At 53.6% G+C, this 57671-nt stretch carries 53 protein-coding genes (2 of these 53 running past the window's edge); 28 read left to right on the forward strand and 25 right to left on the reverse strand.

Annotated elements, in window-relative coordinates; genetic code table 11:
• Together C8N40_RS10410 and C8N40_RS10415 are read right to left on the reverse strand one after the other, a co-directional pair.
• Positions 1-46, reverse strand: the 5' portion of a protein-coding gene (locus tag C8N40_RS10410; protein ID WP_108211702.1) for a T9SS type A sorting domain-containing protein. The gene continues 524 nt to the left of window position 1, outside the view; 46 of the gene's 570 nt are visible here — the first part of the coding sequence; it begins with the start codon at positions 44-46; its stop codon lies beyond the left edge, outside the window.
• 302 nt (positions 47-348) lie between these two features.
• The gene (locus tag C8N40_RS10415; protein ID WP_108211777.1) at positions 349-1098 is read right to left on the reverse strand and encodes a biotin--[acetyl-CoA-carboxylase] ligase; all 750 of its coding nucleotides are present in this window, start codon (positions 1096-1098) and stop codon (positions 349-351) included.
• Between the two features lie 51 nt (positions 1099-1149).
• On the opposite strand from C8N40_RS10415, the gene rsfS reads away from it, so the two are divergent.
• The 5 genes from rsfS to C8N40_RS10440 all read left to right on the forward strand — a co-directional run bounded on the left by rsfS (position 1150) and on the right by C8N40_RS10440 (position 5965).
• On the forward strand, positions 1150-1524 hold the full coding sequence (rsfS, locus tag C8N40_RS10420; protein WP_092101979.1) for a ribosome silencing factor: 375 nt from the start codon (positions 1150-1152) through the stop codon (positions 1522-1524).
• 72 nt (positions 1525-1596) lie between these two features.
• Positions 1597-3726 (forward strand): ATP-dependent zinc metalloprotease FtsH, encoded by a 2130-nt coding sequence (gene ftsH, locus C8N40_RS10425; protein ID WP_108211703.1) that lies wholly within the window; start codon positions 1597-1599, stop codon positions 3724-3726.
• Between the two features lie 11 nt (positions 3727-3737).
• Positions 3738-4391 (forward strand): LutC/YkgG family protein, encoded by a 654-nt coding sequence (locus C8N40_RS10430; RefSeq protein ID WP_108211704.1) that lies wholly within the window; start codon positions 3738-3740, stop codon positions 4389-4391.
• Complete coding sequence (locus tag C8N40_RS10435; RefSeq protein ID WP_108211705.1) at positions 4375-5145, forward strand: UDP-2,3-diacylglucosamine diphosphatase; 771 nt, start codon at positions 4375-4377, stop codon at positions 5143-5145. Before C8N40_RS10430 ends, C8N40_RS10435 begins: the two co-directional genes overlap by 17 nt.
• Entirely contained in the window at positions 5135-5965 is an 831-nt protein-coding gene (locus C8N40_RS10440) for a hypothetical protein (protein WP_108211706.1), read from the forward strand. Before C8N40_RS10435 ends, C8N40_RS10440 begins: the two co-directional genes overlap by 11 nt.
• Before the next feature lies 1 nt (position 5966).
• On the opposite strand, the gene C8N40_RS10445 is transcribed toward C8N40_RS10440, so the two are convergent.
• A complete protein-coding gene (locus C8N40_RS10445) occupies positions 5967-6296 on the reverse strand; it encodes a DMT family transporter (protein ID WP_281259512.1) in 330 nt (109 codons plus the stop codon).
• Between the two features lie 49 nt (positions 6297-6345).
• Positions 6346-7224, reverse strand: a complete 879-nt coding sequence (locus C8N40_RS10450) for a GNAT family N-acetyltransferase (RefSeq protein ID WP_108211707.1) — start codon at positions 7222-7224, stop codon at positions 6346-6348.
• 190 nt (positions 7225-7414) lie between these two features.
• Between C8N40_RS10450 and C8N40_RS10455 the strand changes: the two genes are divergently transcribed.
• On the forward strand, positions 7415-8635 hold the full coding sequence (locus tag C8N40_RS10455; RefSeq protein ID WP_108211708.1) for a glycosyltransferase: 1221 nt from the start codon (positions 7415-7417) through the stop codon (positions 8633-8635).
• Here the strand turns inward: C8N40_RS10455 and C8N40_RS10460 are convergent.
• Positions 8625-10046 (reverse strand): lipopolysaccharide biosynthesis protein, encoded by a 1422-nt coding sequence (locus C8N40_RS10460; RefSeq protein ID WP_108211709.1) that lies wholly within the window; start codon positions 10044-10046, stop codon positions 8625-8627. The two genes, C8N40_RS10455 and C8N40_RS10460, sit on opposite strands and share 11 nt — an antisense overlap.
• Positions 10047-10395: 349 nt before the next feature.
• On the opposite strand from C8N40_RS10460, the gene C8N40_RS10465 reads away from it, so the two are divergent.
• From C8N40_RS10465 to C8N40_RS10475, 3 genes are all read left to right on the forward strand, one after another.
• Entirely contained in the window at positions 10396-11811 is a 1416-nt protein-coding gene (locus C8N40_RS10465) for a PSP1 domain-containing protein (protein ID WP_108211710.1), read from the forward strand.
• A complete protein-coding gene (locus C8N40_RS10470) occupies positions 11804-12286 on the forward strand; it encodes a gliding motility lipoprotein GldH (protein WP_108211711.1) in 483 nt (160 codons plus the stop codon). Before C8N40_RS10465 ends, C8N40_RS10470 begins: the two co-directional genes overlap by 8 nt.
• A 182-nt stretch (positions 12287-12468) precedes the next feature.
• Positions 12469-13566, forward strand: coding sequence for an endonuclease/exonuclease/phosphatase family protein (locus C8N40_RS10475; RefSeq protein WP_108211712.1), 1098 nt, complete (start codon positions 12469-12471; stop codon positions 13564-13566).
• A gap of 70 nt (positions 13567-13636) precedes the next feature.
• Here the strand turns inward: C8N40_RS10475 and C8N40_RS10480 are convergent, their stop codons facing one another.
• A complete protein-coding gene (locus C8N40_RS10480) occupies positions 13637-13828 on the reverse strand; it encodes a cold-shock protein (RefSeq protein ID WP_092102008.1) in 192 nt (63 codons plus the stop codon).
• A gap of 463 nt (positions 13829-14291) precedes the next feature.
• A complete protein-coding gene (locus C8N40_RS10485; protein ID WP_108211713.1) occupies positions 14292-14558 on the reverse strand; it encodes a hypothetical protein in 267 nt (88 codons plus the stop codon).
• On the opposite strand from C8N40_RS10485, the gene C8N40_RS10490 reads away from it, so the two are divergent.
• Positions 14557-16056 (forward strand): hypothetical protein, encoded by a 1500-nt coding sequence (locus C8N40_RS10490; RefSeq protein WP_108211714.1) that lies wholly within the window; start codon positions 14557-14559, stop codon positions 16054-16056. The two genes, C8N40_RS10485 and C8N40_RS10490, sit on opposite strands and share 2 nt — an antisense overlap.
• Positions 16057-16148: 92 nt before the next feature.
• Here the strand turns inward: C8N40_RS10490 and C8N40_RS10495 are convergent, their stop codons facing one another.
• Together C8N40_RS10495 and C8N40_RS10500 are read right to left on the reverse strand one after the other, a co-directional pair.
• Positions 16149-17024, reverse strand: a complete 876-nt coding sequence (locus tag C8N40_RS10495; RefSeq protein ID WP_108211715.1) for an SDR family oxidoreductase — start codon at positions 17022-17024, stop codon at positions 16149-16151.
• Between the two features lie 98 nt (positions 17025-17122).
• A complete protein-coding gene (locus C8N40_RS10500; RefSeq protein ID WP_108211716.1) occupies positions 17123-17965 on the reverse strand; it encodes an SdiA-regulated/phytase-like domain-containing protein in 843 nt (280 codons plus the stop codon).
• 286 nt (positions 17966-18251) lie between these two features.
• Between C8N40_RS10500 and C8N40_RS10505 the strand changes: the two genes are divergently transcribed.
• Positions 18252-19403, forward strand: a complete 1152-nt coding sequence (locus C8N40_RS10505; protein WP_146173549.1) for a toxin-antitoxin system YwqK family antitoxin — start codon at positions 18252-18254, stop codon at positions 19401-19403.
• Here the strand turns inward: C8N40_RS10505 and C8N40_RS10510 are convergent.
• Complete coding sequence (locus C8N40_RS10510) at positions 19381-23340, reverse strand: AAA domain-containing protein (protein ID WP_108211718.1); 3960 nt, start codon at positions 23338-23340, stop codon at positions 19381-19383. The genes C8N40_RS10505 and C8N40_RS10510 overlap by 23 nt on opposite strands.
• A gap of 21 nt (positions 23341-23361) precedes the next feature.
• Positions 23362-23817: a GNAT family N-acetyltransferase gene (locus C8N40_RS10515; RefSeq protein ID WP_108211719.1), complete on the reverse strand. Its 456-nt coding sequence runs from the start codon at positions 23815-23817 to the stop codon at positions 23362-23364.
• Positions 23818-23961: 144 nt separating this feature from the next.
• Between C8N40_RS10515 and C8N40_RS10520 the strand changes: the two genes are divergently transcribed.
• From C8N40_RS10520 to C8N40_RS10535, 4 genes are all read left to right on the forward strand, one after another.
• Positions 23962-24729 (forward strand): hypothetical protein, encoded by a 768-nt coding sequence (locus C8N40_RS10520; RefSeq protein ID WP_108211720.1) that lies wholly within the window; start codon positions 23962-23964, stop codon positions 24727-24729.
• Between the two features lie 154 nt (positions 24730-24883).
• Positions 24884-25972: an alpha/beta fold hydrolase gene (locus tag C8N40_RS10525; protein ID WP_245905069.1), complete on the forward strand. Its 1089-nt coding sequence runs from the start codon at positions 24884-24886 to the stop codon at positions 25970-25972.
• A 52-nt stretch (positions 25973-26024) separates the two neighbouring features.
• Positions 26025-26504, forward strand: coding sequence for an NUDIX hydrolase (locus C8N40_RS10530; protein ID WP_108211721.1), 480 nt, complete (start codon positions 26025-26027; stop codon positions 26502-26504).
• Positions 26505-26549: 45 nt separating this feature from the next.
• The gene (locus tag C8N40_RS10535) at positions 26550-27389 is read left to right on the forward strand and encodes a class I SAM-dependent methyltransferase (protein ID WP_108211722.1); all 840 of its coding nucleotides are present in this window, start codon (positions 26550-26552) and stop codon (positions 27387-27389) included.
• A 988-nt stretch (positions 27390-28377) separates the two neighbouring features.
• Here C8N40_RS10535 and C8N40_RS10545 read toward each other — a convergent pair.
• From C8N40_RS10545 to C8N40_RS10560, 5 genes are all read right to left on the reverse strand, one after another.
• Positions 28378-29319 carry a ComEA family DNA-binding protein gene (locus C8N40_RS10545; RefSeq protein ID WP_108211724.1) on the reverse strand — a complete coding sequence of 314 codons (942 nt, stop codon included), beginning with the start codon at positions 29317-29319 and terminating at the stop codon, positions 28378-28380.
• A 9-nt stretch (positions 29320-29328) separates the two neighbouring features.
• A complete protein-coding gene (locus C8N40_RS22650; RefSeq protein ID WP_170114078.1) occupies positions 29329-29487 on the reverse strand; it encodes a hypothetical protein in 159 nt (52 codons plus the stop codon).
• Between the two features lie 6 nt (positions 29488-29493).
• Positions 29494-31146 carry a sodium-dependent transporter gene (locus C8N40_RS10550; RefSeq protein WP_108211725.1) on the reverse strand — a complete coding sequence of 551 codons (1653 nt, stop codon included), beginning with the start codon at positions 31144-31146 and terminating at the stop codon, positions 29494-29496.
• 220 nt (positions 31147-31366) lie between these two features.
• Positions 31367-32272 (reverse strand): SDR family oxidoreductase, encoded by a 906-nt coding sequence (locus tag C8N40_RS10555; protein WP_108211726.1) that lies wholly within the window; start codon positions 32270-32272, stop codon positions 31367-31369.
• A 6-nt stretch (positions 32273-32278) separates the two neighbouring features.
• A complete protein-coding gene (locus C8N40_RS10560; RefSeq protein WP_108211727.1) occupies positions 32279-32926 on the reverse strand; it encodes a peptidylprolyl isomerase in 648 nt (215 codons plus the stop codon).
• A 285-nt stretch (positions 32927-33211) separates the two neighbouring features.
• Here C8N40_RS10560 and C8N40_RS10565 point away from each other — a divergent pair, with 285 nt between their 5' ends.
• On the forward strand, positions 33212-34774 hold the full coding sequence (locus C8N40_RS10565; protein WP_108211728.1) for an alanine/glycine:cation symporter family protein: 1563 nt from the start codon (positions 33212-33214) through the stop codon (positions 34772-34774).
• Between the two features lie 970 nt (positions 34775-35744).
• On the opposite strand, the gene hemC is transcribed toward C8N40_RS10565, so the two are convergent.
• The 4 genes from hemC to C8N40_RS10590 form a co-directional block, all read right to left on the reverse strand.
• On the reverse strand, positions 35745-36695 hold the full coding sequence (hemC, locus tag C8N40_RS10575; RefSeq protein WP_108211730.1) for a hydroxymethylbilane synthase: 951 nt from the start codon (positions 36693-36695) through the stop codon (positions 35745-35747).
• Positions 36696-36798: 103 nt separating this feature from the next.
• Entirely contained in the window at positions 36799-37923 is a 1125-nt protein-coding gene (locus tag C8N40_RS10580) for a DNA polymerase III subunit (protein WP_108211731.1), read from the reverse strand.
• A 196-nt stretch (positions 37924-38119) separates the two neighbouring features.
• On the reverse strand, positions 38120-39322 hold the full coding sequence (locus tag C8N40_RS10585; protein WP_108211732.1) for a GlmU family protein: 1203 nt from the start codon (positions 39320-39322) through the stop codon (positions 38120-38122).
• A 222-nt stretch (positions 39323-39544) separates the two neighbouring features.
• The gene (locus C8N40_RS10590) at positions 39545-39790 is read right to left on the reverse strand and encodes a type B 50S ribosomal protein L31 (protein WP_092102066.1); all 246 of its coding nucleotides are present in this window, start codon (positions 39788-39790) and stop codon (positions 39545-39547) included.
• Between the two features lie 187 nt (positions 39791-39977).
• Here C8N40_RS10590 and C8N40_RS10595 point away from each other — a divergent pair, with 187 nt between their 5' ends.
• The 6 genes from C8N40_RS10595 (at position 39978) to secDF (ending at position 46148) form a co-directional block, all read left to right on the forward strand.
• Positions 39978-40493: a phosphoribosyltransferase family protein gene (locus C8N40_RS10595; RefSeq protein ID WP_108211780.1), complete on the forward strand. Its 516-nt coding sequence runs from the start codon at positions 39978-39980 to the stop codon at positions 40491-40493.
• 112 nt (positions 40494-40605) lie between these two features.
• The gene (locus tag C8N40_RS10600) at positions 40606-41190 is read left to right on the forward strand and encodes a non-canonical purine NTP diphosphatase (RefSeq protein ID WP_108211733.1); all 585 of its coding nucleotides are present in this window, start codon (positions 40606-40608) and stop codon (positions 41188-41190) included.
• A 69-nt stretch (positions 41191-41259) separates the two neighbouring features.
• Entirely contained in the window at positions 41260-41880 is a 621-nt protein-coding gene (locus tag C8N40_RS10605) for a uridine kinase family protein (protein ID WP_108211734.1), read from the forward strand.
• Positions 41877-42569: a potassium channel family protein gene (locus C8N40_RS10610; RefSeq protein ID WP_092102080.1), complete on the forward strand. Its 693-nt coding sequence runs from the start codon at positions 41877-41879 to the stop codon at positions 42567-42569. Before C8N40_RS10605 ends, C8N40_RS10610 begins: the two co-directional genes overlap by 4 nt.
• 43 nt (positions 42570-42612) lie before the next feature.
• Entirely contained in the window at positions 42613-42987 is a 375-nt protein-coding gene (locus tag C8N40_RS10615) for an RNA methyltransferase (protein WP_245905070.1), read from the forward strand.
• Positions 42988-43151: 164 nt separating this feature from the next.
• Positions 43152-46148: a protein translocase subunit SecDF gene (secDF, locus tag C8N40_RS10620; protein ID WP_108211735.1), complete on the forward strand. Its 2997-nt coding sequence runs from the start codon at positions 43152-43154 to the stop codon at positions 46146-46148.
• A gap of 980 nt (positions 46149-47128) precedes the next feature.
• Here the strand turns inward: secDF and C8N40_RS10625 are convergent.
• Positions 47129-47746: a NifU family protein gene (locus C8N40_RS10625; RefSeq protein WP_108211736.1), complete on the reverse strand. Its 618-nt coding sequence runs from the start codon at positions 47744-47746 to the stop codon at positions 47129-47131.
• A gap of 557 nt (positions 47747-48303) precedes the next feature.
• Here C8N40_RS10625 and C8N40_RS10630 point away from each other — a divergent pair.
• The 3 genes from C8N40_RS10630 to C8N40_RS10640 all read left to right on the forward strand — a co-directional run bounded on the left by C8N40_RS10630 (position 48304) and on the right by C8N40_RS10640 (position 51403).
• Positions 48304-49695 (forward strand): sodium:proton antiporter, encoded by a 1392-nt coding sequence (locus C8N40_RS10630; RefSeq protein ID WP_108211737.1) that lies wholly within the window; start codon positions 48304-48306, stop codon positions 49693-49695.
• A 162-nt stretch (positions 49696-49857) separates the two neighbouring features.
• Positions 49858-50001 (forward strand): hypothetical protein, encoded by a 144-nt coding sequence (locus C8N40_RS22655; RefSeq protein ID WP_170114079.1) that lies wholly within the window; start codon positions 49858-49860, stop codon positions 49999-50001.
• Between the two features lie 730 nt (positions 50002-50731).
• Entirely contained in the window at positions 50732-51403 is a 672-nt protein-coding gene (locus C8N40_RS10640; RefSeq protein ID WP_108211739.1) for a carboxypeptidase-like regulatory domain-containing protein, read from the forward strand.
• A gap of 5 nt (positions 51404-51408) precedes the next feature.
• Here C8N40_RS10640 and aroC read toward each other — a convergent pair whose 3' ends face one another.
• A complete protein-coding gene (aroC, locus tag C8N40_RS10645) occupies positions 51409-52488 on the reverse strand; it encodes a chorismate synthase (protein WP_108211740.1) in 1080 nt (359 codons plus the stop codon).
• A 2-nt stretch (positions 52489-52490) separates the two neighbouring features.
• Positions 52491-53933 (reverse strand): BatD family protein, encoded by a 1443-nt coding sequence (locus C8N40_RS10650; protein ID WP_108211741.1) that lies wholly within the window; start codon positions 53931-53933, stop codon positions 52491-52493.
• A gap of 332 nt (positions 53934-54265) precedes the next feature.
• On the opposite strand from C8N40_RS10650, the gene C8N40_RS10655 reads away from it, so the two are divergent.
• Positions 54266-54457, forward strand: a complete 192-nt coding sequence (locus C8N40_RS10655) for a hypothetical protein (protein ID WP_108211742.1) — start codon at positions 54266-54268, stop codon at positions 54455-54457.
• A gap of 4 nt (positions 54458-54461) precedes the next feature.
• Here the strand turns inward: C8N40_RS10655 and queG are convergent, their stop codons facing one another.
• A complete protein-coding gene (queG, locus tag C8N40_RS10660) occupies positions 54462-55406 on the reverse strand; it encodes a tRNA epoxyqueuosine(34) reductase QueG (protein ID WP_108211743.1) in 945 nt (314 codons plus the stop codon).
• 460 nt (positions 55407-55866) lie between these two features.
• Between queG and C8N40_RS10665 the strand changes: the two genes are divergently transcribed.
• Positions 55867-56133 carry a hypothetical protein gene (locus C8N40_RS10665; protein ID WP_108211744.1) on the forward strand — a complete coding sequence of 89 codons (267 nt, stop codon included), beginning with the start codon at positions 55867-55869 and terminating at the stop codon, positions 56131-56133.
• Positions 56134-56392: 259 nt separating this feature from the next.
• Here C8N40_RS10665 and ruvB read toward each other — a convergent pair whose 3' ends face one another.
• A complete protein-coding gene (ruvB, locus tag C8N40_RS10670; RefSeq protein ID WP_108211745.1) occupies positions 56393-57436 on the reverse strand; it encodes a Holliday junction branch migration DNA helicase RuvB in 1044 nt (347 codons plus the stop codon).
• Positions 57437-57651: 215 nt separating this feature from the next.
• Here ruvB and C8N40_RS10675 point away from each other — a divergent pair, with 215 nt between their 5' ends.
• Positions 57652-57671 carry the 5' end (the start) of a phospholipase D-like domain-containing protein gene (locus tag C8N40_RS10675; protein WP_108211746.1) on the forward strand. 475 nt of this gene lie beyond the right edge of the window, so 20 of the gene's 495 nt are visible here — the first part of the coding sequence; it begins with the start codon at positions 57652-57654; its stop codon lies off the right edge, out of view.

The following is a 57671-nucleotide window of genomic DNA, read 5'->3' on the forward strand; positions in this document are numbered from 1 at the left end:
CGCTTACAAGGGTGGTCACTAATATCAGTTTAGTAAAAATTCTCATACAGTATCATCTTAGATATTATAGTTTAGCCACTACAATTCCGATTTTTCAAACCAAAGATAGCCTAAAAAGCCAAATCTGTAAATTAAATTTAAAAAATATTTGTAAACGTTCTCGCGGCGGTTACAACAATTACACACCGGTCAGCCTTCACAAAAATTATTCCTTTTTATACTTCAGAAGCCTGTGTTAACTTAAAAAACATGAGGAGCCCAGGGGAGGTGAAAGTATAAAGTATAAGGAGTATAAAAGCAGGAGGCAGAAACCTGCCGCGCAAGCATGCCGGCCGGTCTGTTGCCAGTCTATAGCACATGGGCAATTTCCTTCAGGTCGAAATACCGCAGTTCCTGCCCTATCTGCACGGCCAGCCTACCAGCCTCATCCACGCCCTGTATCTGCCCTTGCACCTGCTCGCTGCCAATTCTAAAAGGGTGCACTTCCTGGTAGCGGTATAGCCCCTGCAGGTACTCATACTTCAGGCGGGCGGTGTGGCCGCCGCGCAGCTGCAGGTAGCGCCTCTCCAGCAGTTCGAGCAGGCGGACGGTTAATTTCTCCAGATCCAAAGTATGGCCGCATACGTTAGCCACTGAAGTTGCCGTTGAAGATGCGAAGTGCGTTTGGTTCACGTTCAGGCCAATCCCGATGATACTGTGTTGCAAAGCATGACTATTTACAGTGTTTTCTATCAGAATCCCGCCAAGTTTCTTATCTTCAAAAAATAAATCGTTCGGCCACTTAACGCGTGCCTGCTGCAAGCCTTGTTCGCGCAGCAGGTCGAGCCCGGCCAGCGACACGGCCATGTTGAGGTAGAACTGCTGGCGCGCAGCCAGAAACGAGGGTGACAGAATTACAGAGAGGGTGATGTTCTGGCCCGGCTCGGCCTCCCAGGAATTGCCCCGTTGCCCCCGCCCCTGCGTCTGCCGGTGCGTAACCACGGTGCAGCCCTCTGTGGCTTCATTTTTGATAAGAAGCTGCTGAGCCTCTGAGTTAGTGGATGCACAGCTGGCGATAAAAAGCAGCTGTTGGCCTACAAACAGCGTATTAGGCAACATATAATTAGAGGAGAATTTAATACTTTTGTACATCAAATTTAAAGAGCACAAATGAAAGAAACCAAGGTTGAGGCTACTTCCGACATATTGGCAGAGCTGGTAGTGAAGGGCATGCAGGAGAAGAAAGCTTCCGATATTGTGGTGATGGACCTTAAATCACTTAAAAACGCTGTATCAGATTACTTCGTAATAGCATCCGCAAGCTCCGACACGCAACTCGATGCGATTGCCTCTTCCATTGAGGAAGAAATATACAAGGCGACCGGCCAGCATCCGTGGCAAACAGAGGGCCGCATTAACAAAGAGTGGGTGCTGCTGGATTATGTGGACGTAGTAGCACATGTTTTCCTGAAAGAAAAGAGAGAATTCTACGCGCTGGAGGAGCTTTGGGGCGACGCCAAGTTCAAGCACGTGGAGTCTGTCTAAAAACGCATCGGGCGTGGGCTAAACTTTTGTAGCCACCCCCTTGTTACCCATACAATCGATACCTAACTATCAATGGCAGAAAAGAATAACAATAAAGGCAACAACAAGAAGAAAAAGCCTATCATCCCGAACACGCCTCCGCGCCCTACCATGCAGCTGTGGATGCTGGCCGTGCTGATACTGCTGATCTTCGGACTGACCTACCTGAACAAGAGCAACTCCTCCAGAGAAACCACACAGCGCGACTTTGAGGAGATGCTGCTGAGCGGTGATGTGGACAAACTCACCATCGTAAACGGCAAAACCGTGGAAGTGTACCTGGACAGGGAAGCGCTTCAGAACGAAAAGTATAAAACCGAGCTGGGCGACCGTGGCCTGCTCACCATGGAGCAGGGGCCGCACTACCACTTCCAGGTAATTTCGGCTGAGTCTTTCAAGGAAGACCTGGACAAGCTGCAGGAGAACGTGCCGCGCGAGCAGCGCGTGCCGCTTACCCCGGAGACACGCACCGGCTTTGCTGACTTCTTCTTCCAGTGGGGCTTCCTGATCCTGCTGCTGTTTGGTTTCTGGTTCCTGATGCGCCGCGTAACATCCGGTGGAACAGGTGGTCAGATTTTCAACATCGGCAAGTCCAAGGCTGCCCTTTTCGACGCGGAGAACAAGGTAAAGATCACGTTTAAGGATGTGGCCGGCCTGGAAGAAGCGAAGGAAGAAGTGCAGGAGATTGTGGAGTTCCTCAAGAACCCGTCTAAATTTACCATACTTGGTGGTAAGATACCAAAAGGTGCTTTGCTGGTAGGCCCTCCGGGAACCGGTAAAACCCTGTTGGCGAAGGCTGTAGCCGGCGAGGCCGACGTTCCGTTCTTCTCCCTGTCGGGTTCCGACTTCGTGGAGATGTTCGTGGGTGTGGGTGCCGCCCGTGTGCGCGACCTTTTTAAGCAGGCCAAGGCCAAAGCGCCGTGTATCATCTTTATCGATGAGATTGACGCCATTGGCCGCCACCGTAGCCGCGGCGCCACACCAGGCGGCAACGACGAGCGCGAAAACACCCTCAACTCCCTGCTGGTGGAGATGGACGGTTTCGCCACCGACTCTGGCGTAATTATACTTGCCGCCACCAACCGACCTGATACCCTGGACTCTGCCCTGCTGCGCCCTGGCCGTTTCGACCGCCAGATCAGCATCGACAAGCCGGATATCAACGGTCGTACCGAGATCTTTAACGTGCACCTTGGCCCGCTTACCCTTGCTCCGGATGTGGACGCAAAGAAACTGGCCGCTCAGACTCCTGGTTTTGCCGGTGCTGAGATTGCGAACGTGTGTAACGAGGCTGCCCTGATAGCTGCTCGCCGCAACAAAAAGGCGGTAGACCAGCAGGACTTCAACGACGCCGTAGACCGCGTGATTGGTGGTCTGGAGAAGAAGAACAAGATCATCTCCCCTGAGGAGAAGAAAATTGTTGCTTACCACGAGGCAGGCCACGCCATTGCCGGCTGGTTCCTGGAGCACGCCGACCCATTGGTAAAGGTAAGCATCGTGCCGCGCGGTGTAGCCGCGCTGGGCTATGCGCAGTACCTGCCGAAAGAGCAGTTCCTGTACACCACCGAACAGCTGATTGATGAGATGTGCATGGCCCTGGGTGGTCGCGCCGCTGAGGAAATCGTGTTTGGTAAAATCTCGACCGGCGCTTTGAGCGATCTGGAGCGTATCACCAAGATGGCCTACAGCATCGTGACGATGTATGGCATGAACCCCAAGATTGGCAACGTGTCGTTCTACGACTCCAAGCAGTCTGAGATGACGTTCAGCAAGCCATACTCTGAGGCCACTGCCCAGACCATCGACGAAGAGGTGCGCCTGCTGATAAAGGCTGCCTACGACCGTACCATAGCACTGCTTACTGATAAAAGCCGTGAGCTGGAGGTAGTGGCACAGGAGCTGCTGGAGAAAGAAATCCTGTTCCAGAGCGACCTGGAGCGCCTGGTTGGCAAGCGTCCGTTTGATACCCTGACTACCTACCAGGCCCATACGGCAGGCACTGACCGCAGCCAGACAAAGAGCGAGGTAGAGCAGCAGCACCCGGTAGAGTTTGGCCAGACAGAGCACCCGGAGCAAGATCAGGGCAGCGTGCCAGGCACCCCTATCGGGAATAACGGCAGCCCTACTGCCGAGCACGATAACGTAAACTCGAAAACAGCTTGATTTAAACAGGCATGTACGAAGCAAAATCGAAAGAAATTGTATTAAGAAGAGTGAGAGAGGCGCTGGCTAAGTCGGCGCCTTTTCTGCCTCCTACCCCAGACTTCTCCTCGCCGCTGCACCAGGTAGTGCCGCTGGAGGACATGTCGATAGTCTTTGCGGAGAACTTCATCAAGAACGCGGGGGTGTTTGTATACTGCGAGAACGAGGAGGATTTCTTTGACCAGCTCTATGTGTACAAGCAAGAGCAGCAGCTGCAGCACCTCTACGTCTGGGAGCCCAACCTGCAGAAAGCCATTTATCAGGCAGGCATCGACTTTGTGGCCGATGAGGAAGCCTTTGTGCAAGGGGCAGAGGCCGGACTTACCACCTGCGAGGCACTCATTACCCGCACCGGAAGTATACTGGTGAGCTCGGCCAACGCCGGCGGCCGCCGCCTGAGCGTCTACCCCGCCACGCACCTGGTCATCGCCAAAGCCAGCCAGCTGGTACCGGACATCAAAGATGGCCTGCAGCGCGTGCGCGACAAGTATAAAGAGAACTTCCCGTCGATGGTATCGCTGGTGAGTGGCCCCAGCCGCACCGCCGACATCGAGAAAACCCTTGTGATGGGCGCCCATGGCCCCAAGCAGCTAGTCTTATTCCTGATTGATGACCTTCCGCATTAACGAGTTAGCGCCAGGTAAAAAAGTATACTTCGCTTCCGATTTCCATTTGGGTGTGCCTGATGCCAAAAGCAGCCTGGCCCGCGAGAAGAAAATAGTGCGCTGGCTGGAGATGGCCAGACAGGACGCCGCCGCCATACTTTTGCTGGGCGACATCTTCGATTTTTGGTTTGAGTATAAACACGCCATCCCGAAAGGTTACGTGCGCTTACAGGGCAAGCTAGCAGAGCTGACGGATGCTGGTTTGCCCGTCCTCTTTTTCACGGGAAACCATGACATGTGGATGTTTGACTACTTCCCGAAGGAACTGAATATCCCCATCATCCGCGAGCCTATCTCCACCCACATCGGCGGCAAATCCTTTTACATCGGCCACGGCGATGGCCTCGGCCCCGGCGACCATACTTACAAGGTGCTCAAGAAGGTGTTTGACAACAAGATGTGCCAGTGGCTCTTTGCCCGCATCCACCCCAACACCGGCATAGGAATTGCTAATGCATGGTCAAAACGCAGCCGCATCAGCAATGTGGAGAAGGACGAGAAGTTTTTCGGGGAGCGGGAGTGGCTGGTGCAGTATAGCCAGGAAGTGGAACAGCGGCAGCACCACGATTACTACGTGTTCGGTCACCGCCACCTGCCCCTGGAGATGCCGATTGGTGACAATGCCCTGTATGTGAACCTGGGTGAGTGGGTAAACTTCTGCACCTACGGCGTGTATGACGGAAATAAACTGGAACTGAAGACCTTTGAAGACTAGGAGAACCATACTCATACTTTGGCTGGCGCTGCTAACGCCGCTACTGGCGCAGGCGCAGGATACCCTGCTGGCGCCCGTGCTTTCCTTTAGCCATCGTATCAGCATCAGTTCCACCACCACCATCTCTCAGGACCGCAACGGCAACATCTACCTCCTGGACGAGCGGCAGAACCTGCTGCGCCTCAACCCTGCCGGTCAGCCCATGGACACCTACTCCCCGCCCGCCCGTGGCCGCATCAGCAGCATCCACGCCTGGAACCCGATGAAGATTATGCTCTTTTATGAGGGAAGTCAGGAAATCACCTTGTTGGACCGCTTTCTGCGCCCCATCAGCACCACCGGCCTGCTGAACCTACAGTACGAAGGCACGGCCAAAGTAGCCGCCCCCGCCGGTGACCTTGGTTACTGGCTCTTTGATGAGACAAGGCTGTCGCTGGGTAAGCTGGACCCAAGCACACGGCAGTTATCCGTAGAAACCCCACTGAACCTGCTGCTGAGCCAGGAGCAGTTTGATGTGCGCCAGCTGCGCGAGTACCAGAACCTGGTGTACCTGCTCGATTACAACAGCGGCATCCTTATCTTCGACAACCTGGGCAACTATAAAAAAAGGATTCCCATTGATGGCTTGCGCCACATCGGCTTCCGCAACAACGAGTTATACTTTGTAAAGGAGGGCAAGCTATACTTCCTCGACCTGTACTCCACCAAAGAGCGTGTGCTGGAGCTGCCGCAGGAGCAGGTGTATATCTCAGCTTTGGTAGGCGACAAGCAGTTATACCTGTTCACCAAAAACGCGGTGGAGGTATACTCCCTGGAGTAGCTTACTTTTCGCCGGAGAAAACCTTCAGCCCCACCACACCAGCAATAATCAGCAGGATGCAGATAATGCGGATAAAGTCGCGCGGCTCGTTCAGGAAGAAGATGCCCAGTATAGCCGTGCCGGCTGCCCCGATTCCAGTCCAGATGGCGTAAGCGGTACCCAGCGGCAGCGTTTTCATGGCCTGGGCCAGCAGTATAAAGCTCAGAATCATCACCACAACGGTTACCACGCTCACGCCTATTTTGGTAAACCCCTCGCTATACTTCAGCCCGAAAGCCCAGCCAACCTCGCAAATCCCGGCCAGGATCAGGTAAAACCATGCCATGTTCATAGGTAATTCCTTTTTAGTTAAGCCGCAAAGGTACGTAAATACCCCATTTCTATACTTTCTCCGGTATAGGCATTAGCATTTCGTACTGCCTTAGGAGCAGGGTGATGTTGCGGCCCTGCAGAAAAGAGATCGTACTTTGGGCAGTGTCTTCAATGTTGATAAACATCAGGGAGGGGGCCTCCACCTGCTGCGCTGCCGCCCGCAGAAGCGCTGTGCCAATGCCTTTTCCGCGCCACTCCCGGCTTACGGCCAGTTGCGCCACCGCCCCATTTTTCCGGAAAACTGAGATGTAGCCAACCACCTCCCCGCTTGCGGCGCGGGCTTCCAGTGTTCTGGACTGGTTTATACTTCTGCCCAGCGCCTCCAGGCTGTTCTGCCAGGTTGGCTTCACGTCCCAAAAGCTAGAGAGGGCAGCAAAGTCCGGTTGTGCCGCCTCCAGGATGTTGATCCCGACAGGAGGAGAGGCTTCTAGAAGCAAGTCCTGTTTCAGCGCCCGGAAGCAGCTAAGGGAGCGGGTGATGCGAAAGCCTATTTTCTCATAGGTTTTGAGTGCGGGCGCATTTCCCTCAATCACCTCCAGCAGGCATTGCCTCACCCCGCTTTTGCGCAACTTTGGCAGCAGGAAAGCATACATTTGCTGCGTCAGGCCCTGCCCCCTATACGTTGGCACCACGCCCGTGCCGGCATTGTAAGCCGTTAGCTCACCCTGCCAATCGCCTAAGGCCGTAAGTATAAACCCCGCCATTTCCTCCCCATCAAAGGCCGCCACGCAAAACGCCGGCACAATCCCCTCCCGCTCCACCTTGTCCTTCAGCTGTTCCTCACTCAGTTGCACCGGCACCACATAGTCGGCAAAGGCTTTCAGGAAAGTCTCCCGCACCTGCGGCAGGTCCTGCGGGGTAAGGAAGGAGAGGCGGAGGTTGAGCATGGGGTAAATTATAATAAGACTGATGTTGATAGCATTTACGGGAAGAAGGCTAGCGTAAGTATAACGGGATGCTTCGATTATGCTTGTACATCATCCATAGGAAGCATAAGCAACCCTATTCAAAAACAGCTACCTTTGCAAAGCAAAGTTATACTTTCCATCTGAAGGCTCTACCCCAAAAGCTCCTTGTATGAACGTATTCGTAATCCCATCCTGGTTTCCATCCAAAGACCGCCCTCTCAGTGGGACCATGATAAAGGAGCAGATCGAAGCTTTTTGTCAGTACTACCCCTCCGTTAATATGGGTGTCAGTATATGGGGGCAGCAGGAGGAGGAGTATCTTTTATGGACAAAAGATTATTTCCGAAACCTGAAGAAAATCTTAGCAGCAGATCGGGCTCCATACCACACAAAGCTTCTCCCCAACCTAAAAGTATACCACAGCCCTACCTTTACCTGGTCAAGAAAGTTTTTGAATGGGAATACACGAAACATTTTTCAAGCAAATATCAGGAATCTTAAAACTTTCGAAGCAGAGCATGGGCCTGTCGATCTTATTCATGCGCATGTGGGCTACCCGGCAGGTATTATAGCCATGCAAGTAGCTGAGAAACTGCAAAAGCCTTTCTGCCTTACTGAGCACATGGGCCCTTTCCCTTGGAAACACACAACAAACAAGAAGGGAAAGTTAACCAGTTACTACAAAGCTCCTTACCTTAAAGCGGCCGTGAACATTGCTGTCAGCCCTTTTCAGGCGGAGATGATGCACAGGCAGGGTATCGACAACATTAAAGTGATTCCCAACTTTGTAGACGAAAAGATTTTTATCCCTGCGCACGAAAAACAGCCTGAGCCGGAGTCCTACACGTTCTTTTCACTCTCATACATTGCGCCTAATAAGGGAACTGACGTGGTGGTACGGGCAGCAGGTGAACTACTCAGAAAGTATAAAAATGTAACGTTCAGGATGGGTGGAGGAGGTCCGTTTCTACAGAGTTGCCAGGCGCTAGCCGCTGAACTTGGCATAGCAGAGCACTTTACCTGGCTTGGAGATACTGATCGGGAAACAGCCTTACAGGAATTTCAGAAGTGCGATGCCTTTGTACTGGCCAGCCAGTACGAGTCTATGGGAATCGTGTATGTGGAGGCCATTGCCTGCGGAAAACCGATTATTGCTACCAAGTGCGGAGGTCCTGAGGCTACTGTAACTCCTGCCAACGGCCTGTTGGTAGAGAAAGACAATCCAACAGAGCTTGCGCAGGCTATGGAGCACATCATGACGCACCGCCATAAGTATGACAGCGATACTATCAGAGAGGATTTTCTGCGACGCTTCTCCACCCAGGCTGTAGTTCCGAGACTATTTGACCTTTATCACGAGATTATACAAGGCAAAAACACTAAGGCGTAAACTTTCTGCGGCCTAGAAGCAATAGTGATGCACCTCCGACAAGTATAATTCCTCCTGAGATAAAAGCCTTTATAACGGCAGATACATCTGCAGCAAAGTATACGGCCACTAACATTGCAACAGTCGCAGAGAGCCAATAGGCGGGATAAAAATTCACCTTCATCAGTTTTGTAACGCTCTTCAGGTAAAAGCCACTATACCCCATGTACATGAGCGCGGCGAAAGTGGTAAAGGCGGCAGCCTTAATTCCATATACTGGTAAAAGCACGAGGTTTAAAAGCACGTTACCTGCTCCGGCCACGAAAGAAATTTTCCACAGTTCTCCTGTTTTCTCCTTATAGGCAAGTATACTTTCAACTGCTAAGTGCATGGGTCGGTAGTTATAGCCCATCAGGATGATAATAGCCAAGGGGTAGGCTTGCCGCAACTCATCGTTTCGGATCAGAAGTCTAAAAACCTCCTTCATCCAAAGCGCGACCAGTGAGGTCACCGTCAGGAACAGCACCTGTAGTATAAGGGTGGTCCGCCATACTTCCTGCTGCCCTTTCTGCTCAGACGGACCGGCATATAGGGCCAGGTACATAGGCCTTGCTGCCTGCTCAACGGCATATGTCGCCCCCGAGAAGTATAAACCAAAGCTTGAGGCAATGTTGTAAAAACCTATCCTTTGCACAGGTACCCGCAGCACGTCCATCACCAGTCTGTCTGACGCATCGAGCAGGAAGGAAGACAGATGGTACGGAATGGTGGGTACACTCACCAAAAGGGAAGATTTAATGCGGTGCAACTTAAACCGAAAGACAGGCCACAGCTGCTCTCTCCAATAAACGGGATATACATAAAACAGGAAACTAACGCATATTCCTACAAACCCCGCATAAAACCACCCCATGTACCCCATGCGCAGATGGGCAATAAAGTAGATATTCAGCGCCACCGTCAGGGACCCAACCACAAAAGACTGTATGGAAATCAGGAGGGGACGCTGTTGCATCTGGTAGTGAAAACCGCCAAAAAAGATAGTATGGTTCAGGAGAAAGGCCGGCACAACCTGCAGCAGTATGATTTCCCATCGGTTGGCAGCGGCATCGTCGGGTATGCCAAAGTATAATACAGCCGTGAGCACAGCATTGTATACAACCGACCATAGTATGAAAAAACCATGCACCTGCCGCCACACCCATTTATACCGCGTCGGGTGCTTTACAAACGTATTGCCCAATACCACGCTCAGCCCCAGCGACTGCACCACCCCAAGCGCCGTGACGTAGGCCGTTACAACGCCTGCCACACCGTAGTCGGTGGTGGTGAGGTAAGGGGTGATAACAGGTAGGGCTAACACCCCGGCCACACGCGGTAATTGCGCAGCCAGCCCATAAATCGCCGCATGAGAGAGTAACTTCCGAAGCATCGGTTAAAATTATACTTTATTTTGCAGTGGGTAGCATTCTGAGACTTTTTTCGTAAATAGCTCCATTACTTTCAGAGCAACGCGGCACCATTGCCCTCGTAGTGTTGTTGCCATACTTGTACTTTTAGGAGGCACAAAAGCAAAAGCCTAAATTTTTAGTATATTTGTTGATTACTGATTTTGAAAACAAGAATTAGCCTAGCTATATAAAGGAGATACAATTGTGGGATGTAGTTCATGTTCTAGTGGCGGATGCAGCACCGGTTCCAAACCGGGCGGCTGCAAAAGCAACGGCGGGTGCAGCACGGGAGGCTGTAACCGTTTAAACGTCTTCGACTGGCTCAGCGACATGGATATTCCAACGTCGTTTGAGGAGTTCGATATTGTAGAGATAAGATTCAAGGGAGGTCGGAAAGACTTCTTTCGTAATATAAACCGGCTGGACCTGACCACCGGCGACGCCGTGGTCGTGGATGTGCCCAACGGCCATCACATTGGCTTTGTGTCGCTGAAGGGGGAGCTCGTGCGCCTGCAGATGCTTAAAAAGAAAGTGGATAATAATGAGGAAATCCGCAGCATCTACCGCATCGCCACGGAGCGCGACATGGAGAAGTTTAACGAGGCCCGCGACCAGGAAGGCACCACCATGTACCGCAGCCGCGAGATAATCCAGCAACTTGGCCTGAAGATGAAGCTTTCGGATGTGGAGTACCAGGCCGACAGAAGCAAGGCCACTTTTTACTACTCTGCCGATGATCGCGTGGACTTCCGCGATCTGATTAAGAAGCTGGCCGAAGAGTTCAAGATCCGCATCGAGATGCGCCAGATAAGCCTCCGCCACGAGGCAGGGCGCCTGGGCGGTATCGGTTCCTGCGGCCGCGAACTGTGCTGTTCTACCTGGCTGACCGATTTCAAAAGCGTTTCCACCACGGCGGCGCGCTACCAGAACCTCTCGCTGAACCCCAGCAAACTGAGCGGCCAGTGCGGGCGCCTCAAGTGCTGCCTCAACTACGAGCTGGAAACTTACATGGAGGCCCTGAAAGATATCCCGACTGTAAACCGGCCTTTGCAGACGCAACAGGGAGACGCCATCCTTCAGAAAACCGACATCTTCAAACGCATGATGTGGTTTGGCTACAGGGGCGACAATAACTGGTATCCTGTGCCGGTAGAGCGCGTGCAGGAGATACTCGAGCAGAACGCGAAAGGCGTTGTGGTAGAGACTTTATTGGTTGAGCCGGAAGAAGTGCCGAATCAGAACGAGTTTGTGTCGCAGGTGGAGGGCAGCCTGGAGCGCCTCGACGACAAGTTCAAGTCTAAAAAGAAGAAAAAGAAGAAAAAGAAAAAATCGGGCGGCGCCGCTACTCCTGAGCAGGCACAGCCGCAGCAGGAAAAGGTAGCAGAGGCACAGCCACCGAACAAGGAAAGGCAGGAACGGCCGCAAGCGCAGGCGCCAGCCACGGCCGAGCAGGGAGAGCAGCGCGCTCGCCGCCAACGCCCGCCCCGCAACCGAAACAAAAACAAAGCGGCCCAGGAAGGCGGTGAGCCCCGTGACAATGCGCCGGCGGCAAGAGAGCCACGCGAACCCAGGGAGCGCCGCGAGAAGCGCGAGCCAAGGGCTGTGCCCCCGGCAGCTGAGGGGGCACCAGAGGCAGGCGGCCAGCCGCAACAGGGCGGCGACCAAAAGCCACGGAAGCGCTCACGCAAGCCTTTCAGAGGCAAAAAACAGGACCAAGGCAATAAACCACCACGCACTGATGCATAAAACAGTATGGATGTGGGCAGCAGCACTCGTGCTGCTGCTCTCCGCCTGCGACCCTGCCCGGGTATATGAGCAGAACATTGACTTGCCGCAAGGCAACTGGCAAATAGACAACGCGCCTGTTTTCGAGTTCGAGATAAAGGATACGACCCAGGTATACGATGTATACTTCAACGTGCGCTACAACCTGAAGTATGACTATTATAACCTATACTTAAGGCACCAGCTCTACGGCCCCGATAGCGTACAGGTCTCCTCGAAACTGCACGAGGTGCTGCTGATGGACTCCAAGACGGGCAAACCGCTCGGCAACGGATCCAGCGATATCTACGACCTGCAGGCGCTTGCCCTCGATAACATTAAGTTCCCTAAACAGGGCATATACAAGCTCCGCCTGACGCAGTACATGCGCCGCGACCCCCTGCCCCATATACTGGCGGTTGGCGTGCGTGTAGCCACCAGCTCAGAAGCCGAGTAAACACTCCAGCAGAAACACAATCGCCCCGGCGCCTATACTGGCTAAGCCGGGGCGATTGTGCTTTTATACCCCACTTTACACCTACCACCCGCATCCCTATCACGTAAGAGATAGCGTCGGCAACTTATATTTGCCAAACAAAGTAATGCAAAAACACCTGCACTAAAGAACTCCTAACTCGGATGCAAAATACTTTAATCATACTTGGGTTTGTTTTCTCCCTTTTCTCCTTTCTTCCCCTTATATCATCGCCCCTTTGGTGGATACGGATACTCGATTTCCCGCGACTGCACATAGCTATTCTGCTCACGCTGGTACTGGTGGCCTATGCCGCCCTGTATGGCGTGCAGGATATTGGCGATGGCCTGATGCTGCTGGTATGGGTGGTTGCCCTGGTCAACGAGCTGCGCTTTATCATCCACTTCACGCCACTGGTAAAGGTGGAGGCGCTGCGCACTGAACACAAGACACCGGCCAATGCCTTCACGATGATGATCTCCAACGTGCGGATGGTGAACCGGGAGTATGACAGGTTTCTAAAGCTTGTACAGGAAGTACACCCTGACATGCTGATCATGAACGAGCCTGACCAGGCCTGGCACGACCATGTGTGTAAAGTGCTCGACAAGCACTACCCCTACTCTATCAAAAAGCCGCTGGACAACACCTACGGCATGCTCTTCTGGAGCAAACTGAAACTGCACGAATCCGAAATCAGGTTTATGGTGGAGGACGACATTCCCTCGTTTTATACTTGCGTAGAGCTGCCCTCCGGCGATAAGTTCAGCCTGTTTACGGTGCACCCGCAGCCACCGCGCCTGATGCTGAACACTGAGACCCGCGAGGCAGAGTTGCTGCTGGTGGCCAAGCAGGCTAAAAAAGTGTCCCACCCTGCCGTGGTGGCCGGCGACCTGAACGATGTGGCCTGGTCTAATACGACGAAGCTGTTTAAGGAGATAAGCGGTTTGATTGACCCGCGCGTGGGCCGGGGCTTTTACAACACCTACAATGCCCACATCCCCATCTTCCGCTACCCCCTGGACCACGTGTTTTACGACCCGGCCTTCCGGCTGGTGAGTTTGCGGCGCCTGCCTGCGTTTGGCTCAGACCACTTCCCGATGCTGGTGACGCTAAACTATGAACCGCACCGGGAGCACGAGCAGGAGCACCCGCGGGCCGACCAGGAGGATAAGCAGGAGGCCAATGAGCTGATACAGGAAGGTTTGGAGAAAGGAGAAGAGCGCAGCCAGGAAAAGCAAAACGGTCCCCGCGCCAAATAAAAAACCCGCCCAGGCAAACCTGGGCGGGCAAAAGACTTTTACAATGCCTTGCGGCTATTGGCAGCTATACTTAGATTCTCTCTACGTTGATAGCGTTCAGACCTTTTTTACCATCTTTAAGCTCGTAAGATACACGGTCGTTCTCACGAACCTCATGCGTCAGACCAGTCTGGTGCACGAAGATGTCCTGATTCGTCTCATCATCAACGATAAAACCGAAACCTTTTGATACATTGAAGAATTTTACTTTACCTGTCTTCATTAGAATAAATAATTAATAAATATGAGCAAAGGTAAGTATAACTTCCGGATTCCTAGCAAGTATTCGACTAAATAAACAACAAAAACATCATCAGGCACTTAGCCTTTCCCTGCTCCTACCAGTCTGCTTAGTGGCCTTATACTTTGCGCTGCCCCTGACGGGCGGCGGCTTTTCCCCTGCCGTTGCCCCGGCTAAAACCTGCGGCCTCAGAAAGAATGCACATCGATATAGTAATAACCATGTGCCCTATGGTTCGTATAGCTAAAACGTTCTGTTACACTTGAAAACCGCTATTATCACGGAAACTTTAAGGGTAACGGCAACATAAATCCAGCGCCGGATTTTTACTCCCGACGGTGTTGGAGCAGTGCAAGACAGGGAGGGAAACAAACTTATTTAACGTCAACTATAAACTCTAGGAGAACAGAACTATGAAAGACACTGAGAAAAATCAGAGCACGGATCAGAATTCCAACCTGTCAGGCAGCTCCTCCAGCAGCATGACACCAAGCTCTTCCAGCTCATCGGGCAGCATGTCCGGCACATCGAGCGGCAGCTCCACTACAACAGGCAGCTCCAGCTCCACCCCTAAGAGCGGCAGCTCTTCCAGCAAGACAACCGGCTCAACCAGCAAGTCTTCTACTACAAAAGCCAAGTCTGGCTCTACCTCCAAAAAAGAAGGCAAGTCCACCAGCAGCACATCAGGTAAATCCGGCAGCACTGATTCCATGTCAGGCAGCTCCGATACGTCATCAGACCGCAACAGAAACCTCTCCGACCAGGGCAACTATGGCTCCATGTCGAGCGGCTCTTCGCAGAGTTTCCAAGGCTCCGGCCAGGGCATGAACCAGGACTGGAATAGCCAGAACCAGGGCCAAGGCCAAGACTGGAACAGGGGCCAGCAAGGGTACGGCAGCCAGGGGGGCTATGGGTACGGGTCGCAGCACGGTAATTACGGAGGCCAGAGCGGCTACGGTTACCAGGGCGATTACGGCTCGCAGAGCAACTACGGCAGCCAGGGCTCCCAGGGTGGTTATGGATCGCAAGGCAGTTATGGCGCCTCCCAGCAAGGAGGCTGGGGCTCTCAGGGAGGCTATAACTATGGCAACCAGGGCGGCATGGAAGGCAACCGCATGCGCTCCCAGGACCAGTACTCCAGCGATATGTACGGCAGCCGCGGCGGCATGCAGGGCGGCTACCAGGACCGTGAAGGCGACTTCCAGGGTGGCTACGGTGTGATGAACGACCAGGGCGGCATGGGCCGCTACAACCAGCAGAGCGGCATGGGCGGCTACGGCAGCCAGGGCCGTTACGGCTCGCAGGGTGGCTACGGCTCTTCCTCGCAGGAGCGTGGCATGCAAGGCAGCCAGGGCAGCGGTAGCTACGGCTCCGGCATGTCAGGATCATCAGGCAGAAGCGGCGGCTACGGCCAAAGCAGCGGCCAGGGCCATCAGCAGAGCTACGGCCAGGGCGACTATGGCCAGCGCATGGGCTACGGACAGCAGAGCGGCTATGGCAGCAGCCAGGGGGGCTATGGTTCCAACTCAGGCATGTCGGGCAGAGGCAGCAGCGGTATGCAGGGCGGCTACGGCGACAGAGACCGCTACGGTTCTATGGGCTATGGCTCCAGCAGAGGCATGAGCGAGTACGACAGAGACGACCGCGGCTCTCAGCGCGGCTGGGATTCCCAGAGCTCTATGCAGGGCGGCTACGGCAGCCAGGGAGGCTATGGCTCCAGAGGCGGCTCTTATAACGATGAGTATCGCTCCGGCCGCTATGGCTCTCAGGGCAGCGACTACGGCCAGCAGGACTACGGCAGAGGCGGCAGCTATGGCTCGTCTTCCTCTTACGGCAGGTCCTCTTCCGATAGAGACAGAGGCGGCTACGGCGACAGCAACTATAGCAGCGGCATGAGCGGTGGCTATGGGTACGGCTCAGGCAGCGGCATGCAGGGCGGCTACGGGGGCTCGTCAAGAAGCGGCATGGGCAGTGGCTCTAGCCAAGGCGACTCCGGCCGTTACGGGCAGAGCGGCTATACTGCCGGCGGGTATGGCCAGGGAGGCTACGGCGGAGACGAGAGCCGCTATGGGTCCATGGACAGCAGAACATCGTACTACAGCGATAACCGTGGCTCAAGCTCGCGTGAGAACTTCCGCAACCAGGACGACTCTGACAGAGATCAGTTCCAGACACGCCGCAGCGACCGTTACCGTAACCTGGATGAATAGCAATAGCTAAACCAGCATAAAAATCCCCTCCTGATACTTTCAGGAGGGGATTTTTATTTTTACAGTTATGATGCTCCGTTAAAGTATAAATCTTACACAAAGCAATCCCGGTGGTCTTGCAGAAACTGGCGCATGGTGTGCGGCTTACGGCCCACGATTTTCTCCACCGTGTCAGTGGTTTGGGTAAGCTTGCCTTCCTTTTGCAGCGTGTAAAGCTCCACCATGGCATTAGCCATAGCGTCGGGCATGCCGGTGCCGGTCATCCCCTGCTTTATGGCGGCTTCCGTTAGGTCAATGTAGTCTACCTGTTTGCCAGTTACCTCGCTTAGCAGTTGCGCCACCTCGTAATTGGACAGCGCCTCCGGACCGGTTATGTCATATGCCTTGCCTTCGTGGCCCTCGCCGGTTAGCGCTTCTACTGCTACGGCGGCAATGTCGCGGGCGTCAACCAGGCTCATCTTTCCATCCCCGGTGGCACCATAGAACCTGCCCTCCTCCTTTATACTTTCTGCGTTATAGTTCACGTAGTTTTGCATAAAGGTGATAGGTCGCAGGAAAGTATAGCTGATGCCGCTGTCCTCGAGGTACTGCTCCACCTCGCGGTGCCATTGGCCTAGTTGCAGGCCTGGTTTGGCATCGGCCCCGATAACGGATAGCTTCACGATGTGCTTTACGCCTGCCTTCTTGGCTTCATCTACCAGTGTTTTAGCCATTTGTACCTGGTCCAGGGCAAATGGGGTGAGCAGGAACACTTTGTCCACGTGCGTAAAGGCGGCATGCAAAGAATCGGGATCCTCAAAGTCCATCTCCACGATCTCCACACCCGGCAGGCGTTTCAGGTTCTCGCCTTTAATAATAGAGTGCACCCCGGCCCTCACCCGTATGTCGCCATCCAGCATGGAGAGTTGCTTTACCACCTCGCGCCCGACTGTGCCTGTAGCACCTGTTACTAATATTGTTGTGTGCATAGTTTTATTCTGATGTAGTATACTCCTACTACGGCTGAAAACAGGTTGTTGATTGGTAAATGTTGCCAGCCATATGTATTTATACTTTCCCGGCAGCCTTACCTCCTAAGCGAGAGCCGGAATACCTTGCCGTTTTCGTTGGTGAGGAGGAGTTGGTTATTTGAAGTATAAAGGATGGCCTCGGCCTGCCCGGTTCTGCCTACCTTCAGGCAGTAGTGTTTACCGCTGAGGTTGATGTTGCCGTTTTGAACCTCAAACAAGTATACTTTGCCGTAACCAAGTATGGCAAACTGGCGCTGGTCCGGGGAGAGGGCAGCAGAGGTAGTCATGGCCTTGACGGGCAGCTGCTCCTGCAGCCTGGCCACAGCGGTGCCGGGCTTGGCGGGCAAAGTATAAAGCTTGAGTTGCTTGTCTTTGCCCCTGCTCTTGGTGAAGAGGTAGAGCGAATCCTGGTGATAGAAAAAGGCCTCCAGGTCGAAGTGCAGGTTGTTTTTATCCGGCGGAAAGGCGGTCTGGTCCTCAAAAGAGAAGTATAAAGTACCTTCCAACGTATGGTTTTGCCTACTCAGGATGTGGATTTGCAGATCTTTCCGCTTATTCGCATTGTTGCCGAAGTCGCCGATGTATACGTGGTCCTCGCTCTCAGCCAAATCTTCCCAATCACGGTTCTGCAGCTCCAGCGGCAATGTTTGCAGCAGTTCGCCACTCAGATTAACCCGGTACAATTCGGCAGGCGTGCCGCCGTCGCCGTGCGTCCAGAAGGTGCTGTCGGGGGCGTGGGCCAGGCCGGAGCTTTCCTGTATCTGCTTGTCCAGCCGCGCCACCCGCTCCAGTTTATAGGTAAAATCCGGCTTCTCGAAACCGCCGCCGCGCCTGTCGGGTCCGCAGCCGCAGAAGAGGGTTTGTAGGTAGATGTAAGCAGTGAAGACTTTGTAGAGCAAGGCTTGGGAGTTAGAGAGTTAGAGGGTTTGGGAGTTAAAGAGTTCAGTTAGAAAGTTAGAAAGCCAGAAGGTTAAAAAGTTAGAAAGTTTGTACGGGTTAAAGTATGGAAAGTATAAAAGTATTCAGCTCCTGCGCAGCCGTCCGATTCTCTATTTAAAACATCTCCAGCGCAAGCGCCCACCCATGCAGGAAAGTATAGTTTAGCAGGCCTAACAGCTTTCTAACATTCTGCCCCCTTTCCAAGCAGCCCTGTTATTAATAACAATATCTGAATATTTACTTTCTTTGCAGCCTATAGTTCACCTAACGCTTTCTATGAGAATAAATTTACTTTGCCTGTTTCTTTTACCTCTTGCTTTTAACTCACTTGCACAAAATCCGCTTCAACGAACCATCTCGCTTAAGAGAGTTGGAAGCGACAGCCTCCACATTCCTTTTAACGCTAACTATCATCTGACAGAGGACAGTTGCGCCCTGATAACAAGGCAGGCGCGCTATAACATGCAGCAGCGTTTTTTCTACGGTAAATTTAAAGACATCAGCCGCCAGGACACAAGCTTGGTACTGGCAGAAGGCTTTTACAACGCTAACGGCCTAATACACGGAAGCTTTGTCTCTTACTACCTTAACGGCAAGCTGCAAGCCCGCGGCAGCTATAAAGAAGGGCAGCCCGACGGGGAGTGGCAGCTGTTTTACGACTCCGGCAATCCCAAGTTAACGTTTACGGCAGCAGACGGACGGCTTACCGTAAAAGAGGCCTGGAATGAGGACGGCGCTAAAGTGGTAGACAACGGCACCGGAAACTACCAGGCACGCCAAGGCTTAATTATCTGGACAGGAAAGCTTCTAGAAGGCAACCCCGACGGCACTTGGGTAGCCACCTCGCATCTTGACAGGTCTAACAAAACGATGGCCACTGAGAAGTTTAAGAATGGCAAATTTCTGAAAGGGACCGGCCCGCTTGGCAGCTATACCGACGCCTCCCGCATCGTATGGTTTGATAAAGCGATACTGCCTTTTCTAACGGCCCAGGACATGCTTATTTCCTCAACTCCTTGCCATGTCCCAGCTCGCACGCAAATTGTGGGCGTTCAATATAAACACGGTCCGGGTGGGTACAACGAAGAAATCAAAAAAGCTGTTGGTGCCTACCTACGCAATATTGACTTAAAGCCTTATGAGAACGAGCTTCACCTAGAAGGAGAGGTATCCGAAGAAGGAAAGCTGGTAAACTTCCGATACAAAATTGCTTTTAGCGATAAAATTGCAACCGGTTTGATGAGAGTGCTGGCCAAGCTTCCTGCGTTAGAACCGGCTCTTGCTGATGGCAAACCTATCCGCCAAGGGTTTAAAATCTCGTTTAAGTTTTACGAAGGGGTATACAGTTTCAACTACCAGTTTCTCCCCATCAGGCTTACTCAACCTCAGGCTTTATAACTCCCAAACGCTCTCGCTCTATAACTTCCCCGGGTTTTTCCCAAAATTGGCGGCTGTAAATGCGCTTGTAGGGCCAGTGGCGCTGGCGCAGCAGTAGCGGAATATCGGCATGCGTGTGGCGAACCGAGAGGGCGCTGAAGTATAAGTCGTCGTCGGTGAGCACCACGCCCTGGTAGGTTGATTCCTTTACCACTGTCAGGTCGGCGAAGGGGACTTCGGGCTTTAGGTGCGGTACCTGTTGGGCGAGTAGTTCTTTTAGCAGCGGCACCTGCGGCGGTATGCTTTCCTGCTTCGGCTCATACTCAAAATAGCGGCGGCTGACCTGCTGCGCATAGTGCAGGTACTCTTTCAGGAGCTTTGGCCCGGCGTGCGTGTTATGCTCCACCTGCAGCTGCTCTGCCCGGATGCTGCTGACGACCACCACCTGTTGCTTGGCGCGGGTTACAGCCACGTTCAATCGGTTCTCGCCCCCGCTCTGGTTTAGGCTGCCGAACTGCATGGCCATTTTACCCTTATCGTCTGGCGCGTAGCCCACCGACAGGATGATTACCTCCTTTTCATCACCCTGGATGTTCTCGATGTTCTTCACCAGCACCGTAGTGGGTATGGTGATGTTTTGCTGCTGGGCCGCTTCCTCCAGCAGGTCCTGCACCAGCATCTGCTGGTTGTAGTTGAAGGTAATCACGCCCAGCTCTTCCTGCCCGGCCTGCAGGTACTGTAGCACCAACTCCACCACGCGCTGCGCCTCGGCTAGGTTCTGGTTATCCTGCCATAGTCCGTGCACCTTTACAAAGGTGATGGCCGGCTGACGCGCGTTCGCGTCCTGCAGCTCGGGTATCAGCTCCAGCTTGTTTTGGTAGAAGTAGCGGTTGGAGAACTCGATAAGCTCGGGATAGCGGCTGCGGTAGTGCTGGGTAAGCATGGTCTGCGGCAAGTATAAACCGCATAACTCCAGCAAGGATTCGGCCGACAGCTCCTCCACTTCATCCTCGCCCTCCGCTCCGTTCCAGCGGGCACGGTAAATGTCGGAGGGCTTGAGCTGCTGCGCGTCGCCGGCCACCACCACCTGCTTGCCGCGCAGCATGGCCGGGATGCCGGTTTCGGCATAACACTGCGAGGCCTCGTCAAAAATCACCAGGTCAAAACACCGCTCCAGCGGCAACACCGCCGACACCGTCTCGGGCGAAGCCAGCCAACAAGGCACCAGGTCCAGCATCTCTTCAGAGAACAAGGAAAACAGCTTACGCAGCGGGTAGAGGCTGCGCTTTTTGCTCACCTGCGCATGCAGGCGGCGGTAAGTGACCGGGTTACCCAAGCGGTTGAGCTCGATGTCCTTGTACGCCTGTTCCCTGAGCCGCGACAGCACGATTTCCTGGCTTAGCTCCTGCTTTTGCTGCAAGAGTAACTGCAGCTCTTCCTCCAGCCGTTCCAATTCACCGTTACTGGGCATGCGTAGCTCCGGATGCCGCCCCTCCAGCTCGTGCAGCCAGGCCAGGTAGAGGCTGTTGAGCAAGAGCGCCTCGCCCTCCTCGGCCGTTTTGATAGGTTGCTCCAGCAGCAGCTCGGCTACCTTTCGCTCCGGTCCGGTGAAGGAGGTCAGCAAGGCGTCAAAAGCCACCAAGGGCTCAAACACCTCCGGCAGCTCCTCTAGCAGGTCTTGTTGATACTTTTCGTCCTTTATGAGCCGTGAGATTTGCCCTTCTGTGAGCCATTGCAGCCAATGTTTATACTTTGTTTCAGCCTCGTTTATACTTTGCGAGAGCGCCTGCAAGTGCTCGGGCAGCTGCACCAAACTCAACAGCTTTTCGTGCAGCACCTGCTCCTGGTGCAACTGGCGCAGCAGCTTGTGGGCCTGGATGGCGTCCTCCAAGGCCTTTAGCTTTTGCAGTACCTCGCTGGGATGCTGGGTAATCTTCAGGCCCAATTTTATCTGTTGGTTGATGCCCTGCATCAGATCCACGGCTTGCTGGCGCAGCTCCAGGCGCCGCTGCAGCTCGCCCACACCCGCCGCATCCAGCTCCAGCTTATACTTGGCCAGCGCCTTTTTCAGCAGCTGCTTCTCGGGGGCAAAGGCCCAGGTTAGGCGGCCCAATAGCTGCTTTTGCTGCTCCTCATACCTGGCTACGGCAGATTTAACCGAAACCAAATCCTCTGTGGCAATGGCCGCGTCCGGCGCCGGGCAAACTAAGTATAATTCCTTTAGTTGCAGCACCTGCTGCTGTAGCTCCTTCGGCTCTGCCTGTTGCTGCAGCAAGGGCCAAAGCGCGTGCTCTACCTCCTCCTGCCCCAGCAGCTCCTGCAGCCGGGTAATTTCCGCTAAGGCGGAAGTATAGGTAGGCAATTCCTCCAGTGAGAACGGATAGCCGCTCAGGTCGTTTATACTTTGTTGCAGGTTGGCGTACTCCTCCGGCAAGGCTTCGATGACCCGCGCCAGCTCCTGCCGCTCCTGGAAAGTATAGCTTTCCATACTGCGGCGCTCCTTCCACACAAACTCCTCCTTTTGCCAGGGAATGGCTTTCTCTAAATACTGGCGCAGGCGCGGCAGAAACTCCGTTACGGTCTCGGCTGTCAGGTTTTTAAAGTATGGCGTGAGCGGGATGTGCGGTTGTTGCAGGCTGCTGCGCAAGTATAACTCTTTGGGCGACCAGCCGCAGCGGCTCATGTCGAAGAGGGCGGTTTTGAAAGCTTGCAGCTTCTCCAGGTTTTTGTTGATGCCACGGCTCACTTCCAGAAACGTGCGGTCGGTGTAGATGCTGTTGAGCGCCAGGTTCTGCTTTTTATACTCGTCCAGCCGGTCTATCTGTTCGCGCAGCTGGTTGAAAATGGCTTTGCGGTCGGCGTTGATGTCGTGCACGAGGGCGGCGAAAGCACCCAGCCCCTGCCGCGAAAGCCGCTGGTGCACCACGTCCAGGGCGGCGCGTTTCTGGCTCACCACCAGCACCTTCTTGCCCCTGGCCGTAAAGTCCGACACCAGGTTACAGATGAGCTGCGATTTGCCCGTGCCCGGCGGCCCCTGCACCACCACCGACTGCCCCTGCTTTACCGCCTGCAGCGCCGCCTCCTGCGCCGCATCCAGGGCAAAGGCCGTGAAGGTGTGCTGCGCCTGCGTGCTCAAGGTCATACTTTCCTCGGGCGTGCCGAACAACTGCTCCATCTCCTGCAGCTCCCCTTGCTCCAGCAGCTCGTCGTAATCCGTTAGTAAATAGGAGGCTGCCTGCGGGAAGATGCCCAGTACTGCCTCTTGCTCCAGCTCCAGCTGCCCCGGTTTATACTCGGCCTCGTAATCGGCTTTTTTATAGTCCGTAAAGCGCTTGAGCTTATCGCCAAAGAACTCACGACCGGCGTTTATACTTAGCTGCTGCTCTTTCAGGAGCTCGTATACTTTGGTGCGGAACTCCAACGGGTGTTGGGGCAGGGTGCTCAGGTCCAGTTCCAGCAACTCCTCGGCCAGCGGGGTGCCCATGTAGTGCGCGTAGGCCAGCAGAAAGCTCTGGTTAAACTGCGCCGGCTGCGCCTCGTCGGGTTGCAGCTCCCACTCCTGCGCCGCGTTTACCTGCAGCTTCACCGGAAAAAACAGCAAGGGGCTCCGCACGGCCGTGCCATCCGAGAACTTGCCATGCACAAAAGGCCATCCCAAGTATAACTCGCGGCTGCCGCGCTCCTCAAAAATCATCTCGGCCTTGCGCTTGATAAACCGCAGGCGGCGGCTTACCGCAGCCACGGGCGCATGGCGGCTGTCGGCGTAAGGGCTCAGGGGGATTCTTTTCTTTCCGCTCAGCAGCTTTTCCAGCACCTCAAAGGCAGGCTTGCCGTTCACAAAGTCCAGCGCCTCCACGTCCAGGTGCAGTTCCCGGTACAGGCGCAGCAAGACCAGGGCCCTGTTGCCGGAGCCGAGGTTGAGAAGCCTGCGTCTATAGTGTTTGAGGATATCTTTCATCGGGTACTGTACTTCTTGGGCTTAAGGCAGCTGCATGTGCAGGATTGGGTAAGGCTTGCCCATGCTGTCCAGTTCGGAGCGGCTAATGGTGCGGAAGCCAAAGTGCTCGTAAAACCCTACCGCCTGCTCATTCTGCTCGTTCACGTCCACAGCGCTTGCCTGCAGCTCCTGCACGGCGTACTGCAACAGTTTTTTGCCAATGCCCTCCCCACGGCGCTCCGGGTGGATAAACAACATCTCTACCTTTCTGTCGGCAGTGCCTACAAATCCGGCTATCTGACCTTTCGCGTCCCGCACGTAGTACACTTCTACCAGCTTCAGGTACTCGTCGCGCACCAGGGGTTTATAGAATTGAATGTCCGCTTCCGACAAAAAGTGATGCGTGGCCCGCACTGAGGCCTCCCATACTTCCGCCAAGGCTGTAAAATCCTCGGGAGCGGCCTTGTAAATTTGCTGCTGTGGCTGTGTGTGCTGCATGGTCAAAAGCGGTTACTGCCTCGTAAACGAAAGAAGTCGGCGGAAAGTCTAAGCCAACAAAGCAAGTTAGCAGGAAATAATGGGAGTTGGCATATAAATACCGTGGCAAAAAGGTATCTTGCCTCCCCTTAATCAGTCACTTACATGCTTGGCTCTGTTTTATTCTCGCTTGTTTTCCTGCTGCTGCCCCTGCTGTTCCCCAGCAAACCAAAGCCAGTTAAAGACTATGATAAGCTGCTGCTGGTAAAGGAGTACAAGTATAAAATCTACGAGGTCTTCTCCCTTATCCCGCTTTTCTTCATTACAGGCGTTATCTGTTACGTTTTCTACCTGTTGGGCAACGATGTGCAGCAAGTATACTTCCGGGGCCGGGAGGCAGACTTTGCCATTTACCCGCCGGCATCTTTCTGGCTGGCGCCCGGCATGTGCTTTGGCATCGGCTTACTGATGCCGCCAATGGAATTGCTCTACCGCCTGATGCTGAAGGAAGAGTACCCAGTGTACCTGGAGTACACCAACCGCAAGTATGGCTTTGACGGCTATAGGGTGGTGCGGTTTCTGGGCAGGGGCTGCCTGCTTGCCGGAGTGGTGGTATCCGTGCTGGGCCTGGGCTGGTACAAAGAGATAAAAGGCAATAAAATTATTATCGATGATTTTGACTCGCTCACACCACAGGTGTACACGATGCAGCAAATCGAGTCGGTTACGCACTATGCGTACAAACGCAACTCAAAGGGCGAGGCAGTGGAAGAACCGCATTACAAAATCCGCTTCTCCGACGGCAGGGTCTGGGACACGTCGCGCAATTTTCATGAGGTGAGCCAGGAAAAGTATGAGGCCATCGTGGCATACCTGCTCTCCCAAACCGGTCTTGAGCTAGGGCATCAGGAAACAGACGCAGCAGCGCAGTAGGTCGTTAGGTTTTAGGGCTAGTTATTTTTCTCCTGATACTGCCGATCCGTATTGGCGCAATGCAACATTTTTAGTAAGATGCAGTTCTTCTAAAAGTATAGCCAAATTCATTTATTACTGCTAAATCATACCTTTGCTCCATAAACCATCCAGAATGAAGATAAACTCACACCCGGTTATACTTCTGCTCCCGGTGCTGTTGTGCCTTGTGCTCTCGTCCTGCCACAGAGACAAACCCATTCCCCCTATCGCCCCCCTGGAGGGCTACACCACCACCAAGCAATACCCCGGCAACGTGGGTGACGAAAGCCTGGATGACTGGAAAAAGGAGCTGAAGGATATTGAGGTGGTGCAGGTAAAATCCACGATGGATGGCAAGGTGGAGCCGGCGCTGTTCTACGAGTCGAAGTCTACCCGCAAGAAGCCGCTGCTGGTGCTGCTGCACAGCTGGAGCAGCGGGTATTTGCAGGTGCCCTCCATCCCCTTTGCGCTCTGGGCCGAGAAGTATGACTGGGCCTTTATCCAGCCTAACTACCGTGGCGTTTTTGAGCAGCCAGAGGCCATGGCCTCGGATGTAGCCATTCAGGACATTGTGGATGCGGTGGACTATGCCATGCAGCATGCCAACATCGACTCCTCGCGCGTGTACCTGGTAGGCTCCTCGGGTGGGGCCATGACGGCGCTGGTCACCGCCAGCCGCCACCCCGACCTGTGGGCAGGCGTGGTGGCCTGGGTGCCGGTGTTCGACATTCCGGAGTGGTTTGAATTTAACCTTTACTACCCGCACCGCAAGTATAACAGCCAGATTGTGGCGGCGCTGGGAGGCGAGCCCCTGCCCGGAACACCTGCTGAGGCCGAAGGCAAGCGCCGCAGCCCCAGCACCCAGATTCATCAGGCCAAGGAGGTGCCCATCTTTCTGGCCCACGGCATAAACGATTTGCTCGTGCCGCCGAGCCACTCCATCCGCGCCTTCAATATTTTAGCGGCTCCCTCCGATACCATCTCCAAGGCAGACATGGACTACATCGTAAAGGAACAGGCCTTGCCGGAGAGCCTGCAGGGCCAGGCCGAAGAGCCATACTTTGGCGCATCGGACCCGGAGGTGGTGTTTAGCCGCCAGTCCAACAACGTGAGGCTGGTGCTGTACGTGGGCGTGCACGACATGGCTTATAACTCGACCCTGCTCTGGCTCAACGACCAGCAGAAACCGCAGCCGCAGCCAGCCGTAACGCAGACCAGGTAAACCTTTGCACCGGTACATCAAGTATAAAGTTTACACATTTATACTTTAACCGATGCCCACACAAGCCGATTCCCATCAGCCCAAGCCCAAGCTTCCTACGGTAGACCAGGTTTCCTCAGGCGGGGTGGCTTTTCGGAAGGGTGAGGCGGGCGTGGAGGTGGCGCTCATCTCGGTAGGGCCGCAGCAGCGCTGGCAGCTGCCCAAAGGCATTGTGGACGCCGGCGAAACACCCGAGGCCACTGCAGTACGCGAGGTGCGCGAAGAAGCGGGCATAAACGCTGAACTTATCCAGAAGCTGGACACCATCGAATACTGGTATGTAGGAGACAAGGGCAAGCAGCGGGTGCGCTTCCATAAGTTCGTGCACTTCTTCCTGCTGCGCTATGCTTCCGGCAACATCAACGACCATGACTGGGAGGTGAACGAGGCCCGCTGGGTGCCGCTGGAGGAGGCAACCCACATGTTATCGTTTAAAACCGAACGGCAGGTGGTGGAAAAGGCAAAGGCCTTGCTGGAAAGTATAACTTTGTAAGTTCGCAAACCAGTCTTTACAATAGCTCATTTTAATCAAGACGAAATGACAACAGCATCAAAAGAATCATCCGAAGAAAAATACCTGCACGGCTACTCGCCGGAGGAGCAGCAGCGCCTCTACAAGCAGGCCAGGTTCATGGAGAACAAGATTTACTCGGATATTGATTATTCTACCGTTACCAAGCTGCTGGAGGTAGGCTGCGGCGTGGGGGCTCAGTCCGAAATCCTGCTCCGTCGCTTTCCGCACCTGCACCTGACGGGCATCGATTACTCGGAGAGGCAGATCACGCAGGCGGGCAAGTTCCTCGCTACCATCCCGTATGCCACCGATAGGTATGAGCTGAAGCAAGAAAACGCCATGGACATGAGCTTCACCTCCCAAGCTGATTTTGACGGAGCCTTCCTGTGCTGGGTGCTGGAGCATATTCCGGAGCCGGCCAGGGTGCTCTCAGAAGTGCGGCGTGTGCTGAAGCCGGGCAGCCCGGTTGTGATTACCGAGGTGCTCAACTCCAGTTTCTTCGTGGAGCCATACTCGCCGAGCGTGCTGCAGTATTGGATGCGCTTCAACGATTTGCAGTATGATATGGGCGGCGACCCGTTTGTGGGTGCCAAGCTCGGAAACCTGCTGCAGTCGGTGGGCTACAAGCGCATTACCACCGAAACAAAAACCTACCACCTCGACAACCGCAACCCGGCCAAGCGCGCCGAGATGATCGCCTACTGGACGGAGCTGCTCCTAAGCGGCCTGCCGCAGCTGCTGGAAGCCGGTTACGTGGATGCAGAAGTGGCTGATAAGGTGAAGGAGGAGATGCAGGTGGTGGCGAAGAGCCCGAATGCAGTGTTTTTCTACACGTTTGTACAAGCAAAGGCTTTTACGTCTTAGGTAGGGTAACTGGCTGTTGGATAAAACACCCTCCCCAGTTATAGGGGAGGGTGTTTTATTTAATGACTTTCCTTCTCTGGGATTTGATTGTGGTTAAGTAAGCGTTGTTTATACTTCTATACTTACCTGTTAATACTTCATAGCTCCTGCTGGCGCAAGCGTCCGCTTGTGCCTTCCTATACTTAGGATTTACTTCCATAGCCGCTGCTTCTCCTCCTAATTGCTGGCGCGGGTTTGCAACCTGTGCCTCACTATGGCGTTAAGCTTGCAACCCAACTGGCTTGAAAAGCCATGCCTATACTTTGGCTATACTTTTATACTTGCCAACCTATACTTTATACTTTCCTAGCCGCTGCTTCCTGCCACTGGAACCAAGCTATCCTTAGTAGCTGCCGCTCATCCTCTAGTTCCCACAAACCTAACGTTGCATCGCTGACTTTCTGCCCTCCTAGGCCGGGAGGCCTCGCCTTCGGGCATCGCGCGGTGTACATTTCCTTTGCTACCCTTCGGTCGCAATGCCGCTAAGGCGGCACCGGAAATCTACAAGGCGCTCAACCCAAAGGCTGGGATAAGGTCGATAGCTGCTGCCCTTGCTGTCATCTCGACCTTTGGGAGAGATCTCTTTAGGATTTTCGATAGATCTCTCGCCCTGCTCGAGATGACAAAGAGTGAAGTAAGTATAAAAAGAGTGAAGTTAGTATAAACTGTCCCCTTGAGGACAAGTGAGAACGAGAGTTCGAAACTTGCGAGCAAAGCTCAATAGGGGTGTAATCATTTGCTGAGTCCCATACTTTGTAGGGACAGGTCGCGACCTGTCCGTGCGAGAACAGCAGCTATAAAACTTATACTTCGGCCAAAACATTAGCAGGCTCCCCTCCTTAGCTAAGGAGGGGCAGGGGTGGTTGGGCCCGGTACTGCAAAAGCTGGATAGCTGGAAAAATTTATACTTGGGCAAGGACAGGATGAAAGCAAGCCCTTAGGCTCCCCCCTACAACGCCAGATACGGCCTTATCTTTTCATACAGTTCCGCCGTTACCAGCTTCACCTGCCGCACGTCTTCCAGTTGTTCATACTTCCCGTGCTGCTCCCGGTAGGCTACGATGGCGCGGGCTACATTGGGGGTAATATAGGGATGGCTCCGCAGTTCATCGGCGGTGGCGGCGTTTATACTTAGTTGCTGCAGCGTGTTGCTTTTCGGCACGAAAGTATACTTGTGCAGGCTATCCACCACCTCGGGCTGCAGGCCGTACACCTCACGCAGCTGCTCCATGCTATGGAAACCACCCAGGCCATTTCTATACTTCACGATGCGAGCCGATAGTTTGCTGCCAATACCCCGGATTTGCTTCAGTTGTGTGGTGTCGGCGGTGTTGATGTTGAAGGGGGCAAGTATAAACCGCTCGCGTTTTTTGGTATGCCATTCCGGTTGAGGCGAGGGCCGCGAGGAAGCCATACTTTCTGGACGCCTGTTATACTTGGAGGGGCGCTCTACGGGCAGCTCGATGTAGGGATGCAGCCGCTGGAAAACAGAATCCGGCATACCGTAAATGCGGCCCAGCTCGGCCTTGTAGGTCAGGTCGCCTACTTTGCTGCGGTAATTGAGGATGCGCTGCGCCAGGTACTTCGGCAAACCGAAAGCCTGCCACTCCTCCAGCGAGAGCTGGTTGGGGTTAAAGGGCCGCAGTGCTACCGTAGCCACTTTATACTTCGATTCCCGCTCCGGCTGCGCTGCCTCCAGCTGCGCCACCAGGCTATCAAGCAGCTGGCGGTCCTGGGCAGTGGTAAATCCGGGATCCGAAGTATACATCCTGCCTAAAAGAAAAGGTGCTGCCAATAGCAGCACCAGTAAGGTGAGTAGCACCAGAAACGCATTTACCTCGCGCTGCGAAAAGCCAAAGTTCCTACGTATCCAGTGCTTTAATTTGTTCATCTATAGACGTTACGGTGTCGCCTGCCGGTCCGGGTCATCGTCGTTGTCGAGGTATGAGTCCGGCTCGGGTTTAGGCGGCGCATTCAGCACGCGCGTGAAAAAGTATATCATCAGGCCGGTAACCAACAGCATGGTTCCGAGCATCACAACAAGCGCAGATGTGTTCATAGTTTCCTAAATTCTTCCTTCTCTAACTCTTTTTTTATACGCCATGTAAACCAAAGCCGCTATGCCCAGAAACACGGATATCAGCAGGATACGCGAGGCGTTGACAAAGAACAGCGTTTCCTGCAGCTGCTCTATTACGGCTGGGTCGGTGGCCTCTGCCAGTTGGCGCTTCAGGCTGGAGTTCTTAATCTTGTTGATGATGGAGCTGTCGTCCAGCACCCAGTCCCCGGAAAGCGCCTTGCCCCAGTCGCCACCCTTCGGTGTTACCAGCGAGCCAATGAATACCCACAGCAGCAGCACCGGCGTTACGAACTTAATAATATACTTGTAGATGTCCGGCACCTTGATGTCGGCTCCGGAGTTGATCTCGCGCCAGCCTCTGTCCATACCGAATACCCAGGCAAACAGGATGGTCTCGACGAGGGCAAACACCACCAGCGACACCGTGCCGGCCCAGTAATCGTACTCGTCAAACACGCCGTAGTGGAAGAAAAGCACCGTTGGCATGCCCAGTATCAAAACGATCAGGCCGAAAGACCAGGCAGCCGGCTTGCGCCTCCAGTTAAACTCGTCCTGCAGGAAACCGATCCAGGGCGTACCCATGGCCAGCGAGGAGGTGATACCCGCAAAGAACAGCAGGCCAAACCACATCACACCGGCAATGGCGCCCAGCACCTCGCCCCACTGCGTGAACAGGAACGGCAGTGTTTTAAAGGCCAGCCCCAGGCCGCCCTGCTGCACCAGTTCCGTCACGCGGTCGATGCCCAGGTAACCGATGGAAATAGGGATAAGGATAGAGGCTCCCAGCACCACTTCCACGAACTCGTTCATCCAGCCCGCCGACATGGCGTTCAGCGCAATATCATCTTTGGAGCGCACGTAAGAGGCATAGCAATGGATGGTGCCCATCCCCACTGAGAGGGTAAAGAAGATCTGCCCGGCAGCTGCCAGCCAGACCGTTGGCGACCACAACTGGGTATAGTCCGGCGTCCACAGGAAGTTAAGGCCCACGGCGCTATCAAACGAGGCGCCCGCCTCTCCAGCCTTAATGGTAAAGCCTTTGTAAGCCAGGAACATACCGAACACAATCAGCAAAGGCATACCGATTTTGGCCACACGCTCCACACCCCCTGACAGGCCTTTGGACAGAATCCAGGTGTTGAGCAGCAGGCAGAGCAGGTAAAATACTACCGCCTCATAAGGAATGCCCAAGGTAGAGTCGCCGATGCTAACGTAAGTGTCGAAGAAAGATGCTACGCCTTCCTGGTCAAGGCCATTGAATGTTCCCAGGATAGAGTGGAACACGTAAGAAAGCGTCCAGGACTCGAGGTAGCAGTAGTAAGCGGCCACGGCGATGTTGGTCCAGATACCGAACACGCCAATGTATTTCCAGAGGCGGTGCTTGCCCATGGTATCCACAATGTAAGGGGTGGAGTGGTTTCCGAAGCGCCCCCCGAAGCGGCCCATCGACCACTCAATCCAGAGCAGCGGAATGCCCATCACCAAAAAACAGACAAGGTAAGGGATAATAAAGGCGCCACCGCCATTTTGCACCGCCTGCACCGGGAAGCGCAGGAAATTTCCAAGGCCTACGGCATTACCCGCCATCGCCAGGATCAGGCCTACGCGCGAGCCCCAGGATTCTTTGTTCGCACTCATAAAGTAAGGTAGAAGTGTTTAGTTAGTTTAGTTTGCTAAGGTGATAGTATTAAAAATAAGGTGTTGTAAGGTATCGTATCGGCTATGTTAATTGAATTTAAAGGCACAATATATATAAAGCTTCTGATAGTGCATAGAGAATCATATATATTTAAAGTGATGGCTGCCAGCATGTAGGCCATTGGCAGGCTGGCAGCCATATACCAGAAGTACTGCGGTGTTAGTCAGCCGCCTGCTCAGCTACCATGCGAATGCCCTCGGCGAAAGTATGCGGGCGATAGCCCAGCTCAGTCTCAGCCTTTCGGATAATAAAGCCGGTTCGGGCAGGACGCTTGGCAGGCTGGGAGAAAGTACTACCGTCAGCTTTCTCTATCAGGGATTTGTCCAGGCCAAAGTAATCGGCTACCTGCAGGGCCATGTCGTACGGGGTGAGCATCTCTGAGCCGGAGATGTGGAAGATACCCTCGGCGTCTTTCTCGGCGGCCAGCCAGCAGCCCATGGCTAAATCCTCGGCCAGCGTTGGTGTTCGGAACTGGTCGGTCACCACCTTTATCACCTTGCCCGCCTGCAGGCTGTCGCGCACCCAAAGCACGATGTTGGTGCGGCCTTGGTCGTTCACCACGCCGTACACCAGCACGGTGCGAAGTATAGCCCACTTGCATTTGGCCTGCTTCACGATTTCCTCGGCCATCAGCTTAGTCTCGCCATAGAAGTTCACCGGTTTGCCTTCAGCTGCTTCGTCGTAGGGGCCATTCTCCCCGTCAAAGATAAAGTCAGTGCTTACATGAATGAGGTGCACGTTATACTTTTCGCAGGCATTTACCAGGTACTGCACGGCATCGCGGTTCAGCAGCAGGGCGCCCTCGCGGTCGTTCTCGCACTGGTCCACATTGGTCATGGCGGCGGTATGGATGATGTGCGTGGGGCGGAACTCGCTTACCACCTGCTCTACCTGCTCGGCGTTGGTTACGTCCATACTCCGGAACGGCAGCGTGGGGTACAGTTCAGCCAGTTTGTTTTCGCCGCGGCTGGTGGCTAGCAGCTCGACATCCTGCTTTGGCAGCAGTAGTTCGGCCAGTTTCTGGCCCAGCAGCCCGTTAGAGCCTGTTATAAGTATGCGTTTCATGGGGTGTTATTTCTCCAGTGTCTGGGTGTTGTAGTTGTAGTTATACTTTTTGGCAATCTTTTTCTTCTTCATGTTTTCCACGGTCACCTTCATCCTGATGTCGGAAAGCGGGCGATCGCGGCCATCTGTGGGCTGCTCGGCGATCTTGTCGACTATATCCAAGCCATCCACCACTTGTCCAAACACGGTGTACACATCGTCCAGCATGGGCGTGCCGTTGTGGTTCTCCACAATGTAAAACTGGGAGCCGCTGCTGGCGCGGGAAGGGTTTACGTGGTCGCCCTGGCGGGCAGCGGCCACTGCGCCACGCACATGCTTGTGGGCCGGCACTATCTCGGCAGGCACCGTATAGCCGGGGCTGCCGGAGCCGTCGTTGCGCGGGTCGTCGTCTTTGGTGTTCGGGTCACCACCCTGTATCATAAAGCCATCTATTGCCCTATGAAAGGTAGTGCCGTCGTAAAAGCCTTCTTTCGCCAGCTTCAGGAAGTTGGCCTTGTGTTGTGGCGTATCGTCGAAGAGCAGCAGCTTAATTTCTCCCTGCGGCGTGGAGATGGTTACCAGTTGGTCGTTGCCTTTGGGCTTTTGGGCCAGAACCGCCAGCGGCAGCGCCAGGGCCAGCAGCAGTGCGGCAGCTATGTTTTTGAGCATCCTCATACTTCTGTTAGGTTATACACTTTATGGTTTGCAGGCCGGTATCCTGACCAGCAGAATCTCAAATTTAAATCTTTTTAGCACTTGTTTATACTTTGTGCCGGTTTCTGTAGCCCCAGCGGCAGATGGCAAGTATAGCATAGTATGTTCAACGGCTAAAACAGCACTTCTATATTGAATTATCTTAATTTTTTACTGAACTGACAGAGGCAATTTAACCTGAAACTTTACATTGGCAGCAGAAAAAATTAAATTTAAGGAAAGCAACTAATCAACTAACTCACCTTAATGAAGAAATTCTCACTCGCTGCAGCGCTTAGTCTGGGGGCCTGTAGCAACCTTTTTGCCCAGACCAACACCATGTCTGTAGACGAAAAAATAGACGCTGCCATCGGCCCGGCGGCACAGTTTATCTCTGATATTATTTTCTATGAGCTGCCGGTGGCAGGCTATGGCATTCCGCTGATTCTGGTGTGGCTGCTGGCCGGAGCCTTGTTCTTTACCGTGTACCTTGGCTTCATCAACATCAGGGGCTTCCGGTATGCGCTGGATATTGTGCGGGGCAAGTATAACCAGGCCGACGCTCCCGGCGAGGTTTCGCACTTCCAGGCGCTGACAGCCGCTGTGTCGGGCACAGTAGGCCTGGGCAACATTGCCGGCGTGGCCATTGCCATCTCGCTGGGCGGCCCCGGTGCCACGTTCTGGATGATTATGGCGGGTTTGCTGGGCATGTCCACCAAATTCGTTTCCTGCACGCTGGGGGTAAAGTATAGAGACAACCACGCCGACGGCACCGTGTCCGGAGGGCCGATGCACTACCTGAACAAGGGCATGAGGGAGCGTGGCATGGCCGGGCTGGGCAAGTTCCTGGCCGCCTTTTTTGCGATTATGTGTATTGGAGGGGCTATCGGGGCGGGCAACATGTTCCAGATAAACCAGGCGACGCAGCAGTTTGTGGCTGTAACGGGCGGCGAGGCCGGCTCCTGGTTCGGAGATGGCAATGCCTGGATTTTCGGGCTGATTATGGCGGTGCTGGTGGGCCTGGTTATACTTGGCGGCATGAAGAGCATTGCCCGTGTAACCGAGAAAGTGGTGCCTCTGATGTGCGCCATTTACATCATAGCCGCCACCGTTGTGCTTATCTCTAATTTCAAACTCATTCCCGGCGCCTTTGCCGCTATCTTCGAGGGGGCCTTCTCCACCTCGGCAGTAGGTGGTGGTTTGGTGGGCGTCATGATTCAGGGATTACGCCGCGGCATGTTCTCCAACGAGGCGGGTATCGGCTCAGCCTCCATCGCGCACTCCGCCGTTAAAACTAATGTGCCTGTAACCGAGGGATTTGTAGCCTCGCTGGAGCCCTTTATCGACACCGTCATCGTTTGCACCATGACGGCGCTGGTGATTGTGGTAACAGGAGCGTACCAACTGGACGCTGCCGGCGATGGCATTGCGCTCACCTCCACGGCCTTCGCCACCGTCATTAACTGGTTCCCGATCGTGCTGGCCGCTGCGGTTATACTTTTCGCCTTCTCCACCATGATTACCTGGTCATACTACGGCCTTAAGTCCTGGACATACCTTTTCGGCAACACCAAAACCACTAACATCAGCTTTAAGGTACTTTTCTGCGCCTTTGTGGTGCTGGGTGCGCCCATGCAGCTGGGTAGCGTAGTGGCCTTTTCAGATGCCATGCTGTTTGCCATGAGCATCCCGAACATGGTGGGCCTTTACATGATGGCCCCCACCGTGAAGCGCGAGATGCAGGATTTCCTGGCCTACGCCCGATCTGATAACAATAAGCCACTTACCAAAGAGGCTGTGAGGACAGAGGCTGAGGCTACTAATGCTTAACAGCCCGAGCTATACTCTCGGTTAAAGGCAGGAAAGGGAGTATTGCAGTGCCGGGTCCAACCACCCCTACCCCTCCTTGGCTAAGGCGGGGAGTCTGTGATTACTATTCCTAAGGTATAAGTTTCGTAGTTGCGGATATTGCGCGGACAGGTCGCGACCTGTCCCTACAGAGCACAAACCTCCAGCCACTCCCGAGAGGGGAATTTCTGCAGGCGATTAACATCCCCTTCAAAGGGGGACTTTAGCTGTTAAGTTCTACAGAAACTGTCCCCTTGAGGACAAGTGAGACAAGAGTCGAAACTTGCGACCAGAGGTCTATAGGGGTGTTCATTTTTAGCGAAAACTTTTACCACTGGCTTTACACCCCTGTAGTCCCCTCAAGGGGACAGTAGTAATTGCCGTAGCTATCGATTCTTTCCCAGTCTTTGGGTTGAGCGCCTCGAGAGGTTCCGGTGCCTGAAAGGCATTGCGACGTAGGAGCAAAGGAAGCGAAAGCAGCGCGACGCCCTTATCGAGGGCCCCTACCCCCAAGGCGAGCCCTCTCGGGCTTGAGAGCTCCAAAGCCAGAGATGAAACAGTAGCTTATGTAAGGCTGGAGGATGAGCGTAGCTAGTAAGAATAACTTGTGTCAAGTAGAAGGAAGCGGCGGCTCAGGGAAGTATAGCCGGCAAGTATAAAAGTATGATTTATGCGGACTTGGAAGTCCGCAGCAGAGGAGGTTCCGGACAAGGATGTCCGGAACAGCGGTGTAGCCGGAGTTTAAAGTATAGCCAAAGCAAGTATGGCTTTTCAAGCCACTCGGATTGCAAATCCGAGAAGATAAGAGGACACGGGTTGCAAACCCGCGCCAGCGATGGGGTAGCAACCATTCTAAAGTATAAAAGCCGGCCCGACTGCGTGCTGCAGCCAGACCGGCTTTTTACTATCTGGTTAAAGAGGTATATTTTCTCAGTATAACCTGCCGGGTTAGTTACTCCCCTCTCTCGGCTCTAATACTTTTTAGGATCTTATCACCGCCCTGCCCCAGGATGATGTTGGCCAGTTGCTCGCCCATTTTCTCCGCGTCTGCGGTTGGGCCTTCCAGTGTTTCCTGCAGCAGCGTTTGCCCGTCCAGGCTCACGATACCACCAGTTATGGTCATCCCATTCTCTGTAAGCCTTGCCAGGGTAAACGAAGGAATGCTGCAGCCACCCTCCATGGTACGCAGGAAAGCGCGCTCGGCCAGCAGGCAGATGTGGGTATCCGGGTGGTCAAGGGCCTCTTTCAGTACTTTCTTCAGCTCAGGCTCCAGGTTTCTGGCGCACTCTATGTTCACACTTCCTTGCCCCGCTGCAGGCACAAACGTGAGCTCCGGAAAAGTATACACCACCAGGTCATCAAACCCTACACGGTGCACGCCGGCGTAGGCCAGCATCAGGGCATCCATCCCCTGCTCCTCCAGCTTGCGCAGGCGCGTCTGCAGGTTTCCTCTCGACTCCACGGTGGTAACGTTCGGGTAGTACTGCTTCAGCAGGGCCTTACGGCGTGTGGAGGAGGTACCGATCACGGCTTTGCTGTCCCGCTCCAGCTTAAAGTCCGGGTTCAGGGAGAGCAGCACATCGTTCACTTTCTCGCGCTCCATAAAAGCCAGCAGCTCCAGATCGTCCGGAATGGTGGACTGCACATCCTTGGCACTGTGCACGGCAATCTCTACCTCGCCGTTGCGCAGCGCTATTTCCAGCTCTTCGGTAAAAACGCCCTTGGAGCCCAGCTTGTCCAGCGACTTGTCCAGGATCTGATCGCCCTTGGTGCTGAAGACTACGATCTCAGTTTTAAAGCCAACGGCCTGTAATTTTTCGGCGGCGGAGTTAGCCTGCCAAAGGGCCAGTACACTACCCCGTGTGCCGATGCGTATGGTTCTGTCTGTTAGATTCTCTGCCATGTTATACTTTCTGTGAGGCCGCGCTTATACTGTATACTTTGGCGCCTTGCCTCTGTTTATACTTCCCATGCCGGGAAGACACTTTCTATACTTTTATGCGAAGTTAACCTTTATGCAGGTAACCGGCAATTTGCAGCGAGCTATCCACGAACACCATCTTCGGATTGGCGTTGCGCTCGATGTGGTAATGCGCCTGGTTCAGCTCTTCGGAAAGCTCCCCGCCGTTGTTGCCCGTTATCACCTTAGAGAACTTCTGCACAAAGTCCAGCTCGGTGGGTGGCAGGAAGGATATCAGCGAGGCATCCACGCCATACAGCATGACCTTGCGCAGCAGGTTGAGGGCATAGAGGAGAAAGTTCTTTTGGTTCTCGCGGCCCATGGCCTGGAACTTGTCGCTCATCTCCACCAGCTCATTCACCTTTCGGCTGTAACAATGGCGCATCCACTCGGTAAAGAAGGTAAAATAATCACTGCTGATCTCCGTGGTGAGCTTGGCGGCCGCGTTCAGGCTGCCCTCCGCCAGCTGCGCGATCTGCCTGGCGCGGGCATCGTCGAGGTTATAGGTTTGCTGCAGGTGCTGCACTACCTCCTGCTCTGTGAAGCTGCGCACCTGCAGGATCTGGGTGCGCGAGGTGATGGTGGCCAGCAGTTTCTCGGCTGCCTGCGCCACCAGCAGGAACAGCGTCTGGGCCGGCGGCTCCTCCAGCAGCTTCAGCAGGGCATTGGCCGCGGAGGGGTGCATCAGTTCGGGCAGCCAGATGACCACAATCTTGTAGTTTCCCTCAAAAGCCTTCAGCGACACCAGCTTTACCAGTTGCCGGCTTTCATCTTTGGAGATAATGCCTTGCTTATTTTCCGCCCCGATGTGCTGCATCCACTCGTTCAGGCCCTGGTAGGGGCTGGCAAGTATAAACTCGCGCCACTCGTTCATGAACTTGCTGCTCAGCGCATCCTTGCTTACGCTTTTGGTGGTTGTTACCGGCATCACGAAGTTAAAGTCCGGGTGCACCAGTTTGTCCATTTTCACGCAGCTGCCGCATGTTCCACATGAATCATCCGCTTGCTTAGCTTCGCAGTTGATGTAGGTGGCGTAAGCCAGCGCCAGCGCCAGGTTGGCGCTCCCCTCCTGCCCCAGAAACAGCTGCGCATGGGCCACATGGTTCTGCTGCACCGATTTAAGCAGGAGCTGTTTCGTTTCCTGATGCCCTATGATCTGTGAAAACCGCACGTTTGGAGTTAAGCGTTTTGAGTTGAGACTTCTTACAAAGATAAAAGACAAAGGACAAAAGACCGCATTGCCAGGCAACTCCTTTGTCTTTTGTCCTTTTTATACTTTGCTTCGGCGTCATTGACCAGGGCTGAAGCATAATTAGCCTAAACTAATCCTAGAAATCTTTCAAATCCCTTCCATCACTGGTTATACTTTACTCTTCCCAATCGCGGTACTGCTCGCCCTGCTCAAAGATGTGTTGGAAGATGGCTTGGTCTGTTTCGCTGAAATGCAGGTTCCGGCGGCACATGATCTTCTCGGCCAGTTCGGTGGCTTTGGGCAGTTTAAAGGTTACAAACCCATCGGCGCCGCCCCAGCTAAACGAGGGGATAAAGTGCGGCGGGAAACCAGCCCCGAAGATATTGGCGCTCACACCCACCACCGTGCCCGTGTTAAACATGGTGTTGATGCCGCACTTGCTGTGGTCGCCCATGATGAGGCCGCAGAACTGCTGCCCGGAGCCCTTCAGGGCGCCTGCCCGGTAGTTCCATACTTTCACCTCGGCGTAGTTGTTCTTCAGGTTAGAGGTATTGGTGTCGGCGCCGATGTTGATCCACTCGCCCAGCACCGAGTTGCCCAGGTAGCCCTCGTGGCCCTTGTTGGTGTAGCCAAAGATAACGGAGGCCGCCACCTCGCCGCCCACCTTGCAAAAAGGCCCGATGCTCACGTCGCCGCGCATTTTGCCGCCCACGTTCACGTTGCTCTCCTCGCCCAGCGAGAAAGGCCCCTTAATAATGGCGCCCTCGTGCACCTGCGCGTTCTTGCCCAGGTAAATCGGCCCGTTCTCGGCATTCAGTATGGCGGCACGTATTTTCACGCCCTCCTCTATAAAGATGTTCTCCTCGTTGTAAACAATAGTGAACCTGTCGCTGACGGGTTGGCTCTGGCGGCCTTCGGTCACCACTGCAAAATCGCTGCGGATTTGGGCTCCGTTCTGCAGGAAAATATCCCACACCTGGCGGATAACGGTGCAGCTATCGTGCATCTTCCGGTTGGCAGGAGTATAGGCGGCCAACTCATCGGGCGTATCGAAAGCAGGCACATCGCTGTTAAAGGCAAGGAGCAGCTCCTGCTGGTACAGCGCCTCACCCGGCTTCAGTTCCCGCACGGCCTGCACTAGCTCCGCATCCGGCAGCGCGGCGCCGTTGATGTACAGGTTCTGGCTTCCGCTGCCGGTCTTTTTATACTTGGGCTGCAGGTAAGGCTGCGTCAGGAAAGCGACGGGACTGCCCAGGCGTTTTGCCCATTTCTCCGCGATGGTTAGTATGCCCACGCGCAACCCGGCCACAGGTCTGGTAAAAGTCAGCGGCAGCAGATCCTGCCGGATAATCGGGTCATCGAAAAGGATGATATTCATACTGCAAAAGTATAAGTTTTCTCCCAAAATACGGCACATTCGCCATTCTCCGCAGTAGTATTTCAGGATTAACTAGTAAGTATACGTATAACGCCACGCGTGTACGTACAACAGCAGGGCCTCATCCAGGTAAAATTTAGGGAAGGGCCAAAAGCAAAAAAGTCTCCCCGATAAGCATCAGGAAGACTTTTCTGTTGAAACGTTTTAACCGGAGTAGGCCGCTTATTTTTTCTTGTAGCGCGTGTTGAATTTCTCCACACGACCAGCGGTGTCCACGAAGATGTTCTTACCAGTGTAGAACGGGTGAGAAGCAGAAGAAACCTCTACTTTGATTACAGGATACTCTTTACCATCCTCCCAAGTGATTGTCTCGTCAGACGTCATTGTAGAACGCGTGAGGAATTTGAAATCACTTGTCATATCCTGGAAAACCACCTGTCTGTACTCTGGGTGAATGCCTTTTTTCATTATCGTAAACGTTATTTAACCTTAATTTCTGAATCGGACTGCAAATTTAACAAGATATTTTGAAAGTAAAACGCTATAGGCCAAATTATTTTATGCAGCAAGGCAAAAGCAGCGGCCAATGCAATTATCTTTTTAAATTTGCCTGGCGGTAGGGTTGCCGCGCCATCAAAGCCAGAACCAACATCCCATGACAGCACAACAAAAGCAGCAGAGCCTGATACTGGATCGCACACAGATAGAGCAAAAGGTAAAGCGCATTGCCTACGAGATTTACGAGCGCAACTTTGAGGAGCAGGAGTTGGTGCTGGCCGGCATCCATAGCAACGGCTATACGTTGGCCGAACGCCTGGCGGCGCAGCTACAGCAGATTTCGCCCATCAAGGTACAACTGCTGCGCGTAAACCTGAACAAGGCCACCCCGCTGCAGGAGCCTGTAAAACTGGAGCCTGAAAGTATAAACCTGCTGAACAAGGCCGTGGTGCTGATGGATGACGTGCTGAATACCGGCAAAACGCTTGCCTACTCGCTGGAAACCCTGCTGCTACAAAACCCTAAGAAAATAGAGGTTGCCACGCTGATAGACCGCCACCACCCGCGCTATCCCATTGCCGCCGCCTACACGGGCTACTCGCTGGCCACTACCATAAACGAGCATGTAGAGGTGGTGCTGCAGCCCGATGAGGTAGCCGCGTATTTGCTGTAGATTTAATCGTTGTTGGTTACTGGTTGCTAGTTATTAGAGCCGGCCAAACCGAAGTATAACGTTCCCCAGCATCATCCTACTAACAACGAACAACTAGTAACGAATAACGAAAATGAAAAAACTCTGCTTTGCCACCAACAACCGCCACAAGCTAGCCGAGGTAAGCCAGATGCTGGAAGGCAAGTATGAGCTGCTGACCCTGCAGGACATTGGCTGCCACGAGGAGCTGGCAGAGGATCAGGACACGCTGGAGGGCAACTCGCACCAGAAGGCGGCCTACGTATGGGACAACTACCACGTGAGCTGCTTTGCAGACGACACCGGCCTGGAGGTGGAGGCGCTGAACGGGGCACCGGGCGTCTACTCGGCGCGCTATGCCGGCCCGCAGCGCTCCGATGCCGATAACATTGAAAAGCTGCTGCAAAGCCTGCAGGGGCAGGAGAACCGCCGCGCCCGCTTCCGCACCAGTATCACCCTTATCCTGGACGGGCAGCAGCACCAGTTCGAGGGCATCGTAACAGGAAGTATAGCTACTGAGTGGAAAGGCGACAAAGGCTTTGGCTACGACCCGGTTTTCATCCCGGAGGGCCACGACCGCACCTTTGCCCAGATGAGCGCCGAGGAGAAAAACGCCATCAGCCACCGTGGCCGCGCCACCCAGGAGCTCGTGCGCTTCCTCAAGAGCCTGGAAGTATAAAAATACCCTCTTAGTGTAGCCAAATACTCGCTAAAGTCTTAATTTTGTGGCCTGAAACCAAAGCTTCCCATGCAAAAGCCATTCATCGTCGGGATTACAGGAGGCAGTGCTTCAGGAAAAACGACTTTTTTGAACAAACTGCTCGCCTCGTTTGCCCCTGAGAACATTTGCCTGATCTCGCAGGATAATTACTACAAGCCGCGCGAGCACCAGACGGCAGACATCAACGGGGTCATCAACTTCGACCTGCCCTCCTGCATTGACGACGAGGCCTATGCCCACGACATCCTGAGAGTGAGCCAGGGCGAAACCGTGTACCGCCAGGAGTATACTTTCAACAACCCGAACGTGGTGCCGCGCCAGCTGGAGTTCAGGCCCGCCCCGATTGTGGTGGTAGAGGGCATCTTCGTGTTTTACTTCGAGGAAATCGCCAAACTGCTGGACCTGAAAGTCTACATCGACGCCAAGGAGTACATCAAGCTGCAGCGCCGCATCGTGCGCGACAAGGTGGAGCGCGGCTACGACCTGGACGATGTGCTGTACCGCTACACCCACCACGTAGCGCCCACCTATGAAAAGTATATTAAGCCGTATAAGAACGACGCAGATATCATCATCCCCAACAACGCCAACTTTGAGCGCGGGCTGGAGGTGATCACGACATACTTAAATGCCAAGATAAAAGCATGAGGAGCAAATTCGCGGTTATAGGGCTGGGCAGGTTTGGCCACTCGATTGCCATTACGCTGGCCGAGCGCGGCGCCGAGGTTATCGCCATCGACAACGACGAGGACCACGTGGAGTCCATCAAGGACCAGGTAGCCTACGCCGTTGCCCTGGACGCCACCGACATTCGTGCGCTGGAGGCCCAGAACATACAGGACATGGACGCGGTGGTGGTAGCCATCGGCGAGGACTTTGAGGCCCTGCTGATTGCCACGGCCAACCTGCAGGAGCTGAAGGTGAAGCGCGTTATTACCCGTGCCGCCAACAAGCAGCAGCGCCGCATCCTGGAGAAAATGGGCGTGCAGGAGATTCTCTCGCCGGAGGGCGAGGTAGGCAAAACAGTGGCCGAGCGGCTGCTGCAGCCAAACATCCGCACCTTCCTGCCGCTGCCCGACAACTACGAGATCGTGGAGATAAACGCCCCGCGCAACATTGCCAACCGCAGCGTAGCCAAAATATCCCTCCGCGAGAAGTATAACCTCAACCTGATTACCATAAAGCGCTTTTTTGAGGAGATACAGGACGGCAAACCCACCCAGGTAGAGCACATTATCGGGGTGCCCAAGGCCGACACGATCATCTACCCCTCAGACATTCTGTTGCTTATTGGCAAAAAGCAGGATGTAAAACGATTTATAGAAGTGAACCGCTAAAATTTCTTTTTTAGCAGAAAAGATTTCATATTTGCGATTATACATGCCAAAAGCCAGAAAAATAGCCAGCTACCTGCAGCATCTGCTGATGTCTGTGACCCTGCTGTGGGCACTTATGCTCAACGGCCAGGAGGTAGTGGCCTACAGTCCGGCCAATGGCACTGCAAAGCATACCAGCACTGGGGTAACAGCTGCCCATGGCGCTGAAAAATCCTACGTAAAGCAGAAAGTATCGCTGGAGGGCACGACCTCTTTTGTGGCCCTTAACCTGCAGCAGGACGTGGCCCCACTGCCACAGCAGCCTGAGTTTGCGCAGGCCGCCAACGAGCTTCTGCCGGCTTCCTACACGGCCGTGCCGCCCGGCGCCGGCTTTGTGACCCGTTTTTTCCCTGTTAGCATACAGCCCAACGCCCCGTAGGCTGCCCCTCCTCCATTCCCTTTTCTCTGCCTTTCCCGGCTCATGTGCTGCTATATCCGGCGCACAACGGAACGCACCTACCTGTATTACAGTTATCTAGTAGGATTTAGGAGAGAAGTATACTTTGTACCCAAATTCAATCAATTCATACTTTTACTTAAACAATGCGGAACAAATCGTTAATTATCGGTCTGACGGTGATCGTATCGGCGCTCTGCCTTTACTTTCTGTCATTCTCCTTTGTTGCCAGCAGCGTGCAAAGCGATGCAGAAGCATACGCCACCGACGCGCAGGGCAACGTAGACCTCGCAAAAAAACAAACCTACCTCGACTCCATGTGGAAAGAGCCTGTGTTCATGGGCATGACTTACCAGGAGGTAAAAGAGAAGGAGCTTGGCCTTGGCCTTGACCTGAGAGGTGGTATGCACGTGGTACTGGAGGTATCGCCTGTAGAGATCATCAAGTCTATGTCTGGCAACAGCAAAGACCCTAACTTCCTAAAGGCGCTGGACCGCGCCCAAGAGCTGCAGCGCAACAGCCAGGAGAAATTCACGACGCTGTTTGCCCAGGCCTACCGCGAAATTGAGCCAAACGGCCGCCTGAGCCGCATCTTCTCTAACACAGCCAACCGTGGCAAGATCAGCTACGAGTCTTCAAACGAGGAGGTGGTTGACGTAATCCAGGCAGAGGTGGACGCCGCGATTGAGCGTTCTTTCAACATCCTGCGCACCCGTATCGACCGCTTCGGTGTAACACAGCCAAACATTCAGCGCCTGAAAGGCACAGGCCGTATCCAGATTGAGCTTCCGGGTGTAGACAACCCAGACCGCGTGCGCAACCTGTTGCAGGGCATGGCTAACCTGGAGTTCTGGGAAGTATGGACGCCACAGGAGTTTAACCCATACCTGATGCAGGTGGGCCAGCACCTGGATGAGCAGCAGCGCCTTGGCAAACTTAACCTGAACCTGCGCGGTGCCGCTAAAGCTACACCACAGGCTCCTGCTGCACAGGACTCGACTGACGACGTACTGGCACAGGCTGCTGCCGGCACCGACTCTGCAGCTGTTGCTGCCAATGCACAAACTGATTCAGCTGCCGCCCTGGCCGCCGCTGACACAGCCACCCTGGACCAGCAGGGAGGCGTTCTTACTTCGCTGTTTACCTTGATGCCAGGCGGTATCGGAGCCAACGTGCGCGACACAGCCACTATCAACGAGCTATTCAGCAGACCGGATGTACGTGGCATGCTGCCAAACAACATGAAATTCCTGTGGGGTGTGAAACCAATCGCCGGTGATGGCGGCCAGGAGTTTGTGGAGATGTACGCCATTAAGAGAGGACGTGACGGAAAGGCTCCTTTGAGTGGCGACGTTATCAACGATGCACGCCAGGACTTTGACCAGCACGGTCGCCCTGAAATCTCGATGACAATGAACCCTACAGGCGCCAGAAAATGGGCCCGCCTGACAGGTGACAACGTTGGCCGCCAGGTGGCCATCGTACTGGATAACTATGTATACTCTGCCCCTGTGGTACAGGGCGAGATTACAGGTGGCAACTCCTCTATCTCCGGTAACTTTACCATTGATGAGGCGCAAGACCTTGCCAACATCCTGAAGGCCGGTAAGATGCCAGCCCCTACCCGTATCGTGGAAGAAGCTATCGTAGGTCCGTCTCTGGGCCAGGAAGCCATCAACCAGGGCCTTATCTCTACAGTTGCCGGTCTGCTAATCGTGGTAATCTTCATGATTGCCTACTATGCACGTGGCGGCTTTATCGCTGACCTTGCCCTGCTTTTCAACATCTTCTTTATACTTGGTGTGCTGGCCCAGTTCGGTGCAGCGCTTACACTACCCGGTATTGCCGGTATTGTGCTTACGCTGGGTATGGCCGTGGACGCGAACGTTCTCATTTTTGAGCGTATGCGCGAGGAAGCAGCCAAAGGCAGAAGCATGCGCGAGATCATTGATGCGGGTTATGACAAAGCCTTTAGCTCTATCTTCGATGCGAACGTAACGACCTTCATCGTAGGCTTCATCCTATACTTCTTCGGCTCAGGCCCAGTGAAAGGCTTCGCCATCACGCTGATGATCGGTATCGTTACCTCCTTCTTCACCTCAGTGTTCATCTCCAGATTGCTTATCGAGAGAACCTTCAGAAAGGCCGGCAAGCTTTCCTTCTCCTCTTCTCTGGCGGATAAGATGTTCCGCAACGTGAAGTTCGACGTGATGAAGATTAAGAAGCCTGCCTACGCTTTCTCTCTGACGGTTATAGCGTTTGGCTTTATCGCCATGGCTATCAAAGGGCCGAACCTGGGCATCGACTTTACAGGTGGCCGCTCATATGTGGTGGAGTTTGACCAGGCTGTCCCAGCCTCAGACGTACGCGCATCGTTGTTGGATGATTTCCAGCAGGCAGGTACAGAGGTGAAAACGTTTGGCGCCTCTAACCGCGTGAAAGTAATTACAAGCTGGCACGCAGATGATGAAAGCACGGAGGCAGACCAGCAGGTAAGAACCGCGCTGGAGCAAGGCCTGCAGCAGTACTCCGAGCTTAACCCGCAGATCCTGAGCTCGTCTAAGGTTGGCGCCTCTATGGCCGACGATATTCAGAACACCGCCTTAATTGCGGTCTTGCTTGCGCTGGCCGGCATCTTTATCTACGTGATGCTGCGATTCCGTAAGTGGCAGTTCTCGCTGGGCGGTGTGGTAGCCCTCCTGCACGATGCGATGATGATCCTGTCTATATTCGCCATCCTGCACCTGTTTGGTATTTCTTATGAGATGGACCAGGTGTTTATCGCGGCGGTACTCACAATTATCGGTTTCTCTATTAACGACACCGTGGTAATCTTCGACCGTATACGGGAGTACATGAGCGACAACCCGCGTGCCAGCATCAGGGAGATCGTAAACCCGGCCCTGATCAGCACGTTCAGCCGTACTATCATCACTTCCCTGACCCTGTTCCTGGTAGTAGTGATCCTGTTCCTGTTCGGAGGAGAGGTACTGCGCGGCTTCTCGCTGGCAATGCTTATCGGTGTACTGGCCGGTACGTATTCCTCGCTGTTTATCGCTTCGCCGATTGTAGTGGATACGATCAGAGACGAGGACACAGCGCAGCCTGTAGCCTCACAGCAGGTAGCTCAGAAAGTTCGCTAAGAACAACAATATCAAACACGGGAAAGCCCGGGGCATTTGCTCCGGGCTTTTTTATTTCTAAACTGCTGATGGTATATAGTTTACGGTTCTCTCTGAAATACTGATCAAACAGTTTTTATAGTACCACCCCCTTACTTCTCAGCGCTACGCTCGCAACCTTCTCCCAACGTAACTGCTTTCACCTGAAGACCTCGCGGTGTCCGCAGGTCCCGCGAGTATCTGGCGTTGGCTATACTTTGTCTGCATCAGGATTTGCAGGATTTTGGGATGAGCAGGATTTCTGCCGTGCCGGGTCCAACCACCCCTTTATCCCCTCCTTGTCTAAGGCGGGGAGCCTGTAGCTGCTTTGGCTGAATTATAAGCTTTGTAGCTGCTGTCTCGCACGGACAGGCGCGACCTGTCCCTACAAGTGTAAACCCACCCCAGCCCCTCCAAGGAGGGGAATTGTCTACTAACGATTACACTCCTATTGAGCTTTGTTCGCAAGTTTCGAACTCCCGTTCTCACTTGTCCTCAAGGGGACAGTCTATACTTGTTCCATGGCAAGGGCAACGGCTATCGAACTAATTCCCAGCCTTTGGGTTGAGCGCCTTGTAGATTTCCGGTGCCTGAAAGGCATTGCGGAGCAAAGGAAATGTACACCGCGCGATGCCCGAAGGCGAGGCCTCCCGGCCTTGAGGGAGCCAAAGTATAAATGCAACTGTAGCTTATGTAAGGCTGGAGGATGAACGGAGGCTAATAAGCATAGCTTGGTTCAAGTGGAAGGAAACGGTTGCAAGGAAAGTATAAAAGTATAGCCAAAGATAAGTATGGCTTTTTAAACGAGTTGGGTTATAACCCAACTCCATAGATAGGCACAAGTTATAAACTCGCGCCAACAGGAGACACAAGCGGATGCCGGCGCCAGACAGACATAAAAAATGAGCCAGCCCCGTTGAAAGGCTGGCTCATTTCATACTTTATACTTAAAGTCCTGTTGCTTAGAAAGTAACCCCGTCGGCCACTACTTCTTTTACCTCCGGCACCATGCGCTTCAGCAGGTTCTCGATACCGGCCTTAAGAGTTACCGTAGCAGATGGACAGCCGCTGCAGGAGCCCTGCAGGTGCACCGTCACCACGCCATCGTGGTAAGACTTGAAAGTAATGTTACCTCCATCCTGCTCCACAGCAGGGCGCACGTAGTTCTCCAGCAGGTCAATTACCTTTTTAGAGATTTCGGCGTCCTCGGCTGATGCCTCGCCATTTGCGGCAGTGCCGGCCGTCTGGGCCTTGGCAGCGGAGAAGCCTTCGTTAAAGATAGGGCCACCCGCCTCTACGTAAGACTTCAGGAACGTGCGCAGCTCCGGGATAATTTTTACCCACTCCAGTTCGGCGCTTTTAGTTACCGTAACGAAGTTGCTTGCAATAAACACGCGTGAAACGTAGTCGAAGTTAAACAGCTCCTGCGCCAGCGGCGACTCCAGTGCGCTCTCCACGTTAGGATAATCCACGCTCTGACCGTCAGGCAACAGCTGCACATTCATCACAAACTTCATTGACTCCGGGTTGGGGTTAGCCTCTGCGTACACAGAGACCATTTTCTCTTTATTTTCTATCATAATTATCGCTGTTTAAAACTAAAACCTGTAGCTATACCATTAAGTTTCCAAAATTAGGCATAATTTGTGACAAGTGCACAGGCTTGCCGCTCCCATAGCCACGGCCGCACGGCAAGGGCTTTCACAAGTATAACCTGCTCCCGAGGCGGATGTTCCTGCCAGCCATAACCTACACCACCTCAAAGCCTTGCTTGCTCTGTCGCCTCAGCAACGCCGGTGCCAACCCAAAGCAAACCACATAGTCCCCAAAGTATTAGAAATAGAACTATTTCCGCTGGACATATGGAATGCAGGAGTACTACTGCTAGTACTTTACCGAAAGGCGCTAACAACTGAAAAGTACAATTTATACCAGAAAACTAATTTTGAAGTACAAGGCTACTATAGGTGTCGTGGTAAAGTCATGTGCCAATTCAAAAGCCCTCCTGATGCTGCTCCTGCTGCTCCATGTAGGTACATTTAATTCGTTTCGGGCCATATATTACCCTAGCAATTTTGCCCAGAAAATGTATCTTTGTATCGCAAGCAAAAAAATCTAAACAGAACTGACCCACACCATGCTAAACAATTTTATACTTCTGGCTCAGGCCCACGAAGCTTTACCTGTTTTCCTGATCATACCTTTTCTGCTTTTGATTGGTATGATCGCTGCCGGACCGATTTTTTTTGGACACTTTTGGGAGCACAATTATAAAACTGTCGCCGTTGTACTTGGCCTGACAGTGCTGGCTTACTACCTCTTCGCTTTAGGGGATGTGCACATGCCGATACATACAGCGGCAGAGTATTTTACGTTTGCGGCCCTGCTTAGCTCGCTCTATGTTGCAGCAGGGGGCATCTACCTCAATGTCAATGCCCGTGCCACGCCTGCCATGAACGTGGCGCTGGTGGCTATCGGTGCTGTCTTGGCCAATATCATCGGTACAACTGGTGCCTCGTTGCTGCTGATTCGCCCGTTCATCAGGCTTAATAACCATCGGATCAAAGCTTACCAGATCGTATTCTTCATTTTTATTGTGAGTAATGCGGGCGGTTTGCTTACCCCGCTCGGAGACCCGCCGCTGTTCATCGGCTTTATTAAGGGTGTTCCGTTCTTCTGGACGCTGCAGCACCTGTTCATTCCATGGATAATATCTATTACCTTGCTTTGTACCCTGTTCTACTTTGTAGACAGACGCAACAAGGAAACCGAGTTTACACCTAAACCAGAGGTAGTTGCCAAGAACGATGAGAAGATAGAGTTCCACTTTTCCGGAAAACGCAACCTGTTCTGGCTGGCCATTATAGTGGGCGCCGTTGCCCTGGACCCGAACGTGGTGGATGGCCTGCCGCATATCTATTATGATGGCGCGAAAATTTCCTTTCTGCGCGAAATCATTCAGCTTTCCGCTGCATTTATGGCTTACCGTTTCTCTAATAAGTCAGCGTTGGCTGGAAACCAGTTCAACTTCCACCCTATCCTGGAGGTGGTATTCCTGTTCTTCGGTATCTTCTTTACCATGATGCCGGCCCTGCAGCTTTCTGCCCAAATTGCTTCGTCACCTCAGTTTGCGCAGTATATCACCCCAAGCTTCCTGTACTGGGCAACTGGTACGTTATCCGGCTTCCTGGACAACGCTCCAACCTATGCCAACTTCCTGTCGCTGGCCATGGCTAAGTTCGACTTGTCTCAGGCCAACGTAGCAGACGTGAAAAACTTTGCAGAGGGTGCCACCGCTGCCGGCATAGAGACACTCATCGACCTGGAGGCTATCTCGCTGGCATCGGTACTGTTTGGGGCCCTCACCTACATCGGCAACGGCCCTAACTTTATGGTGAAAGCCATTGCCGAGAGCGCCGGCATTAGAATGCCCTCCTTCTTTGGCTACGTGCTACGCTACTCTATCCCGTTCCTGCTGCCAATCCTGGCGCTGGTATGGTACCTGGTAGTGTACTTAAGGCTGTTCTAAGCAGCTGATAAAAGTATAAAATCCGCCGCCTCTGCATTGCAAGGGCGGCGGATTTGTTTTAAGGGGGCCTCTTTCCTGACGCAAGCAACCGATTGTACCTCCCGTTGGCGCGAGTTTGCAACCCGTGCCTACCTATGATGTCGGCTTTGTAACCCAACTGGCTTGAAAAGCCATACTTATACTTTGGCTATACTTTTATACTTTGGCTACACCGCTGTTCCGGACATCCTTGTCCGGAACCAACGCTGCTGCGGACTTCCGAGTCCGCGTAAGCCTTACTTTTATACTTTGGCTATACTTACATAGCAGCTGCTTCCTTCGACTGGACACAAGTTATCCTTGTTAGCTGCCGTTCCTCCTCCAGCCTCACATCAGCTACTGTTGCATCTCTAGCTTTGGAGCTCTCAAGCCCGAGAGGGCTCGCCTTGGGGGTAGGGGCCCTCGATAAGGGCATCGCGCTGCTTTCGCTTCCTTTGCTCCTGACGTCGCAATGCCTTTCAGGCACCGGAAATCTACAAGGCGCTCTTTATACGAGGGCCCCTACCCCCACCCAAAGGCTGGGAATCATTCGATAGCCGCTGCCCCTGCTGTCATCTCGACCCTTGGGAGAGATCTGATTAGAATTCCGGATAGATCTCTCGCGCTGCTCGAGATGACAATAGATGTAGCAGGCTCCCTCCCCTGTTCTTAGGGGAGGGTTGGGGAGGGGTATACCCCCCCGCCTTAGATAAGGAGGGGTTAGGGGTGGTTGGACCCGATGCAGCAGAAATCTTGCTCATCCTACTAATCCTGCAAATCCTGATGCAGACAAATTATAGCCCGCACCAGACACTCGCGGGACCTGCAGCCACCGCGAGGTCCTCAGAGCAAAGCGAAGACGTGAATTTAGAACTCGCAAGCGCAGCTTTACGGCGAATCTATAGAGCAAGCGCCAAATACTCACGAAAATGAAATAATCCAGTACCACAACCGTTTTACTATATAGTATAAAACTTTTTTATACTTTGCCGCTAACTCAACCCTTCTCCGCGCTGCTATGAAAAACAAGCTCTCCCTCTGCCTGATGACCTGCTTTCCCGTTTTTTTGCTGCTTATACTTTGTCCAGAGCAAGCCAGAGCACAGCAGCAGGCGGTGCAGTTATCGGGGATGGTGTTGGATGAGGAAGGTGCTACAGGCATGGCGGGTGTGGCCGTGTTCGTGCCACAAACCAACAGGGGCACCAATACGAATTCCAAAGGCTTCTTTTCGCTGCCGGTGCTGCCCGACGATAGTGTGGTGGTAGCGGCGCTAGGGTACCAAAGGCAGTATTTTCTAATCCCGCATACTTTCTCCGGCACCAGCTACTCTACCTTAATTTACCTGCTCGAGAGTACTACCGCCCTACCCACAGTAAACGTGATGCCCTGGGCTACGGAGCGGGAGTTACGGGAGGCAATCTCGAAGATAAAACTTCCTGAAGAGCCGAAACCGGAAGTAGACCTGGGGCCGCTGGAGCAGAAAGACCTGACCAAAATGCGCAGAATGGATGCCGAGATGAACGCAAAGTATGGCTTGCAACAGGCGGGGCAGCAACAGCAGCGGCGCTACATGGTCCCCAGCGATGTGAAAGTGTTTGGTATAGGGATTGGCAGCAACTATAAAAAGAAGAAGGCCTCCCGTGGCACTAAAAACCGCAGGAAGGCCTCCCAAAAAGATGTGGCAGAATAGCCTGTTTATACTTTATTCACCCGCTGGCGCAGCAGGAAGTCGGCAATAACCAGGGCGGCCATGGCATCCACAATCGGCACGGCGCGCGGCAGCACACAAGGGTCGTGGCGGCCTTTGCCCTTCAGGGTTATCTCCTCGCCGGCATCGTTAATAGTGGTCTGAGGCTGAAGGATAGTAGCCACTGGCTTAAAGGCGACGTTAAAGTAGATGTCCTGCCCGTTGCTGATGCCGCCCTGAATGCCGCCTGAGTTATTGGTGCGGGTGCGCACGTTGCCCTCCTCATCGGTATAGAACTCGTCGTTGTGCTCGGAGCCGCGCATTTTCACGCCCTCAAAGCCACTGCCATACTCAAAGCCCTTCACGGCATTTATACTTAGCATGGCCTTGCCCAGTTCGGCGTGCAGCTTATCGAACACAGGCTCCCCCAAACCAACCGGCACGCCTTGTATCACGCAGCTCACTACGCCACCGATGGTGTCCAGGGTGTCGCGAGCTTCCTCTATCAAGCCAATCATGCGGGCGGCGGTGGCGCCGTCGGGGCAGCGCACTTTGTTGGAGTCAATCTGGCTCAGGTCCAGCTCCTGGTAGGGTTTGCGCAGTTTTATACTTCCCACCTGCGACACGTAGCTCTGCACCGAGATGCCGTAGTGCTGCAGCAGTTTAGCGGCCAGGGCTCCTGCGGCCACGCGCGCCACCGTTTCGCGGGCAGAGCTGCGGCCTCCGCCACGGTAATCGCGGGCGCCATACTTTGCCGTGTAAGTATAATCGGCGTGCGAAGGGCGGAAGGCGTGCTCAATGTGGCTGTAGTCGTGGCTGTGCTGGTCCTTGTTATTAACTACCAGGGCGATGGGCGTGCCCGTGGTTTTGCCTTCAAAGATGCCCGAGAGGATGGTTACCCGGTCCTCCTCCTTGCGGGGCGTAGTAATGTCGGACTGGCCGGGGCGGCGGCGGTCCAGGGCGTGCTGAATCTCGTCCACACTGATCTCCAGACCAGCCGGGCACCCGTCCACAATCACACCAACAGCCGCACCATGCGATTCGCCGAAAGTGGTTATCTTGAAAAGCTTTCCGTAAGAGTTGCTCATAGTTATCGTTTTATAAAAATGAAGGCCGACACCGCCAGCAGCACCAGCAGGATAATGTTGGTGTAGCGCTTTATCTGATTGGCCAGATGCACGCTTACCAGGGTGTTGTCCTCGTTTTGGATGATATTATAAAAAGCCCCCAAATCGCGCGACATAACCAGCGCATCGGTATCGGGGGCACCCGTAATCTGTACTTTAAGGGTAGGGCGCAAGGTATCGTAGGCGGCTGTGGTGGGGTTAAAGTATACCCACTCCATTTTGCGGCCCATGTCGTAGTTACCCGCCTCACGGCCAATAAGCGTGAACAGGAAACGTTTGGTACCCATCACGGTGCCCGCCCGCCGGGTAATATCCTGCTGCACATCGGGCGGAAAGAAGTCGATCCCGGAAGGCGCCTCTGGCGACGGCGGCATAACAGCGGTTAAGTTTCCTGTGCCCTCTACCTGAAATATATAGCGGAAGGTTTTGCCCACCGGCACCACCTCTTGCGAGAGTAGCTCTGCAAGGCGGTAATCGCCCACGGGCACCACGTCGCGCAGCGGGTGCGGCGGCAGCTCTTTTACCTGCACCTCGCGCGGCCGCGAGAAGAAGGTTTTATACCCTTCCTGCCTGTCCTGGGTGAGCAGGGATGGATTCTTGGCCACTTTATACTTTATCATCTCGAGCCGGAGCTGCGGAAAAACCAGTGGTTTGGGCGTAATCGGGTACAGCACAGCCTCGTAAAGCCTGAAGCGCAGGTAGGGTTCCCCCCGCACCGTTACGTGCTCCGGGGTAATCTCCGTAAAATCAAACGTCTCCTCCCACACATGCGCCTGCTTGAGCTGCCGCAGGATGCCGTTCATCTGGTTGGCAAAGTCATGGAAGTCCAGCAGGCGCTGGTCCTGCTCGGCCAGGTAAAAGTATAGCGCCACGTTCACGCCCTCCCCCACAAACACTTCATCCTTATCCGTATAAATGGTCAGGAAGGCGTTATCGTCCTTGTCCACAAACTCGGCCTCCTGCTCTGGCTGCGGCTGCTCCTCTTCCGGCACAATCAAATCGGGGGGCAGGTTGGCGTTCTGCGGCACGTCGGCCTGCATCTCCGTCACGGTAATCTCCATCCCCTCCGACTGCAACGTTTGCCCATTCACCTTCATCGTGAAAGGCTTTAACGTATAGGTGCCTTCTTCCAGGGCGGCGTAGTTCTGGGTGATGGTGAGTATCGTGGTGGTGGTACCGCCGGTGATGATGGTTTTGGTGGAGGAATAGCGGTTGCTTTTCTTGAATCCTTCTATTTCCGGGAAGGTGGTATTGCCCTGCAACTGCTGGTTGTGCAGCCTCACCGAAATGGTATAGTATTGATTTAGCGGCAAAGGGCTCTTACCCAGCTCAATAGCAAGCTGCTGCGCCAGCGCGGGCACGAGCATCATGAGCCAAAGAAAAAGGGTAAGTACTACAACTCGCATGTTTGGGGCCGCTTTGCAACGGACTTGGTCTGAGGTATAAAAGCAAATTTAATACTTTTTCGCTAGCAGGCACGTTTCGTATGTAAAGCCTCTCTCAGCGTAGCAAGAAGCCGGGTCCTGTGTTAGCTAACGCAGCGGCGGGTGGCAGAAGTATAAAGGCGCGTTCTGCTGTTTTTACCCACTCTCTCCGGATACCCCACACGGTTATACTTTTACAACAAATTACAGTTCGTTAACTATATAAAGTATAAATATAACGTGATAACTCAGCCGTCCGAAAGGCTTGCCCGTATATAAACCCAAACCAGAAAATAGCTTACTATAATACCGAAATGCTGGAATATGTGAAAACAATCTTAGTGAAGGTCAGCTTCGATAAGATGTTGTTTGAAAAAGAACTGCGCAAGGCGTTCAGAGTACTCGTGAAAGAGGAAATTGAGCAACTAAAACAATGGTGCTACGACCAGTTCTCAGGTGTTTACCTGATCATCCTTAACCGTGTTTTTCTAAAGCACCAAAACTAAAAAACTACTCCTCTTCCGGGTTGCCGTGCACAAAGCGGATGTTGCGCACCAAGCCGTTGTAACCGGTGCGCTTTACGGCTGATTTTTTAAACAGCTGCGAGAACACTTCGTGTGTCAACTCCTGCCAGTCGCGCTCCTTCAGCTCCTTCAGCTGGGGGTGCGGCGCAAAGGCGGGCTCATGGTGCGGTTTGCTGAAGCGGTTCCAGGGGCACACGTCCTGGCAAATGTCGCAGCCGAAGACCCAATTCCCGAATTTCCCGTTCATTTCCTGCGGCAGCTGGTCTTTCAGCTCGATGGTGAAGTATGAGATGCACTTGCTGCCGTCCACCACATAAGGCTCTACGATGGCATTAGTCGGGCAGGCGTCGAGGCAGCGGGTGCAGGAGCCGCAGTAATCTTTAATGGGCCCGTCGTACTCCAGTTCCAGGTCGATGATGAGCTCGGCGATGAAGTAGAAGCTGCCCACCTGCGGCGTGATGAGGTTGGAGTTCTTGCCGACCCAGCCCAGACCGCTCTTTTTGGCCCAGGCCTTATCCAGCACCGGCGCCGAGTCTACGAAGCAGCGGCCGCCCACCTCCCCTATCTCCTCGTTGATGTAGTTGAGCAGCGTTTTTAGCTTGTCTTTGATGACAAAGTGGTAGTCGGTGCCATAGGCGTACTTCGATATTTTGTAGGTATCCTCCTCTGGCTGCTGGTCTTCCTGGCTGGGGTAGTAGTTGAGCAGCAGCGACACGACGGACTTAGCCCCCTCCACCAAAAGGCGCGGGTCCAGGCGCTTGTCGAAGTGGTTCTCCATGTAGTGCATCTGCCCGTGCATGTGCTGGTTAAGCCAGCGCTCCAGCCGCGGCGCCTCCTCCTCCAGAAAATCCGCCTTGGAAATGCCGCAGTACATAAAGCCCAACTCGCTGGCCTTCTGCTTGATCAGGTATGTATACTTCTCTTTGCTCAATTTATAGGTGGCAGCCGGTTTATACTTGGCGGCTATACTTTTAGAAGAACAAAGTTAGGGAGAAAAAGGTCCGGATCACTATTAGCTGCCTCTGAGGCGTCGGGAAGCCTTGTTAAAAGGCTAACTGTAATACTATGTTCAGCATGCTGATTGAGTAGCCTCATTTCGAGAAGCAAAAGACGCGAGTGCACAAGTTTATATTAGGCATACGAAGTCACAAAGACTTTCCTGCTTTGGAGAAAAGATTTCAGTAACCGGTCAGGCCAATTCCAGCGTCACTAGAGCAGAAGATTCCTCAGGCATGCTTAATCAAGGTTTACCAAGAAATTCATGTACTCTCCAATACATCACCCTTTATATAGTAAAAACAAATATCAATTTATTTAAACACATACTTGTGTTTATGAATATTATTATATAAATTTTACAATATATTCACACGCAGAAAGGCTATCCTATTATGATAAGAGTTGAGACGAGGCTATTGCCAAATTCAAGTAGCAAAGACATAATGAGTTCAATTACTACTCAAGCTGCCAACGCTGCTGCAAAAGAATTCGCAAAAACTGTAGAGGCAAAAGTAAAAACTTTTAAATGCGAGAAACATCCAAGCACAGGTTCTACTATCCGAATAATAGCAGACAAAAAGGAAATTATCAAGATTGATAAGAATAGTTTTTGCTGCAAAGAGTTTGCTGATTCAATCCAGATAAATGTGAAGAGGTAGTAAATCCTCCCTCGCTCGCCTCTGGCGAGTGTGAGCTATTCCGAGGCCTCTGGCCGCTTTAGTTTATACTTTAAACTTTAGCCAATACAATCTTTGGTGTATGTGGCGGGACGCCACAAGTATAACTCACACTCGCGGGACGCAAGCGAGAGCAGTAACAGCTACGTGTTTTCGATTAGGTATAGAAATACTATACTTCATATAAAACAAAAAAAGCAGGCCATACAGCCTGCTTTTTTCCTTATATCACAAACAGTTTTTACTCCGCTTGGTCGAACAGCCCGCCTGATACCACCTGTTGCGGCGGCACTTTGCCCAGGTGCCTGTAGGCTGCCTCGGTTGCCTCACGGCCGCGGGCGGTGCGCTTGATGTAGCCTTCCTGGATGAGGAACGGCTCGTATACTTCCTCGATGGTTTCGGCTTCCTCGCCGCAGGCCGTCGCGATGGTGGAAATGCCCACCGGACCACCTTTATACTTGTCGATGATGCAGGAAAGGATGCGCTTGTCCATGTCGTCGAGGCCGTTGTGGTCCACGTCCAGGGCAGCCAGGGCAAAGCGCGCTATCTCCACATCAATGGTGCCGTCGCCTTTTACCTGGGCAAAGTCGCGAGTGCGGCGCAGCAGGTTGTTGGCAATACGCGGCGTACCGCGGCTACGGCGGGCAATCTCGAAGGCGGCATCGGCATGTATCGGCGCACCCAGCAAGGCAGACGAACGCTTTACAATGGAAGTGAGCAGTTCGGCATCGTAGTACTCCAGGCGCGAGTTAATGCTGAAACGGGCACGCAGCGGCGCCGTGAGCAAACCGGAACGCGTGGTGGCGCCAATCAGCGTGAACGGGTTCAGGCTAATCTGCACAGAGCGCGCGTTCGGACCAGAGTCGAGCATGATGTCGATCTTATAGTCTTCCATGGCCGAGTACAGGTACTCCTCCACAATCGGGTTGAGGCGGTGGATTTCATCGATGAAAAGCACATCGTTGGCATCCAGGTTCGTCAGCAAGCCGGCCAAATCGCTTGGCTTGTCCAGCACCGGCCCGGAGGTCATTTTGATACCTGCGTCAAGTTCTGAGGCAATGATGTGCGAGAGCGTGGTTTTACCCAGACCTGGAGGTCCGTGCAGCAGCACGTGGTCCAGGGCCTCGCCACGGCGCTTGGCCGCCTGCACAAATATCTTCAGGTTCTCCACCACTTTGGCCTGGCCGGTAAAATCGGCGAAGCTGAGCGGGCGGAGTGCCTTGTCTATATCGCGTTCGGCTGGCGTCATGTATTCATTTCCGCCAGTGAGATAATCTTCCCTCATGTTATACTTTATACTTTAAATACAGGCTTATTTGCAGCACCTTATACTAACAGCCAGCCTGTATAATTGGCTCCATTTCTGCCTACTAATTTACGTAATTTTGCTAAATATTTTATACTGTCAAAGTATAAATCTAACCTCATTAGCAAAACCTCTAATCCTTACCTAAACTCGTGCGGGCAATGTACCTTTCGGTGCCCTAAGTTACGCATTGCATGTGCCCGATCCATCAGAA

The sequence above is a fragment of the Pontibacter mucosus genome (assembly GCF_003054055.1).
GTDB lineage: Bacteria > Bacteroidota > Bacteroidia > Cytophagales > Hymenobacteraceae > Pontibacter > Pontibacter mucosus.

Excerpts from the sequence above, each read along its gene's own strand:
- C8N40_RS10495 (WP_108211715.1), bottom strand. The coding sequence starts at position 17,024 with ATGCACACAACAATATTAGTAACAGGTGCTACAGGCACAGTCGGGCGC.
- C8N40_RS10555 (WP_108211726.1), bottom strand. The coding sequence starts at position 32,272 with ATGAAACGCATACTTATAACAGGCTCTAACGGGCTGCTGGGCCAGAAA.
- C8N40_RS10490 (WP_108211714.1), top strand. The coding sequence starts at position 14,557 with ATGTCAGGCAGCTCCGATACGTCATCAGACCGCAACAGAAACCTCTCC.
- C8N40_RS10415 (WP_108211777.1), bottom strand. The coding sequence starts at position 1,098 with ATGTTGCCTAATACGCTGTTTGTAGGCCAACAGCTGCTTTTTATCGCC.
- C8N40_RS10485 (WP_108211713.1), bottom strand. The coding sequence starts at position 14,558 with ATGGAATCAGTGCTGCCGGATTTACCTGATGTGCTGCTGGTGGACTTG.
- C8N40_RS10455 (WP_108211708.1), top strand. The coding sequence starts at position 7,415 with ATGAACGTATTCGTAATCCCATCCTGGTTTCCATCCAAAGACCGCCCT.
- C8N40_RS10560 (WP_108211727.1), bottom strand. The coding sequence starts at position 32,926 with ATGAGGATGCTCAAAAACATAGCTGCCGCACTGCTGCTGGCCCTGGCG.
- C8N40_RS10650 (WP_108211741.1), bottom strand. The coding sequence starts at position 53,933 with ATGCGAGTTGTAGTACTTACCCTTTTTCTTTGGCTCATGATGCTCGTG.
- C8N40_RS10520 (WP_108211720.1), top strand. The coding sequence starts at position 23,962 with ATGCTTGGCTCTGTTTTATTCTCGCTTGTTTTCCTGCTGCTGCCCCTG.
- C8N40_RS10525 (WP_245905069.1), top strand. The coding sequence starts at position 24,884 with ATGAAGATAAACTCACACCCGGTTATACTTCTGCTCCCGGTGCTGTTG.
- C8N40_RS10445 (WP_281259512.1), bottom strand. The coding sequence starts at position 6,296 with ATGAACATGGCATGGTTTTACCTGATCCTGGCCGGGATTTGCGAGGTT.
- C8N40_RS10550 (WP_108211725.1), bottom strand. The coding sequence starts at position 31,146 with ATGAGTGCGAACAAAGAATCCTGGGGCTCGCGCGTAGGCCTGATCCTG.
- C8N40_RS22650 (WP_170114078.1), bottom strand. The coding sequence starts at position 29,487 with ATGAACACATCTGCGCTTGTTGTGATGCTCGGAACCATGCTGTTGGTT.
- C8N40_RS10630 (WP_108211737.1), top strand. The coding sequence starts at position 48,304 with ATGCTAAACAATTTTATACTTCTGGCTCAGGCCCACGAAGCTTTACCT.
- ftsH (WP_108211703.1), top strand. The coding sequence starts at position 1,597 with ATGGCAGAAAAGAATAACAATAAAGGCAACAACAAGAAGAAAAAGCCT.
- C8N40_RS10470 (WP_108211711.1), top strand. The coding sequence starts at position 11,804 with ATGCATAAAACAGTATGGATGTGGGCAGCAGCACTCGTGCTGCTGCTC.
- C8N40_RS10665 (WP_108211744.1), top strand. The coding sequence starts at position 55,867 with ATGATAAGAGTTGAGACGAGGCTATTGCCAAATTCAAGTAGCAAAGAC.
- C8N40_RS10640 (WP_108211739.1), top strand. The coding sequence starts at position 50,732 with ATGAAAAACAAGCTCTCCCTCTGCCTGATGACCTGCTTTCCCGTTTTT.
- C8N40_RS10535 (WP_108211722.1), top strand. The coding sequence starts at position 26,550 with ATGACAACAGCATCAAAAGAATCATCCGAAGAAAAATACCTGCACGGC.
- C8N40_RS10530 (WP_108211721.1), top strand. The coding sequence starts at position 26,025 with ATGCCCACACAAGCCGATTCCCATCAGCCCAAGCCCAAGCTTCCTACG.
- C8N40_RS10515 (WP_108211719.1), bottom strand. The coding sequence starts at position 23,817 with ATGCAGCACACACAGCCACAGCAGCAAATTTACAAGGCCGCTCCCGAG.
- C8N40_RS10450 (WP_108211707.1), bottom strand. The coding sequence starts at position 7,224 with ATGCTCAACCTCCGCCTCTCCTTCCTTACCCCGCAGGACCTGCCGCAG.
- C8N40_RS10595 (WP_108211780.1), top strand. The coding sequence starts at position 39,978 with ATGACAGCACAACAAAAGCAGCAGAGCCTGATACTGGATCGCACACAG.
- C8N40_RS10625 (WP_108211736.1), bottom strand. The coding sequence starts at position 47,746 with ATGATAGAAAATAAAGAGAAAATGGTCTCTGTGTACGCAGAGGCTAAC.
- C8N40_RS10435 (WP_108211705.1), top strand. The coding sequence starts at position 4,375 with ATGACCTTCCGCATTAACGAGTTAGCGCCAGGTAAAAAAGTATACTTC.
- C8N40_RS10655 (WP_108211742.1), top strand. The coding sequence starts at position 54,266 with ATGCTGGAATATGTGAAAACAATCTTAGTGAAGGTCAGCTTCGATAAG.
- ruvB (WP_108211745.1), bottom strand. The coding sequence starts at position 57,436 with ATGAGGGAAGATTATCTCACTGGCGGAAATGAATACATGACGCCAGCC.
- C8N40_RS10475 (WP_108211712.1), top strand. The coding sequence starts at position 12,469 with ATGCAAAATACTTTAATCATACTTGGGTTTGTTTTCTCCCTTTTCTCC.
- C8N40_RS10565 (WP_108211728.1), top strand. The coding sequence starts at position 33,212 with ATGAAGAAATTCTCACTCGCTGCAGCGCTTAGTCTGGGGGCCTGTAGC.
- C8N40_RS10605 (WP_108211734.1), top strand. The coding sequence starts at position 41,260 with ATGCAAAAGCCATTCATCGTCGGGATTACAGGAGGCAGTGCTTCAGGA.
- C8N40_RS10600 (WP_108211733.1), top strand. The coding sequence starts at position 40,606 with ATGAAAAAACTCTGCTTTGCCACCAACAACCGCCACAAGCTAGCCGAG.
- C8N40_RS10590 (WP_092102066.1), bottom strand. The coding sequence starts at position 39,790 with ATGAAAAAAGGCATTCACCCAGAGTACAGACAGGTGGTTTTCCAGGAT.
- C8N40_RS10615 (WP_245905070.1), top strand. The coding sequence starts at position 42,613 with ATGCCAAAAGCCAGAAAAATAGCCAGCTACCTGCAGCATCTGCTGATG.
- rsfS (WP_092101979.1), top strand. The coding sequence starts at position 1,150 with ATGAAAGAAACCAAGGTTGAGGCTACTTCCGACATATTGGCAGAGCTG.
- C8N40_RS10545 (WP_108211724.1), bottom strand. The coding sequence starts at position 29,319 with ATGAACAAATTAAAGCACTGGATACGTAGGAACTTTGGCTTTTCGCAG.
- C8N40_RS10430 (WP_108211704.1), top strand. The coding sequence starts at position 3,738 with ATGTACGAAGCAAAATCGAAAGAAATTGTATTAAGAAGAGTGAGAGAG.
- aroC (WP_108211740.1), bottom strand. The coding sequence starts at position 52,488 with ATGAGCAACTCTTACGGAAAGCTTTTCAAGATAACCACTTTCGGCGAA.
- C8N40_RS10460 (WP_108211709.1), bottom strand. The coding sequence starts at position 10,046 with ATGCTTCGGAAGTTACTCTCTCATGCGGCGATTTATGGGCTGGCTGCG.
- secDF (WP_108211735.1), top strand. The coding sequence starts at position 43,152 with ATGCGGAACAAATCGTTAATTATCGGTCTGACGGTGATCGTATCGGCG.
- C8N40_RS10480 (WP_092102008.1), bottom strand. The coding sequence starts at position 13,828 with ATGAAGACAGGTAAAGTAAAATTCTTCAATGTATCAAAAGGTTTCGGT.
- C8N40_RS10585 (WP_108211732.1), bottom strand. The coding sequence starts at position 39,322 with ATGAATATCATCCTTTTCGATGACCCGATTATCCGGCAGGATCTGCTG.
- C8N40_RS10610 (WP_092102080.1), top strand. The coding sequence starts at position 41,877 with ATGAGGAGCAAATTCGCGGTTATAGGGCTGGGCAGGTTTGGCCACTCG.
- C8N40_RS10465 (WP_108211710.1), top strand. The coding sequence starts at position 10,396 with ATGGATATTCCAACGTCGTTTGAGGAGTTCGATATTGTAGAGATAAGA.
- C8N40_RS10510 (WP_108211718.1), bottom strand. The coding sequence starts at position 23,340 with ATGAAAGATATCCTCAAACACTATAGACGCAGGCTTCTCAACCTCGGC.
- hemC (WP_108211730.1), bottom strand. The coding sequence starts at position 36,695 with ATGGCAGAGAATCTAACAGACAGAACCATACGCATCGGCACACGGGGT.